At 70.0% G+C, this 57671-nt stretch carries 51 protein-coding genes, 1 tRNA gene and 1 pseudogene (1 of these 53 running past the window's edge); 8 read left to right on the top strand and 45 right to left on the bottom strand.

Annotated features, from left to right (window positions below):
* Positions 1-221: 221 nt before the first annotated feature.
* From nusB to ACIREI_RS16175, 18 genes are all read right to left on the bottom strand, one after another.
* The gene (gene nusB / locus ACIREI_RS16090; RefSeq protein ID WP_403332978.1) at positions 222-656 is read right to left on the bottom strand and encodes a transcription antitermination factor NusB; all 435 of its coding nucleotides are present in this window, start codon (positions 654-656) and stop codon (positions 222-224) included.
* Between the two features lie 2 nt (positions 657-658).
* Positions 659-1225 carry an elongation factor P gene (gene efp, locus ACIREI_RS16095; protein WP_403332981.1) on the bottom strand — a complete coding sequence of 189 codons (567 nt, stop codon included), beginning with the start codon at positions 1223-1225 and terminating at the stop codon, positions 659-661.
* Positions 1226-1276: 51 nt separating this feature from the next.
* Positions 1277-2383 carry an aminopeptidase P family protein gene (locus tag ACIREI_RS16100; protein ID WP_403332984.1) on the bottom strand — a complete coding sequence of 369 codons (1107 nt, stop codon included), beginning with the start codon at positions 2381-2383 and terminating at the stop codon, positions 1277-1279.
* 242 nt (positions 2384-2625) lie between these two features.
* Positions 2626-3501 carry a Pro-rich N-terminal domain-containing protein gene (locus ACIREI_RS16105; protein ID WP_403332987.1) on the bottom strand — a complete coding sequence of 292 codons (876 nt, stop codon included), beginning with the start codon at positions 3499-3501 and terminating at the stop codon, positions 2626-2628.
* A gap of 171 nt (positions 3502-3672) precedes the next feature.
* The gene (gene aroB / locus ACIREI_RS16110) at positions 3673-4764 is read right to left on the bottom strand and encodes a 3-dehydroquinate synthase (protein WP_403332990.1); all 1092 of its coding nucleotides are present in this window, start codon (positions 4762-4764) and stop codon (positions 3673-3675) included.
* A complete protein-coding gene (locus ACIREI_RS16115) occupies positions 4761-5276 on the bottom strand; it encodes a shikimate kinase (RefSeq protein ID WP_403332993.1) in 516 nt (171 codons plus the stop codon). Before ACIREI_RS16115 ends, aroB begins: the two co-directional genes overlap by 4 nt.
* Positions 5273-6457, bottom strand: a complete 1185-nt coding sequence (aroC, locus tag ACIREI_RS16120) for a chorismate synthase (protein WP_403332996.1) — start codon at positions 6455-6457, stop codon at positions 5273-5275. Before aroC ends, ACIREI_RS16115 begins: the two co-directional genes overlap by 4 nt.
* 264 nt (positions 6458-6721) lie before the next feature.
* Positions 6722-7561, bottom strand: a complete 840-nt coding sequence (locus ACIREI_RS16125) for a shikimate dehydrogenase (RefSeq protein ID WP_403332999.1) — start codon at positions 7559-7561, stop codon at positions 6722-6724.
* A 128-nt stretch (positions 7562-7689) separates the two neighbouring features.
* A complete protein-coding gene (gene mltG, locus ACIREI_RS16130) occupies positions 7690-9399 on the bottom strand; it encodes an endolytic transglycosylase MltG (protein ID WP_403333002.1) in 1710 nt (569 codons plus the stop codon).
* Positions 9400-9522: 123 nt separating this feature from the next.
* Entirely contained in the window at positions 9523-9987 is a 465-nt protein-coding gene (ruvX, locus tag ACIREI_RS16135) for a Holliday junction resolvase RuvX (RefSeq protein WP_194049717.1), read from the bottom strand.
* A gap of 35 nt (positions 9988-10022) precedes the next feature.
* Entirely contained in the window at positions 10023-12695 is a 2673-nt protein-coding gene (gene alaS / locus ACIREI_RS16140) for an alanine--tRNA ligase (RefSeq protein WP_403333005.1), read from the bottom strand.
* A complete protein-coding gene (locus ACIREI_RS16145; RefSeq protein ID WP_403333008.1) occupies positions 12695-13042 on the bottom strand; it encodes a hypothetical protein in 348 nt (115 codons plus the stop codon). The genes alaS and ACIREI_RS16145 overlap by 1 nt, the downstream gene beginning before the upstream one ends.
* 16 nt (positions 13043-13058) lie before the next feature.
* On the bottom strand, positions 13059-13490 hold the full coding sequence (locus ACIREI_RS16150; protein ID WP_403333011.1) for a DUF948 domain-containing protein: 432 nt from the start codon (positions 13488-13490) through the stop codon (positions 13059-13061).
* Positions 13491-13688: 198 nt separating this feature from the next.
* On the bottom strand, positions 13689-14303 hold the full coding sequence (rpsD, locus tag ACIREI_RS16155; protein ID WP_062674288.1) for a 30S ribosomal protein S4: 615 nt from the start codon (positions 14301-14303) through the stop codon (positions 13689-13691).
* A 301-nt stretch (positions 14304-14604) separates the two neighbouring features.
* The gene (locus ACIREI_RS16160) at positions 14605-15960 is read right to left on the bottom strand and encodes a replication-associated recombination protein A (protein ID WP_403333015.1); all 1356 of its coding nucleotides are present in this window, start codon (positions 15958-15960) and stop codon (positions 14605-14607) included.
* A gap of 44 nt (positions 15961-16004) precedes the next feature.
* Positions 16005-16661 carry a vitamin K epoxide reductase family protein gene (locus ACIREI_RS16165; RefSeq protein WP_403333017.1) on the bottom strand — a complete coding sequence of 219 codons (657 nt, stop codon included), beginning with the start codon at positions 16659-16661 and terminating at the stop codon, positions 16005-16007.
* Positions 16662-16855: 194 nt separating this feature from the next.
* Complete coding sequence (hisS, locus tag ACIREI_RS16170; RefSeq protein WP_403333020.1) at positions 16856-18118, bottom strand: histidine--tRNA ligase; 1263 nt, start codon at positions 18116-18118, stop codon at positions 16856-16858.
* Positions 18119-18128: 10 nt separating this feature from the next.
* Positions 18129-18839, bottom strand: coding sequence for an MBL fold metallo-hydrolase (locus ACIREI_RS16175; RefSeq protein ID WP_403333023.1), 711 nt, complete (start codon positions 18837-18839; stop codon positions 18129-18131).
* Between the two features lie 181 nt (positions 18840-19020).
* Between ACIREI_RS16175 and ACIREI_RS16180 the strand changes: the two genes are divergently transcribed.
* A complete protein-coding gene (locus ACIREI_RS16180) occupies positions 19021-19833 on the top strand; it encodes a peptidylprolyl isomerase (RefSeq protein ID WP_403333026.1) in 813 nt (270 codons plus the stop codon).
* A gap of 135 nt (positions 19834-19968) precedes the next feature.
* The gene (locus tag ACIREI_RS16185; RefSeq protein ID WP_403333029.1) at positions 19969-21198 is read left to right on the top strand and encodes a DUF349 domain-containing protein; all 1230 of its coding nucleotides are present in this window, start codon (positions 19969-19971) and stop codon (positions 21196-21198) included.
* Positions 21199-21293: 95 nt separating this feature from the next.
* Here the strand turns inward: ACIREI_RS16185 and relA are convergent, their stop codons facing one another.
* From relA to pdxS, 12 genes are all read right to left on the bottom strand, one after another.
* Positions 21294-23825 carry a GTP pyrophosphokinase gene (gene relA / locus ACIREI_RS16190; protein WP_403333032.1) on the bottom strand — a complete coding sequence of 844 codons (2532 nt, stop codon included), beginning with the start codon at positions 23823-23825 and terminating at the stop codon, positions 21294-21296.
* A gap of 240 nt (positions 23826-24065) precedes the next feature.
* Complete coding sequence (locus tag ACIREI_RS16195; protein WP_403333035.1) at positions 24066-24443, bottom strand: hypothetical protein; 378 nt, start codon at positions 24441-24443, stop codon at positions 24066-24068.
* A 271-nt stretch (positions 24444-24714) separates the two neighbouring features.
* The gene (locus ACIREI_RS16200) at positions 24715-25254 is read right to left on the bottom strand and encodes an adenine phosphoribosyltransferase (protein ID WP_403333037.1); all 540 of its coding nucleotides are present in this window, start codon (positions 25252-25254) and stop codon (positions 24715-24717) included.
* A complete protein-coding gene (gene secF, locus ACIREI_RS16205) occupies positions 25251-26369 on the bottom strand; it encodes a protein translocase subunit SecF (protein ID WP_403333040.1) in 1119 nt (372 codons plus the stop codon). Before secF ends, ACIREI_RS16200 begins: the two co-directional genes overlap by 4 nt.
* Before the next feature lies 1 nt (position 26370).
* Positions 26371-28146, bottom strand: coding sequence for a protein translocase subunit SecD (secD, locus tag ACIREI_RS16210; protein WP_403333043.1), 1776 nt, complete (start codon positions 28144-28146; stop codon positions 26371-26373).
* Between the two features lie 131 nt (positions 28147-28277).
* Positions 28278-28772, bottom strand: a complete 495-nt coding sequence (gene yajC / locus ACIREI_RS16215) for a preprotein translocase subunit YajC (protein WP_403333046.1) — start codon at positions 28770-28772, stop codon at positions 28278-28280.
* Between the two features lie 175 nt (positions 28773-28947).
* Positions 28948-30018 (bottom strand): Holliday junction branch migration DNA helicase RuvB, encoded by a 1071-nt coding sequence (ruvB, locus tag ACIREI_RS16220; protein ID WP_403333049.1) that lies wholly within the window; start codon positions 30016-30018, stop codon positions 28948-28950.
* Positions 30019-30111: 93 nt separating this feature from the next.
* Positions 30112-30717, bottom strand: a complete 606-nt coding sequence (ruvA, locus tag ACIREI_RS16225) for a Holliday junction branch migration protein RuvA (protein WP_403333052.1) — start codon at positions 30715-30717, stop codon at positions 30112-30114.
* Entirely contained in the window at positions 30714-31262 is a 549-nt protein-coding gene (gene ruvC, locus ACIREI_RS16230) for a crossover junction endodeoxyribonuclease RuvC (protein ID WP_403333677.1), read from the bottom strand. The genes ruvA and ruvC overlap by 4 nt, the downstream gene beginning before the upstream one ends.
* 142 nt (positions 31263-31404) lie before the next feature.
* A complete protein-coding gene (locus tag ACIREI_RS16235; protein ID WP_128427832.1) occupies positions 31405-32157 on the bottom strand; it encodes a YebC/PmpR family DNA-binding transcriptional regulator in 753 nt (250 codons plus the stop codon).
* Between the two features lie 48 nt (positions 32158-32205).
* Positions 32206-32814: a pyridoxal 5'-phosphate synthase glutaminase subunit PdxT gene (pdxT, locus tag ACIREI_RS16240; RefSeq protein WP_403333055.1), complete on the bottom strand. Its 609-nt coding sequence runs from the start codon at positions 32812-32814 to the stop codon at positions 32206-32208.
* Between the two features lie 36 nt (positions 32815-32850).
* A complete protein-coding gene (pdxS, locus tag ACIREI_RS16245) occupies positions 32851-33756 on the bottom strand; it encodes a pyridoxal 5'-phosphate synthase lyase subunit PdxS (protein WP_403333058.1) in 906 nt (301 codons plus the stop codon).
* Between the two features lie 138 nt (positions 33757-33894).
* On the opposite strand from pdxS, the gene ACIREI_RS16250 reads away from it, so the two are divergent.
* Entirely contained in the window at positions 33895-34329 is a 435-nt protein-coding gene (locus ACIREI_RS16250; RefSeq protein ID WP_403333061.1) for a VOC family protein, read from the top strand.
* A gap of 195 nt (positions 34330-34524) precedes the next feature.
* On the opposite strand, the gene ACIREI_RS16255 is transcribed toward ACIREI_RS16250, so the two are convergent.
* The 4 genes and pseudogenes from ACIREI_RS16255 to pgsA all read right to left on the bottom strand — a co-directional run bounded on the left by ACIREI_RS16255 (position 34525) and on the right by pgsA (position 38050).
* Positions 34525-35067 carry a hypothetical protein gene (locus ACIREI_RS16255; protein ID WP_403333064.1) on the bottom strand — a complete coding sequence of 181 codons (543 nt, stop codon included), beginning with the start codon at positions 35065-35067 and terminating at the stop codon, positions 34525-34527.
* Positions 35068-35197: 130 nt separating this feature from the next.
* The gene (locus tag ACIREI_RS16260) at positions 35198-36376 is read right to left on the bottom strand and encodes a glycosyltransferase family 4 protein (protein WP_403333067.1); all 1179 of its coding nucleotides are present in this window, start codon (positions 36374-36376) and stop codon (positions 35198-35200) included.
* Positions 36373-37305, bottom strand: coding sequence for a phosphatidylinositol mannoside acyltransferase (locus tag ACIREI_RS16265; protein ID WP_403333070.1), 933 nt, complete (start codon positions 37303-37305; stop codon positions 36373-36375). Before ACIREI_RS16265 ends, ACIREI_RS16260 begins: the two co-directional genes overlap by 4 nt.
* Positions 37302-38050 (bottom strand): annotated as a pseudogene (gene pgsA, locus ACIREI_RS16270) (phosphatidylinositol phosphate synthase). The gene ACIREI_RS16265 and the pseudogene pgsA overlap by 4 nt, the downstream one beginning before the upstream one ends.
* Positions 38051-38267: 217 nt before the next feature.
* Here pgsA and ACIREI_RS16275 point away from each other — a divergent pair.
* Positions 38268-40466 carry an elongation factor G-like protein EF-G2 gene (locus ACIREI_RS16275; protein WP_403333073.1) on the top strand — a complete coding sequence of 733 codons (2199 nt, stop codon included), beginning with the start codon at positions 38268-38270 and terminating at the stop codon, positions 40464-40466.
* A gap of 205 nt (positions 40467-40671) precedes the next feature.
* Positions 40672-42333, top strand: coding sequence for a hypothetical protein (locus tag ACIREI_RS16280; RefSeq protein WP_403333076.1), 1662 nt, complete (start codon positions 40672-40674; stop codon positions 42331-42333).
* Positions 42334-42427: 94 nt separating this feature from the next.
* Here ACIREI_RS16280 and ACIREI_RS16285 read toward each other — a convergent pair whose 3' ends face one another.
* Positions 42428-42988, bottom strand: a complete 561-nt coding sequence (locus tag ACIREI_RS16285; RefSeq protein ID WP_403333079.1) for an HIT family protein — start codon at positions 42986-42988, stop codon at positions 42428-42430.
* A gap of 78 nt (positions 42989-43066) precedes the next feature.
* Between ACIREI_RS16285 and ACIREI_RS16290 the strand changes: the two genes are divergently transcribed.
* A complete protein-coding gene (locus tag ACIREI_RS16290) occupies positions 43067-43756 on the top strand; it encodes a potassium channel family protein (protein WP_403333082.1) in 690 nt (229 codons plus the stop codon).
* 30 nt (positions 43757-43786) lie between these two features.
* Here ACIREI_RS16290 and thrS read toward each other — a convergent pair whose 3' ends face one another.
* The 3 genes from thrS to ACIREI_RS16305 all read right to left on the bottom strand — a co-directional run bounded on the left by thrS (position 43787) and on the right by ACIREI_RS16305 (position 47959).
* Positions 43787-45763 (bottom strand): threonine--tRNA ligase, encoded by a 1977-nt coding sequence (gene thrS, locus ACIREI_RS16295; protein ID WP_403333085.1) that lies wholly within the window; start codon positions 45761-45763, stop codon positions 43787-43789.
* A gap of 403 nt (positions 45764-46166) precedes the next feature.
* Positions 46167-47396, bottom strand: a complete 1230-nt coding sequence (locus ACIREI_RS16300) for a hypothetical protein (protein ID WP_403333088.1) — start codon at positions 47394-47396, stop codon at positions 46167-46169.
* Positions 47393-47959, bottom strand: a complete 567-nt coding sequence (locus ACIREI_RS16305; protein WP_403333091.1) for a DUF4365 domain-containing protein — start codon at positions 47957-47959, stop codon at positions 47393-47395. The genes ACIREI_RS16300 and ACIREI_RS16305 overlap by 4 nt, the downstream gene beginning before the upstream one ends.
* A gap of 168 nt (positions 47960-48127) precedes the next feature.
* Between ACIREI_RS16305 and ACIREI_RS16310 the strand changes: the two genes are divergently transcribed.
* Positions 48128-48856, top strand: coding sequence for a 3'-5' exonuclease (locus tag ACIREI_RS16310; protein ID WP_403333094.1), 729 nt, complete (start codon positions 48128-48130; stop codon positions 48854-48856).
* A gap of 59 nt (positions 48857-48915) precedes the next feature.
* On the opposite strand, the gene ACIREI_RS16315 is transcribed toward ACIREI_RS16310, so the two are convergent.
* Positions 48916-48987: transfer RNA gene (locus ACIREI_RS16315), tRNA-Val, on the bottom strand.
* 39 nt (positions 48988-49026) lie between these two features.
* A complete protein-coding gene (locus ACIREI_RS16320) occupies positions 49027-49509 on the bottom strand; it encodes an SRPBCC family protein (protein WP_403333097.1) in 483 nt (160 codons plus the stop codon).
* Between the two features lie 100 nt (positions 49510-49609).
* Between ACIREI_RS16320 and ACIREI_RS16325 the strand changes: the two genes are divergently transcribed.
* Positions 49610-52042: an SCO7613 C-terminal domain-containing membrane protein gene (locus ACIREI_RS16325; RefSeq protein ID WP_403333100.1), complete on the top strand. Its 2433-nt coding sequence runs from the start codon at positions 49610-49612 to the stop codon at positions 52040-52042.
* A gap of 71 nt (positions 52043-52113) precedes the next feature.
* Here the strand turns inward: ACIREI_RS16325 and ACIREI_RS16330 are convergent, their stop codons facing one another.
* The 5 genes from ACIREI_RS16330 to ACIREI_RS16350 form a co-directional block, all read right to left on the bottom strand.
* Positions 52114-54849: a Tat pathway signal sequence domain protein gene (locus ACIREI_RS16330; RefSeq protein WP_403333103.1), complete on the bottom strand. Its 2736-nt coding sequence runs from the start codon at positions 54847-54849 to the stop codon at positions 52114-52116.
* Between the two features lie 121 nt (positions 54850-54970).
* Complete coding sequence (locus ACIREI_RS16335) at positions 54971-55570, bottom strand: hypothetical protein (protein WP_403333106.1); 600 nt, start codon at positions 55568-55570, stop codon at positions 54971-54973.
* Between the two features lie 31 nt (positions 55571-55601).
* Positions 55602-56474 (bottom strand): carbohydrate ABC transporter permease, encoded by an 873-nt coding sequence (locus ACIREI_RS16340; RefSeq protein ID WP_403333109.1) that lies wholly within the window; start codon positions 56472-56474, stop codon positions 55602-55604.
* On the bottom strand, positions 56471-57427 hold the full coding sequence (locus ACIREI_RS16345; protein ID WP_403333112.1) for a carbohydrate ABC transporter permease: 957 nt from the start codon (positions 57425-57427) through the stop codon (positions 56471-56473). Before ACIREI_RS16345 ends, ACIREI_RS16340 begins: the two co-directional genes overlap by 4 nt.
* Positions 57428-57441: 14 nt before the next feature.
* Positions 57442-57671, bottom strand: the 3' end of a protein-coding gene (locus ACIREI_RS16350; protein WP_403333115.1) for an ABC transporter substrate-binding protein. The gene runs 1057 nt beyond the window's last position; only the last 230 of its 1287 coding nucleotides appear in the window; the start codon falls outside the window, past its right edge; it ends in the stop codon at positions 57442-57444.

A 57671-nucleotide genomic window follows, 5' to 3' on the forward strand; every position in this document is an offset into this window, starting at 1 on the left:
GGGGGGGCCGGCCGCCCCGCCCCGGGGGCCCCCCCCCCGCGGGCTGCGCGCCCCCCCCCGGGGCCCCCCCCCTCCCCCCACCCGGGGGGGGGGGGGGGGCCCCAACCCCCGGGGCCCCCCCCCCCCCGGCGGCATTCTGAGGGCCTCGTGGGACGTAGTCGTACGGGAATGCCGGAGGGCCCGCAGCGTCACCGCTGCGGGCCCTCCGGCGTTTTCCCTGCTTACGCCTCGTCCCGGCGCAGTGAGGGCTTCAGGTCCTTGAGCCGGCCGAGCAGTCCGTTGACGAACGAGGGCGACTCGTCCGTGGAGAACTCCTTCGCCAGCTGCACCATCTCGTCGAGTACGACCGCGTCCGGGGTCTCGTCGACCCAGACCAGCTCGTACGCGCCGAGGCGCAGGATGTTGCGGTCCACGACCGGCATGCGGTCGAGCGTCCAGCCGACGGAGTACTGCGCGATCAGCTCGTCGATGCGCTTGGTGTGCTGCGCATAGCCCTCGACCAGCTGCATCGTGTACTCGCTCACCGGCGGCTGCCGGGTGTCGGCCCGGGAGAGCCGGATCCAGTCCGCGAGGACCGTCAGGACGTCGGCCCCGCGCTGGTCGGCCTCGAAGAGGATCTGGAAGGCGCGCTTGCGGGCCGTGTTGCGGGCAGCCACGGTTAGCTGTTCACCCGGCCGAGGTAGTCGCTCGTGCGGGTGTCGACCTTGATCTTCTCACCGGTGGTGATGAAGAGCGGGACCTGGATCTGGTGGCCGGTCTCCAGGATGGCGGGCTTGGTGCCGCCGGTGGAGCGGTCGCCCTGGACGCCAGGCTCGGTCTCCTGGATGACGAGCTCGACGGCGGCCGGCAGCTCCACGAAGAGCACCTCGCCCTCGTGCTGCGCGACGGTGGCGGTGAAGCCCTCGATCAGGAAGTTGGCGGCGTCGCCGACGGCCTTGCGGTCGACCATGAGCTGGTCGTAGGTCTCCATGTCCATGAAGACGAAGTAGTCGCCGTCCATGTAGGAGAACTGCATGTCGCGCTTGTCGACGGTGGCCGTCTCGACCTTCACGCCGGCGTTGAAGGTCTTGTCGACGACCTTCCCGGAGAGCACGTTCTTGAGCTTGGTGCGCACGAAGGCCGGGCCCTTGCCGGGCTTGACGTGCTGGAACTCGACGACGGACCAGAGCTGGCCGCCTTCGAGCTTGAGCACCATGCCGTTCTTGAGGTCGTTCGTGGAAGCCACGGTTGCGGAATCTCCTGGACTGACGTGGACGACCCCGGCGCACGCCACTGCCTACAGGGCGAGCAGCTCCTTGGTCGTGATGGTGAGTAGCTCGGGTCCGCCGTCCGCCTCGGGGCGGACGACGAGCGTGTCATCGATCCGGACGCCGCCCCGGCCCGGGAGGTGGACCCCCGGTTCGACGGTGACCGGCACGCAAGCGTCCAGTTTACCCATGGCCGCGGGAGCCAACTGCGGGTCCTCGTCGATTTCGAGTCCCACGCCGTGCCCCGTCAGGGCCGGAAGGCCCTGCCCGTACCCCGCGGAGTCCAGTACCTGGCGTGCCGCGCGGTCGACATCGCGGTACGCGGCGCCGGGTACCAGCGACTCCCGTCCGGCGCGCTGGGCGGCGAAGACGAGGTCGTACAACTCGATCTGCCAGTCGGCGGGGGACGTACCGATGACGAAGGTACGGCCGATCTCGCACCGGTAGCCGCGGTACGTGGCCCCCAGGCAGACGGAGAGGAAGTCGCCCTCCTCGACGCGTCGGTCCGTGGGCCGATGGGCGCGCCGGCCGGCGTTCGGGCCGGTGGCGACCGAGGTCCGGAAGGCCGGGCCGTCGGCGCCGTGATCGACCAGGCGCCGTTCGAGTTCCAGGGCGAGGTGGCGTTCGGTGCGGCCGACAAGGATGGATTCTAGCAGCTCCCCGAGCGCCTGGTCGGCGATCTCGGCGCCGATCCTGAGGCAGGAGATCTCCTCTTCGTCCTTGACCACCCTCAGCTGCTCCACGGCCCCGCCGAGGTCGGCGAGGCGCAGTCGCGGGACGACCGAGCGGATGGCCCTGTGACGGGCCACGGTCAGGTGGTGTTCCTCCACGGCGAGGGAGACCCCGCCCTGCGCTGCCGCGAGGTCGGCGGCGGCGACGGCGGGGTCGCCACCGGCACCGGGGAGGGTGTGGATCCGCAGCGCCTCGTCGGGGCGGCCCTCGGTGGGGCGGTCGTCGGGCGGTTCGGCGCACACGAGCAGGTCTTCGGTCTTGCCGAGGAGCAGCACGGAGCCCTGGGGGGCGGCGCCCGCGAGGTAGCGGACGTTGGCGGGGCGGGAGATCAGCGCGGTGGCGCTGCCGCTGGCTTGGCAGCGGTCCCTCAGCCGGGATCGGCGGGTGGCGTACACCTCTGACATGACCCGAGCGTAAGAGCTCCGCTCGGTTGGCGCCGGTTGGGGGCGTCTGAGTGGGCGGTGTCTGGATTGTGGGGGTTGGTGGGGGTGCCGTTCGGGGACGGGGTGCGGCTTGAGGTTGTGTGCCGTGTGTGGGTGCGTGGGGGCTTGTCGCGCAGTTCCCCGCGCCCCTTAGGGGCGTCCACTTCCGTCGGCTACCAGTTCGCGGGACCCCGTGCCCCCTTCAGGGCGTCCGCTCCCGTTGGCTACCACTTCGGTGGGCTTGCGATGGAGCGGGCCAGTACGTCGTTCAGGACCTGGGCCGTCTGTGGGACGTCCAGCTGGGAGTTGTCGATGATCGGGAGGCCCGAGCCGTACCAGCCCGCCATGCGGCCGTGGATGCGGGCGACCTCCTCGTCGGTGAGGCGGCGGTTGCCCGAGCGTTCGGCGTTGCGCTCCAGGACGATCTCCAGGCCCGGGAGCAGGACGACGGGGAGGAGGCCGGGGCCCACATGACGCTTCCAGCCGCCGAGGCCGACCACCGGGCGGTCGGGGAAGACCGCGTCGTCGAGGATGCAGGAGATGCCGTTGGCCAGGAAGTTGCGCGCGGCGAAGCCGCAGGTGCGACGGGCGAGGCGGTACTGGGCCTCGGAGTTGTCGTTCCACCCGGACTGGGGGTCGGCGAAGCCCGAGCGGACCCATTCGCGGACGTCATCGAGGCTGATGTGGGCGGTGGGGACCCGGCGGTGGTCCGCCCAGTACTTGGCGACGCTCGTCTTGCCGGCCCCGGCCGGACCGATGAGCAGCACCGCGAGGGTCGTGGCCGCCGGGTCGGGTGCCGTCGTGGCGGGCGGGGCGCTCGGCATGCCTACGGGGCCGCCGGGCGGCAGCGGTACGTGGCCCGTGGTTTCGGGCGTCGGCTGGACGTGGGTCTGCTGGGGTGCGGGCGGGACCGGTCCCGGAGGCGTGAAGCCCGGGGCAGGGGGTGGCGGAGGAACGGGAGCCGACCCCTGGTGCGGGGCATGCGGAGCGGGTCCCTGGGGCGCACCCGGGTGGTGCTGACCCGCGTGCTGTGCGGCCGGCGACCAGCCGTGCCCCGACTGGTGGGGCGGCGGCAGCGGAGAACCCACTGCGTGCTGCATCCGGTGCCACTCCGTCTCGTCTTCCATGGCCATTGGCGCTGCGAGCAGGGCACACGAACCCCGCTCGCTACCGAACGGTACCGCCCCCGGCCGCCGTTTGGTGAACGGCCGGGGGCGGTCCGAAGTGCCCATCGCCACAGGCGAATCGGACGCAAGCGCGCTTCCGGGGACTTACTGGCCGACTTCGCCGTACGCCGCGAGCAGGACGGCCGGGTCGGGGCCCTCCAGGACGGTCGGCTTGGCCAGGCCGTCCAGCACGATGAAGCGCAGCAGATTGCCGCGGGACTTCTTGTCCACCTTCATGGTCTCCAGCAGCTTGGGCCACTGGTCGTGGCGGTAGTGCAGCGGCAGACCGACCGATTCGAGGATCGTGCGGTGACGGTCGGCCGTCGCGTCGTCCAACCGCCCGGCGAGACGGCCGAGTTCGGCGGCGAAGTGCATGCCGACGGAGACCGCGGCGCCGTGCCGCCACTTGTAGCGCTCGTTCTTCTCGATGGCGTGGCCGAGCGTGTGGCCGTAGTTGAGGATCTCCCTGAGACCCGACTCCTTCAGGTCCGACGAGACGACCTCGGCCTTGACCCGGATGGAGCGCTCGATCAGCTCGGCGGTGTGCGGGCCCGCCGGGGTCCGCGCGGCCTGCGGGTCGGCCTCGATCAGCTCCAGGATCACCGGGTCGGCGATGAAACCGGCCTTGATGATCTCCGCGAGCCCGGAGACGTAGTCGTTGACGGGCAGCGACTCCAGCGCGGCCAGGTCGCACAGCACTCCGGCCGGCGGGTGGAAGGCGCCGACGAGGTTCTTGCCCTCGGCGGTGTTGATGCCGGTCTTGCCGCCGACGGCCGCGTCCACCATCGCGAGCACGGTGGTCGGTACGGCGATCCAGCGCACCCCGCGCAGCCAGGTGGCGGCCACGAACCCGGCGAGGTCGGTGGTCGCCCCGCCACCGACACCGACGATGACGTCGGAGCGGGTGAAGCCGGACTGGCCCAGCGCCTTCCAGCAGTAGGCGGCGACCTCGGCGGTCTTGGCCTCCTCGGCGTTCGGCACCTGGATGGCGACCGCCTCATAGCCCTGCCCGGCCAGGTCGGCGCGCAGCGCCTCGCCGGTCTCGGCCAGCGCCTCCGGGTGGACGACGGCCACCCGTTGGGCCTTGCCGCCGATCAACCCGCCCAGCTCGCCCAGGAGCTGACGGCCCACCAGGACCTCGTAGGGGTCGGTCCCCGCGGTGCCGCCGACCTGGATCCGGGTGACTGCCTCGCTCATGCTTCCTTCAACTCCAGTGCGTCCAGGGCGATTTCGGTGACCTCTTCGGGCGTACGGCCATCGGTCGCGACGACGGCCGTGGCGACCTCCTCGTACAGGTGCCGACGGGCCTCCATCAGCTCGCGCCACTGCTTGCGCGGGTTGACCGCGAGGAGCGGGCGGGCCGCGTTCAGCCCGGTCCGCTTGACCGCCTCCTCGACGTCCATCGACAGGTACACGACCCGCTGGTCCGCGAGCAACGCGCGCGTGTCCGCGTCCAGGATCGAACCGCCGCCGAGAGCGAGAACGCCGTCGTGCCCGGCCAGCGCCCGGTGCACGGCCGCCTTCTCGAGGGCACGGAAGGCGGGCTCGCCCTCGTCGACGAAGATCTCGGCGATGGTCCGGCCCTGCTCGGCCACGATGTCGTCGTCGGTGTCCCGGTAGGTCACCCCCAGCCGCTCGGCCAGCAGCTGCCCGACGGTGGACTTGCCCACCCCCATCGGGCCGACCAGGACGACCAGCGGCCCGCTCATCGGATGGCGAGGTTGTCGAGGTACGAGGTCACGTTGCGGCGGGTCTCGGCGACCGAGTCACCGCCGAACTTCTCCGCCACCGCGTCCGCGAGGACCAGCGCGACCATCGCCTCGGCGACGATGCCGGCGGCCGGGACCGCGGACACGTCGGAGCGCTGGTGGTGCGCCTGCGCCGCCTCGCCGGTGGTGACGTCCACCGTCTGCAGGGCGCGCGGCACGGTCGCGATCGGCTTCATCGCGGCGCGGACCCGCAGCAGCTCACCGGTGGTGAGGCCGCCCTCGGTACCGCCGGAACGGCCGGAGACACGGCGGATGCCCTCGGGCGTCTTCACGATCTCGTCGTGCGCCTTGGAACCGGGGACGCGCGCCAGCTCGAAGCCGTCGCCGAGCTCGACGCCCTTGATCGCCTGAATGCCCATGAGCGCCCCGGCGAGGCGGGCGTCCAGCTTGCGGTCCCAGTGCACGTGCGAGCCCAGGCCGACGGGGACGCCGTACGCCAGGATCTCGACCACGCCACCGAGGGTGTCGCCGTCCTTGTGGGCCTGGTCGACCTCGGCCACCATCGCCTTCGAGGTGTCGGCGTCCAGGCAGCGCAGCGGGTCGGCGTCCAGCTTCTCGACGTCGGCAGGCGTCGGGTACACCCCGGCCGGAGCCTTCACCGAGCACAGCTCCACGACATGGCTGACGATCTCGATGCCGGCCGTCTCCTTGATGTACGACCGGGCCACCGCGCCCAGCGCCACGCGGGCCGCCGTCTCACGGGCGGAGGCGCGCTCCAGGATCGGCCGGGCCTCCTCGAAGCCGTACTTCTGCATGCCCGCGAGGTCGGCGTGGCCGGGGCGCGGGCGGGTCAGCGGGGCGTTGCGGGCCAGGCCCGCGAGAATCTCGGGGTCGATCGGGTCGGCCGCCATGACCTGCTCCCACTTCGGCCACTCGGTGTTGCCCACCATGATCGCGACAGGGGAACCGAGGGTGAGGCCGTGCCGGACCCCGCCGAGGAAGGTGACCTCGTCACGCTCGAACTTCATGCGCGCGCCGCGTCCATAACCGAGCCGGCGCCGGGCCAGGTGGTCGGCCACCATCTCCGTGGTGATCGGCACACCGGCGGGAAGGCCCTCCAGCGTCGCCACGAGTGCGGGACCGTGGGACTCCCCCGCGGTCAGCCAGCGCAACCTGCTCAACGTTGCTCCTCAGTCCTCGCGCCCTGGTACTGCCCTGCGTACGCGCGTCCTCGCGTACGTCGACGGCGCGACCAGGTGCGCGGCCCTGGCCCGCCACCTTCGATCCTCCCACGTCCGGGCCCGCTCCCCGGCCGCCGGTCCACCAAGCGGGACGGGGGACGGACAGCGCCGGGCGCCGGAAGGCATCACGCGGTGCCGCCACCCTGGCGCTGTTGCGGCATGCGGGCGCCGAGGAAGTCGGTACCGCTCGGAACTCAGCGGATCCTAGCGGCCCGCGAGAGCGCGCTCCCCTGCTTTTCGCATGGCCTCCAGGGGGGCCGGAACGCAGCCGGTCATCTGCTCCACCTGGAGCACCGCCTGGTGGACCAGCAGGTCGAGCCCGCTGACGACGGCACCGCCGTACATCGACCAGCGAGCCGCGAGAGCGGTCGGCCAAGGGTCGTAGAGCACGTCGAAGAGGGTGGCGGGGCGCTCCGGTACGGCGGAGGCGAGGGCGTCGGTCGTACCGGCCGGGGTGGTCGCGATCACCAACGGCGCGCGCAGCGCCCGGTCCGCGTCGGCCCAGTCCGCCGTACGGAGCTCGACGTCGAGGCGCTCGCCCCACTGCCGCATCTCGGCGGCGCGTGCCTCGCTGCGGACGTAGGCCACGACCTCACCAGTGCAGATGCGCGCGAGCGCGGCCAGCGCGGACGACGCCGTGGCGCCGGCGCCGAGGATCGCCGCCGACTCGACCTGTTCGATGCCGCGCTCCCGCAGCGCGGCGACCATCCCGGGGATGTCGGTGTTGTCGCCGACGCGGCGGCCGTCCTCGGTGAAGACCACCGTGTTGACCGCCTCGACCGAGGCCGCCGTCTCGCTGATCTCGTCGAGCAGCGGAAGGACGGCCCGCTTGAGCGGCATGGTCAGCGACAACCCGGCCCACTCCGGCCCGAGTTCCGCGAGGAACCCGGGCAGGGCCGCCTCGTCGATCTCGAAGCGGTCGTACGTCCAGCCCGTGAGCTTCAGTTCCTCGTACGCGGCGCGGTGCAGCACCGGGGAGAGGGAGTGGGCGATGGGCGAACCGAGAACGGCTGCCCGGCGGGCGTCAGTTGCCCGTGCTGTCATGGAACCTGTCCTTGAGCCTGTGGAAATTTCGCTGTCCGACAGCGGTCGTGAGAATGGTCGTGCGAGCGCTCGCCATCGATGTGGCCGCCCACTGCGGCTGACGCACCGGCCCTGCTCAGTCTGTGCCGTCAGTCCTTGTTCCTCGACGCATTGAACTGCTGGACCAGCTTGTCGTGCTCCGCTAGCGTCTTCGTGAACTTGCTGGTCTTTCCGTCCAGCGAGATGAAGTAGTACCAGCCTTGCTTCGTCGGATTCAATGCGCCCTTGAGCGCCTCTTCACCGGGGTTGTCGATGGGACCGGGCGGCAGCCCCTTGACGTAGTACGTGTTGTACGGGTTGTTGTACTGCCTCAGCTCGGCAATAGACAGATCGATCTTGCTCTGGTTCTTCACGTAGTTGTACGTGGAGTCGAACTCCAGGGAGCCGTAAGTCTCGGAGTTCCCAGGCTTGAGGCGGTTGTAGACGACCTCGGCCATCTTGCGGAAGTCGTCGTGGCTCGTGCCTTCGGCTTGCGCCAAGCTCGCAACGGTGAGCAGCTGCCACGGTCCGTCGAGGCCAAGACCTTCGGCCTTCTTCTCCAAGCCCAGCTCTTCGTATTTCTCCGTGGCGCGGGCGACCATTTCCTTGAGGACGGTCTCGGGCTTCTGCCCTTCGCTGGCCGCGTAGCTGGAGGGGTAAAGGAATCCTTCCAGCGGGTCCTTCAAATCGGGATGGTTCAGCGCCCAGTCGGGAAGGCCGAGATCTCTGTACTTCTTCTTCGCAACGCTCGCCGTGGTTCCGTCCGCCACCCCGAGGCGCTTGTCGATCAGCGCATAAACCGCCGTGTTCCGTGAGCCCTCAGCAATGATCAGGTTGTCACGGCTTTTCGGGCTGAGCATCAGTTCGACAGCACTCGCGGCCGACATCTGCTTCTCCAGCGTGTAGACGCCGTCCTGGATCGATTTGCCGTCAGGGTTCGAGCTCTGCGCGGAGACGAAAGCGTCGACGCTTTGGATGACCCCGGCCGCTTTCAGCTTCTGCCCGATGACATAGCCGCCCGCCCCCTTGGGGATGACAACGGTGACCTGATCGCCGTTGCCGTCACCCGCATAGTCGGGCGCCGGGCCGAAACGATCCTCATAGAATTGATACCCGAAATACCCGACTCCGGCCACGCCTCCGCCGAAGATCAGAACGACGACCAGACAGGCCATCCCGCTGCGGCGTTTCTTGGGCTTTCCGCCCCGGCCCCGGCGCTCACCGCGCCCACGGCCGCCTCCCGACTCGTCGTCGGAGTCGTCTTCGTCCTCGTCGCCGCCACCGGCGAAGAAGGCGTGTTCGCCCTGGTCGGGACCGGGGTCCCAGTCGGTCTGGGGCGGCTCCGGCTCGGCCTGCCGCCGGCCCGGCGGCACCGGCGGCGGGTACGCGTCGGGGGTGCCGTAGTAGTCGTGCTGCTCACCGCCGTACGCCGCGGCCTGCTGCCCGTAAGGGTCGGCCGGGTCGGGGTACTGGCCTTGCGTGTGGGAACCGGTGCCCCAGTCGTGGTTGTCGTACGACTGCTGCCCCTGGCCCGCGTACTGCTGCTGTTCGTATTGGTGCGGGTACTGCTGGCCCTGCTCCGGGTACTGCTGACCCTGCTGCTGGTACTGCTGCGCCTGACCATATGCGGCCTGCTGGCCGTCGCCCCAGTCGCCGTACTGCTGCGGCTGCTGCGGCTGCTCCGGATAGTGCTGTGGCTGGCCGCCGTAGGCAGCCTGCCGGCCCGCATGGGCCTGCTGCCCTTCCCATCCGCCGTCCCCGAACAACGGGTCCTCGGGATGCCACGGTTCGGAGCCTGGGCCCCGGCCATACTCAGTCATCGATCCCCTAGAGCCGCGAGGCGGCGGTCACGCGGCTGGTGTAGATCCGGCTCCCGTCCCGCCTCTCTTTGTGCGTCAGCTGTTCGAACACCGCACATCGCGCGGAACGTTACCGTATCGCGATCAGATAACCACTTCGACGCTCTCGCCCGGAGCTTTACCTGACACCCGTTCGGATTCGAGCGCCTGCTGCAAGATGATCACAGCGGCTGCCTGGTCGATCACCGACCGGCCCTTCTTCGACTTCACGCCCGAGGCGCGCAATCCCTGACTGGCCGTGACGGTCGTCATCCGCTCATCCACGAGCCTGACCGGTACGGGCGCGATCATGCGCGCGAGTTCCTGGGCGAAACCCCTGACCTTGACCGCGGCCGGGCCCTCGCCCCCCTTGAGGGAGCGAGGGAGACCGACGACGACCTCGATCGGCTCGTACTCCTCGACGAGTTGCCTGAGCCGGCGGTGCGCTGCCGGGATGTCCCGGCCCGGGACCGTCTCCACCGGGGTGGCGAGGATCCCGTCGGGGTCGCAGGAGGCGACCCCGATGCGGGCGTCCCCGACGTCGATCGCGAGGCGACGGCCGCGGCGCATGCCCGGGTCGTCGCCGCTCGCCTGCGTCTCGGTGCTCACTTGGCCGTTTCCGCCACGAGGCGCTCGACGGCCTCGACGGCCTCGCCGACGGCGGCCGGGTTCTGACCGCCGCCCTGGGCGACGTCCGGCTTGCCGCCACCGCCGCCGCCGAGGGTCTTGGCGGCCGTACGGACCAGGTCGCCGGCCTTGAGGCCGCGCTCGCGGGCGGCGTCATTGGTGGCGATGACCGTCAGGGGCTTGCCGTTGTTGACCGTGAACAGGGCGACCACGGCGGCGCGTCCGCCCTGGATACGGCCGCGCACGTCGAGGACCAGCTTGCGCAGGTCGTCGGCCGTGGTGCCGTCCGGAACCTGGCCCGTGACGACCGCGATGCCGTGCACGTCCTTGGCGGACTCGGCGAGTCCGGCGGCGGCCTGCAGGACCTTCTCGGCGCGGAACTTCTCGATCTCCTTCTCGGCGTCCTTCAGCTTGCCGAGCATGGCGGAAACCTTCTCCGGAAGCTCTTCCGGGCGGCCCTTGATCAGCTCCTGGAGCTGGGCGACGACCGTGTGCTCACGGGCGAGGAAGTTGTAGGCGTCGACCCCGACGAGGGCCTCGATACGGCGCACACCGGAGCCGATCGACGACTCGCCGAGCAGCTTCACCAGGCCCAGCTGGGAGGTGTTGTGCACGTGCGTACCGCCGCACAGCTCCTTGGAGAAGTCGCCGATGGTCACCACGCGGACCCGCTCGCCGTACTTCTCGCCGAACTCGGCGATGGCGCCCTGCTTCTTGGCCTCGTCGATGCCCATGACCTCGGCCTGGACGTCGAGGTCACGGGCGAGCACCTCGTTGATCTTCTGCTCGACGTCGGTCATCACGGCCGTGGGAACCGCGGACGGCGAACCGAAGTCGAAGCGGAAACGGCCGGGCTGGTTCTCCGAACCGGCCTGGGCGGCCGTCGGGCCGAGGGCGTCACGCAGCGCCTGGTGGGTGAGGTGGGTGGCCGAGTGGGCGCGGGCGATGGCCGTGCGGCGGCGGGCGTCGATCGAGGCATGCGCCTTGGCGCCGACGGTGACCTCGCCGACCTGGACGACCCCCTTGTGGACGTAGACGCCCGGGACCGGCTTCTGGCAGTCGCGGATCTCGATGACGGCGCCGGTGTCGACCTTGATGCGGCCGGTGTCGCCGATCTGGCCGCCGCCCTCGGCGTAGAACGGGGTGCGGTCGAGGACGATCTCGACCTCGTCGCCCTCGGTCGCGGCCGGGGAGGAGGCGCCGTCGACGAGGATGCCGACGATGGTGGACTCGCCCTCGGTGTCGCTGTAGCCGATGAAGTCGGTCTCACCGACCTTGTCGGCGATCTCCCGGTAGGCGCCGGCGCCCGCGTGACCGGTCTTCTTCGCCTGGGCGTCGGCCTTGGCGCGCTCCCGCTGCTCCTTCATCAGGCGGCGGAAGCTGTCCTCGTCCACGGAGAGCCCCTGTTCGGCGGCCATCTCCAGGGTGAGGTCGATCGGGAAGCCCCAGGTGTCGTGGAGCAGGAAGGCCTTGTCGCCGGCCAGGACGGTGGAGCCCGCGGCCTTGGTGTCGGTGACGGCCGTGTCGAGGATGTTGGTGCCGGCCTTCAGCGTCTTGAGGAAGGCGTTCTCCTCGGCGAGGGCGACCTTCTCGATGCGCTCGCGGTCGGTGACGAGCTCGGGGTACTGCTGGCCCATCATGCCGATGACGACGTCGATGAGGTCCTTGACGACCGGACCGGTGGCGCCGAGCAGACGCATGTTGCGGATGGCGCGGCGCATGATGCGGCGCAGCACGTAGCCGCGGCCCTCGTTGCCCGGCGTCACGCCGTCGCCGATGAGCATCGTGGCCGTACGCATGTGGTCGGTGACCACGCGCAGGGAGACGTCCGAGGCGTGGGCGTCGCCGTAGGCGACACCGGTCAGCTCGGTGGCTTTTTTGATGACGGCCATGGAGGTGTCGATCTCGTACATGTTCTGCACGCCCTGCAGAATCATGGCGAGGCGCTCGAGGCCGAGGCCCGTGTCGATGTTCTTGCTGGGCAGTTCGCCGAGGATCTCGAAGTTGTCCTTGCCGGTGCCCGCGCCCCGCTCGTACTGCATGAAGACGAGGTTCCAGATCTCCACGTACCGCTCGTCGTTGACGGCGGGGCCGCCCTCGACGCCGAACTCGGGGCCGCGGTCGTAGTTGATCTCGGAACAGGGGCCGCAGGGGCCGGGGACGCCCATGGACCAGTAGTTGTCCTTCATGCCGAGGCGCTGGATGCGCTCCTGCGGCACGCCGACGACCTCGTGCCAGATGCGCTCGGCCTCGTCGTCGTCCTTGTAGACGGTGATCCACAGGCGCTCGGGGTCGAGGCCGTAACCGCCCTTGTCCTGGGGGCTGGTGAGCAGCTCCCAGGCGAGCTTGATGGCGCCTTCCTTGAAGTAGTCGCCGAAGGAGAAGTTGCCGCACATCTGGAAGAACGTGCCGTGCCGGGTGGTCTTGCCGACCTCTTCGATGTCCGGCGTGCGGACGCACTTCTGGACGCTCGTGGCACGGGCGTAGGGCGGCTTGACCTCACCCAGGAAGTAGGGCTTGAAGGGCACCATGCCGGCCGGGACGAGGAGCAGAGTCGGGTCGTCCGCGATGAGCGACGCCGAAGGGACGACGGTGTGCCCGCGCTCCTCGAAGAAGCTCAGCCAGCGGCGGCGAATCTCGGCCGACTCCATCAGTGGTCCTCATTCCGGTTGTACGAGTACGTCGTGTTCTCGATGTACTTCGGGTTGCTGCGGTTGTTCTCGATGGCGGCGTGCCGCCCGGGTGCGGGGAGTTCTGGGTTCTCCTGGATGCCGAGCGCGTCCTCCAACTCGGCCTCCCGCTGGGCCATGTTGTCGCGGACGTCGAGGGCGAAGCCCACCGCGCGGTCCTTCAGCCGTTGACCGGTCTCCAGGGCCTTGTTCGCCGCGGTGGCGGCGAGGCTCTCCGGGGTCAGCTGCTTGAGCTTGCGGTTGACCTTCGTGGTGGCCCACACACCGGCGGCGACACCCGTGGTGAACCAGAACGTACGGCGGAACATCGCTCGGTCTCAGTCCTTACTTCCGCTTGCGTCGTGCGGCAGGGACCGTCCGGCCCACGATCACGCTACGCCGGGGCGCCGTGGGCGCGTCGTCCTTGCGGCCGCCGAGGGCGCGGCGCACGCCGTAGCCGAAGGCCGCGACCTTGACCAGGGGGCCGCCGAAGGTGGAGGCGACGGTGGTCGACAGCGCGGAGGCGTTCGACGTGACCTCCTGGACATCGGAGGCGATCGCGTCGACCCGGTCGATCTGGGTCTGCGCGGAGCGCACCGCCGAGGAGGCGTCTGCCAGGAGCGGGACTGCCTGGTCGGTCACGTCCGCGACGAGCTTGGTGGTCGCCTTGAGCGTCTGGGCCAGCCTCGCCAGCGCGACGGCGAGGAAGGAGACCAGGATCGCCCAGAAGACGGCCACCAGGATCCCGGCAACCTCTCCACCGGACACTGTGTGCACCCGCTCCCTGAAGTGTGTGAACCTGTCAGTGAACCTGGTTCTGAACCTCGTATTGAACCTGGTTCCGAAGCTGAGCCTATCGCGCCGGACGCAGCGTTCCGTACCGCATTACCGGCATGCGAAAGCCCGCCGTCTCCCCACCCGAAAGAGCGGGGAGACGGCGGGCTCAGGCGCAGAAGTCCTACGGCCGCCGAAGGATCAGCGGGCGTAGTACTCGACGACGAGCTGCTCGTCGCAGATCACCGGGATCTCCTTGCGGTTCGGCTCACGGTCCAGGCGGAACGCCAGGGCCTTGAGGTTCACCTGGAGGTAGCGCGGGGTCTCACCCTCGGGGGCGAAGCCGCCCTCACGGGCGATGGAGAAGAGGGTCTTCTCGCGGCTGCGCTCACGGACCATCACGACGTCGTCGGGCTTGACGCGGAAGGACGGCTTGTCGACCTTCTGGCCGTTGACCTCGATGTGGCCGTGAACGACCATCTGACGGGCCTGGTAGATGGTGCGGGCGATGCCCGAACGCAGGACCAGGGCGTCGAGACGGCGCTCGAGCTCGATGATCAGGGCCTCACCGGTCTTGCCCTGAACCTTGGAGGCACGCTCGTAGGCGCGGACGAGCTGACGCTCGGACACGTCGTACTGCGCGCGCAGACGCTGCTTCTCCAGCAGACGGACCTTGTAGTCCGAGTTCTGCTTGCGGCCACGGCCGTGCTCACCCGGCGGGTAGGGACGGGCCTCGAAGTACTTGACGGCCTTCGGGGTCAGCGCGATGCCGAGGGCACGCGACTTCTTGACCTTGGGGCGGGACTGGTTCGCCACTTCTTTTCCTTTTCCTATTCGGCTGCCTCAGGGTTACGGGAGGTCGCAATCCGCAGCCGGGGAATCCCGACATGTCCGCGAGGGACTTGTCAGGCAGCCGTTCCCCTGGTCTGGGCACATACGTGCAGCACACGAACGGCCCACCGACCGGTCCCGGAATTACGGGTGGTGGTGGGCTGCCCGCGACACCTACGGCGGTGCGCGACGCTCCTGGATCAAAAGATCCGGCTGGTTGTCCCGCCTGAGGCGCCGACCGGAGCCGGACACGGGACGCAGCACTTCGAGCGAGTCTACAGGCTGCTCAGGACCGCTTGCGACCGAGGTGTTTTCTGGTCCACTCCACGGCGTCCGCGTACCGCGCCTCGGCGCCGTGCCGGGTGGGCTCGTAGTACTCGCGGTCCTTGATGGCGTCCGGCGCGTACTGCTGCTCGGCGATGCCCTCGGCCAGGTCGTGCGGATACACGTACCCCTGCGCATGCCCGAGCTTGGCGGCGCCCTTGTAGTGCCCGTCGCGCAGGTGGGGCGGGACGGGGCCGGCCAGTCCCTTGCGTACGTCGTCCAGGGCGGCGCCGATCGCGGTGGTCGCGGCGTTGGACTTGGGGGCCAGCGCGAGGGCGATGGTGGCGTGGCTGAGGGTGAGGGCGGCCTCGGGGAAGCCGATCATGGCGACGGCCTGGGCGGCGGCGACCGCGATCGGCAGGGCGTTCGGGTCGGCGAGGCCGATGTCCTCGCTGGCGGAGATCATCAGGCGGCGGGCGATGAAGCGGGGGTCCTCGCCGGCCTCGATCATGCGGGCCAGGTAGTGCAGGGCGGCGTCGACGTCGGAGCCGCGGATGGACTTGATGAGGGCGCTGGCCACGTCGTAGTGCTGGTCGCCGTCGCGGTCGTACTTCACCGCCGCCCGGTCGACGGTCTCCTCCAGCCTCTGGAGGCTGATCTCGCTCTCGCCCTGGTCCAGGGCGGCCCCGGCCGCGGCCTCCAGGGCCGTCAGGGCGCGGCGGGCGTCACCGCCGGCGATGCGCAGCAGGTGGGCCTCGGTGTCCTCGGGGAGGCTGACGGCGTCCTTCAGGCCGCGCTCGTCGCTCAGGGCCCGCCTCAGCAGGCCCCTGACGTCGTCGTCGGTGAGGGGCTCGAGGGTGAGGAGGAGGGAGCGGGACAGCAGGGGGGAGATGACCGAGAAGTACGGGTTCTCGGTGGTCGCCGCGATCAGGGTCACCCAGCGGTTCTCGACGGCCGGGAGGAGGGAGTCCTGCTGGGCCTTGCTGAAGCGGTGGATCTCGTCGAGGAAGAGCACGGTCTCCTTGCCGAAGCCGCCGGTGGCGCGGCGGGCGCCGTCGATGACCGCGCGGACCTCCTTCACTCCGGCGGTGATGGCGGAGAGCTCGACGAAGCGCTTGTTGGTGGCCTTGGAGACCACGTAGGCCAGGGTGGTCTTGCCGGTGCCGGGCGGGCCCCAGAGGATCACGGAGGAGGGCCCGGCGGGGCCGCCGCCGGATTCGCCGACGAGTCTGCGCAGGGGCGAACCCGGCTTCAGCAGGTGCTGCTGGCCCACCACTTCGTCCAGGGTGCGCGGGCGCATGCGCACCGCCAGGGGACTGCCGGCGGGGTCCTTCTCCTGGCGTTCTTCTGCGGCGGCGGTGAACAGGTCGGGCTCCACGCTCAAAACCCTAGTTCACCGCACTGACATCGACGTCGGGGCGGTCAGGCCCAGAGCTGGCTGCCCCAGCGGGTGAAGATCAGCATGAGGATGACGCCGCAGTGCGTCACCGGAAGCACCCAGGTGAACTCGTCGAGGAAGTTCTTGAGCGGGCGCGGGGCCGGCAGGAAGCCGTTGCGGACGTTGAAGGAGGTCACGTACCAGAACATGGTGAGCGTCGCGGCCCAGGCCAGCGAACACCACAGGCACAGCGCGTTGATGCTGTAGAGCGACTGGAACATCAGCCAGGTGCAGAAGGCGACGCCGAACAGCGTGCCGAAGTTGAAGGTCAGCCAGTACCAGCGCGGGAAGCGGGCGCGGGCGAGCAGGCTCATCCCGACGCAGATGACGATGCCGTAGCAGACGAGGCCGAGCATGGGGTTGGGGAACCCGAAGACGGACGCCTGCTTGCTCTCCATGACGCTGCCGCAGGACACGATCGGGTTGAGGCTGCAGCCGGGCGTGAAGGTCTCCCCCGCGACCTTGGCCTCAAGGATCTTGAACTTGTCGATCGTGATGACCCACGCGGCGAGCAGCCCGGCCGCGCCGGTGATCACCAGCATCAGGGCGAACGCACGACTGCCGCCCGCCGATCTCGGCACCGCCTCGGCACGCTCCGGCTCGGGCTCGGTGGAGACGTCTTGGACTGTCGTCTTGCTCATCACGCCGATTCCGTCACTTGAGACTTGGAGTTTCTCCGGACACGGCACATTGTGCCGTACACGCACGCGTGGCCACCGTTCACTGGGCATAAGGAAATACGCGCGACTGAGTAAAGGCGCTCGGTTCAGGACACCCGCAAAGCGGCTGGGGCGGGGACCTCTCGGTCCCCGCCCCAGCCGGAATTCAGCGGTGATCAGCCCAGCCGGGCTTCCAGCTCGGCCACGATCTCGTTGACGCCGACGGCCGCCTGCTCGCCGGACTCCATGTCCTTGAGCTGGACCACGCCCTCGGCGAGGTCGCGTTCGCCGGCGACGATCGTGTAGCGGGCGCCGCTGCGGTTGGCGTTCTTCATGGCGCCCTTGAGGCCCTTGGCGCCGTAGGAGAAGTCCGCCGCGATGCCGACCTTGCGCAGCTCGGTGACCTTGGCGAACAGCACCCGGCGGGCCTCCTCGCCGAGCGGCACCGCGAACACGCTGGTGGACGAGGGGAGTTGGAGTTCCACTCCCTCCGCCTCCAGAGCGAGCACCGTGCGGTCGACGCCCAGGGCCCAGCCGACGGACGGCAGCGCGGGGCCGCCGATCATCTCGGACAGGCCGTCGTAGCGGCCGCCGCCGCCCACCGCGGACTGGGAGCCCAGACCGTCGTGGACGAACTCGAAGGTCGTACGCGTGTAGTAGTCCAGGCCGCGCACCAGCTTCGGGTCGTCCTCGAAGGCCACGCCCGCCGCGGTGATCAGCTCACGGACCTCCTCGTGGTACGCCTTGCAGGCGTCGCAGAGGTAGTCGCGCAGCAGCGGGGCGTCGCCCAGCTGCTTCTGGACCGACTCGCGCTTGTCGTCGAGGACGCGCAGCGGGTTGATCTCCGCGCGGCGAAGGGTGTCCTCGTCCAGGTCCAGTCCGCGCAGGAAGTCCTGCAGCGCCGCTCGGTAGACCGGGCGGCACTCCTTGTCGCCCAGGCTGTTGAGCAGGATCCGGAAGTTGCTCAGGCCCAGCGAGCGGTAGGCCTGGTCGGCCAGGATGATCAACTCGGCGTCCAGCGCCGGGTCCTCGGCGCCGATCGCCTCGGCGCCGACCTGGGAGAAGTGCCTGTAGCGGCCCTTCTGGGGGCGCTCGTAGCGGTAGTACGAACCGGAGTACCAGAGCTTGACCGGGAGGTTGCCCGCCTTGTGCAGGTTGGCCTCCAGGGCCGCGCGCAGGACCGAGGCCGTGCCCTCGGGGCGCAGGGCGAGCCTGTCGCCGCCCTTAGTCTCGAAGGCGTACATCTCCTTGGTCACGATGTCGGTGGACTCGCCGACACCGCGCGCGAACAGTTCGACGCTCTCGAAGCCGGGCGTCTCGATGTAGCCGTAGCCGGAGTTGCGCAGGGGAGCCGCGATCGCCTCACGGACCGCCAGGAACTTGGCGGAGTCCGGGGGGATCAGGTCGTACGTGCCCTTGGGGGCCTTGAAGGTGCTCACGGAAGTCTCGTCACATTCCTCGTCGGGGAGCGTCGGCTTGCGCTCCCAGGCCGGCGGCCACCTGCCGCAAGTAGGGGTTGGTGGCGCGCTCTTGGCCGATGGTCGTCTGGGGGCCGTGGCCGGACAGCACCACGGTCGAGTCGTCGAGCGGCAGGCACACGCGGGCCAGCGAGTCGAGGATCTCGGCCATGTCGCCGCCGGGCAGGTCGGTGCGTCCGATGGAGCCGGCGAACAGCAGGTCGCCCGAGAAGAGGATCGGCGGGATGTCCGCCGCCTCGGGCAGGCCGAAGGTCACCGACCCCTTGGTATGGCCCGGCGCGTGCGCGACGGTCAGCTCCAGACCGGCCAGCTCCAGCTTCGCGCCGTCGGTCAGCTCCTTGACGTCGTCCGGCTCCCCGATGGTCAGCTCGCCCATCAGCTGCATGCCGATGGAGCGGCCGAGCGCTTTCTCGGGGTCGCTCATCATGTACCGGTCCTCGGGGTGGATCCAGGCCGGTACGTCATGGGCACCGCACACCGGGACGACCGAGGCCACGTGGTCGAGGTGGCCGTGGGTGAGGACGACGGCGACGGGCTTGAGCCGATGCTTCTTCAGTGCTTCCTCGACTCCTGGGGCCGCCTCGTGGCCCGGGTCGATGATCACGCACTCCTCGCCGGCGGCGGGGGCGACGAGATAACAGTTCGTCCCCCAGGCCCCGGCGGGGAACCCGGCAATGAGCACGATCGTCCTTACGTTTGTGTCGACACAGGTGGTTTGTCGGCGGGCTCCGCCTGTCGTCAGAGCCTACCGGCGCTGCCGATTCCTCAGCGAACCCATATACGGTACGGGGCACACGCGGGCGATCGGCTCAAGGGACGCGCGCGTACCGGTCGACACATACGACGCATGAGGAGAGAACCCGGTGGTCAGCCAGGAACAGCGGCGGCGTCAGCTCGCCCGGGAGAAGTTCTTGCGGCAGCAGCAGCGGCGCACGTCCGCCCGGCGCAAGGCACGCGTGCGCAACTCCGTGATCGCGTCCGCGCTCGGCGTGGTCATCATCGGCAGCCTCGCGCTGTACACGACCGGGGTCCTCAAGGGCGACGACAGCAAGAACGCGGGCGCTGAGGTCACGCCGAGCGCGCCCGCGAAGGCCAAGGACCCGTGCGAGAAGCCCGCCGAGGGCAAGGTCAAGACGACGACCTGGAAGAAGGAGCCGGAGCTGACCGTCGACAAGTCGGCGAAGTACACGATGAAGCTCGCCACGACGTGCGGTGACATAGACATCGCGCTCAAGGCGTCGGCCGCGCCGCACACGGTGAACTCGTTCGACTTCCTCGCCGGCAAGGGCTTCTTCGACCACTCCAAGTGCCACCGGCTCACCACCGCCAACATCTATGTGCTGCAGTGCGGTGACCCGACGGGTACCGGCACGGGTGGTCCCGGGTACACGATCCCGGACGAGAACCTGAAGGACAAAAGCCTCAAGAACAACATCTACCCGGCGGGCACCGTCGCGATGGCGAACACCGGGCAGAAGAACTCCGGTGGCAGCCAGTTCTTCCTCGTCTACCAGGACAGTCAGCTCCCGCCCAGCTACACACCGTTCGGTACCGTTTCCGAATCCGGCATGAAGGTACTCAAGAAGATTGCCGACGCCGGCGAGAGCACCGGCCAGGGCGACGGGGCGCCTGTCGCGACGGTCGTCATCAACAAGGCGACGGTCACCAAATCCTGACCGCCAACTGCGTAATTTCGGTCGCGCGGGATGCGGACAGGCAACCCGCCGGTCGCCTATGTTGGCCGTGACGAAACTGTGGACGATGCCCGGGGGAACACAAGCCCCTCGCAGGCATCATGTGGAGGAGGCGCTGTGAGCAGCGACCCGTGGGGCCGCGTCGACGAGACGGGGACCGTGTACGTGCGTACGGCCGACGGCGAGCAGGTTGTCGGATCCTGGCAGGCCGGCTCCCCTGAGGAGGCGCTGGCCTACTTCGAGCGCAAGTACGAGGGCCTGGTTGTCGAGATCGGCCTCCTCGAGAAGCGAGTGAAGACCACCGACCTGTCTGCGAAGGACGCGCAGACCGCGATCGACCATATCCGTGAGCAGGTCGACGCGCACCACGCGGTCGGCGACCTGGACGCCCTGCGGACCCGCCTGGACAAGCTGGTCGAGACCGTCGACAAGCGCCGCGAGGAGCGCAAGCAGCAGCGTGCGAAGCAGTCCGACGAGGCCCGGCACGCCAAGGAAGCGCTGGTCACCGAGGCGGAGGAGCTGGCCCAGTCCGACCAGTGGCGGGCTGCCGGTGAGCGGCTGCGGGCCCTGGTGGACACCTGGAAGGGGCTGCCGCGGCTGGACCGCAAGTCGGACGACGAGCTGTGGCACCGCTTCTCGCACGCCCGGTCGGCGTTCTCCAAGCGCCGCAAGGCGCACTTCGCGCAGCTGGACGCGCAGCGCGAGGAGGCCCGCAAGACCAAGGAGCGGCTGGTCGCGGAGGCCGAGTCGCTGTCGGCTTCGACCGACTGGGGTCCGACGGCGGCGCGCTACCGCGAGCTGATGTCGGAGTGGAAGGCCGCCGGCCGCGCCCAGCGCGAGCACGAGGACGACCTGTGGAACCGCTTCCGCGGCGCCCAGGACATCTTCTTCGCGGCCCGCAGCTCGGTCTTCGCCGAGCGCGACGCCGAGCAGGCGGAGAACCTGAAGCTGAAGGAGGAGCTGGCCGAGGAGGCCGAGAAGCTCCTGCCGATCGGCGACCTGAAGGGCACGCGGGCCGCCTTCCGCTCGATCAACGAGCGCTGGGAGGCCATCGGCCATGTGCCGCGCGACGCCCGCCCCAAGGTCGAGGGCCGGATGCACGCCGTCGAGCGGGCCATCCAGGAGGCCGAGGAGGCCGAGTGGCGCCGGACCAACCCGGAGGCACGCGCGCGTGCCGAGGGGCTGACCGGTCAGCTCCAGGCCGCCGTGGACAAGCTGAAGGGGCAGATCGAGCAGTCGCGCGCCCAGGGCAACAACGCCAAGGCCGACAAGCTCGAGCGTGAACTGGAGGGCCGCCAGGCGCTGCTGGACCAGGCGCTGAAGGGCCTGCAGGAGTTCGGCGGCTGACGGCCGGGACGGCAGCTTTACGACGAGAAGGGCCCCGTACATCGCGTACGGGGCCCTTCTCGTCGTACCCGCTCGTGGTTCGAGCTCGTCGTGTCCTACGACCGGCTGCGCGCCGACGTCACGCGGTACACGTCGTACACGCCCTCGACGCCCCTGACCGCCTTGAGGACGTGCCCGAGGTGCTTGGGGTCGCCCATCTCGAAGGTGAAGCGGGAGGTGGCGACGCGGTCGCGGGAGGTCTGGACGGCCGCGGAGAGGATGTTGACGTGCTGGTCCGACAACACGCGGGTGACGTCGGAGAGCAGGCGGGAGCGGTCCAGGGCCTCGACCTGGATGGCGACCAGGAAGACCGAGGACTGCGTGGGCGCCCACTCGACGTCGAGGATGCGCTCGGGCTCGCGGGACAGTGACTCCACGTTCACACAGTCGCTGCGGTGAACCGATACACCACTACCGCGTGTGACGAAGCCGATGATCGGGTCGCCGGGTACGGGCGTACAACAGCGGGCCAGCTTGACCCACACGTCGTCGACGCCCTTGACCACGACGCCCGGGTCGGCGCTGGAGCGGCGCTTGCGACTGCGACCGCGGGTCGGCGGGACCGACTCGTCGATCTCCTCCGTGGCGGCTTCTTCGCCGCCGAGCGCCTGGACGAGCTTCTGCACGATGTTCTGCGCGGAGACATGCCCCTCGCCGATCGCCGCGTACAGCGCGGAGATGTCTGCGTACCGCATCTCGTGCGCGAGCGTGACCAGCGAGTCGCCGGTCAGGATGCGCTGGATCGGCAGGTTCTGCTTGCGCATCGCCCGGACGATGGCGTCCTTGCCCTGCTCGATCGCCTCGTCGCGGCGTTCCTTGGAGAACCAGGCGCGGATCTTGTTGCGGGCGCGCGGCGACTTCACGAAGCCGAGCCAGTCGCGGGAGGGGCCCGCACCGGGCGCCTTGGAGGTGAAGACCTCTACCAAGTCGCCGTTGTCCAGGGTGGATTCGAGCGGTACGAGGCGGCCGTTGACCCGTGCCCCTATGGTGCGGTGGCCGACCTCGGTGTGCACGGCGTACGAGAAGTCGACCGGGGTCGCGCCGGCCGGGAGCGCTATGACATCGCCCTTGGGGGTGAAGACGAAGACCTCGTTGCGGGACAGGTCGAAGCGCAGGGACTCCAGGAACTCGCCCGGGTCCTCGGTCTCCTTCTGCCAGTCCAGCAGCTGGCGCAGCCACGCCATGTCGTTGAGGTGGTCGTCCTTGCCCTTGCCGGCCTTGGGCACGTCGGTGCGCACCTTGGAGGCGCCGGCGACGGCCTCCTGCTTGTACTTCCAGTGCGCGGCGATGCCGTACTCGGCGCGGCGGTGCATGTCGAAGGTGCGGATCTGCAGCTCGACGGGCTTGCCGTTCGGGCCGATGACCGTCGTGTGCAGCGACTGGTACATGTTGAACTTGGGCATCGCGATGTAGTCCTTGAACCGGCCCGGGACCGGGTTCCATCGCGCGTGCACGGTGCCGAGGGCGGCGTAACAGTCGCGGACCGTGTCGACAAGTACACGAATGCCCACCAGGTCGTAGATCTCCGCGAAGTCACGGCCGCGGACGATCATCTTCTGGTAGACGCTGTAGTAGTGCTTCGGGCGGCCGGTGACGGTCGCCTTGATGCGGGCGGCCCGCAGGTCCTGCTGGACCTCGTCGGTCACTATGGCCAGGTACTCGTCACGCTTCGGTGCCCGCTCGGCCACCAGCCGTACGATTTCGTCGTACATCTTGGGGTAGAGGATCGCGAAGGCGAGGTCCTCCAGCTCCCATTTGATGGTGTTCATGCCGAGGCGGTGGGCGAGGGGCGCGTAGATCTCGAGGGTCTCGCGCGCCTTCTTCTCCTGCTTCTCGCGCTTGAGGTAGCGCATGGTGCGCATGTTGTGCAGGCGGTCGGCGAGCTTGATGACCAGGACGCGGGGGTCCTTGGCCATGGCGACGACCATCTTGCGCACGGTCTCGGCCTGCGCGGCCTCGCCGAACTTGACCTTGTCCAGCTTGGTGACGCCGTCGACGAGCAGGGCGACCGAGTCGCCGAAGTCGCGGCGGAGCTGGTCGAGGCCGTACTCGGTGTCCTCGACGGTGTCGTGCAGCAGGCCCGCCATCAGGGTGGCCGGATCCATGCCCAGCTCGGCGAGGATGGTGGTGACCGCGAGCGGGTGCGTGATGTACGGGTCGCCGCTCTTGCGCTTCTGGCCGCGGTGCCAGCGCTCGGCGACCTGGTAGGCGGTCTCGATCTTGCGGAGTGTGGCCGTCTCGATCTTCGGGTCGTTGCTGCGCACTATCCGCAGCAACGGCTCCAGGACCGGGTTGTACGGGTTGGAGCGCTGGACGCCGAGACGGGCGAGGCGGGCGCGGACGCGGTTGGAGGAGCCGGAGCGGGCGGGCTGGCCGGTGTTCGGCCGGACGGCCGGTGCGGGGCGCTCGGGCGGGGTGGGCTTGGGTCGCGACTGGTCGGCCGACTTGTCGACGGGCGCGGACTGGGCATGCTCGACCGGCCCGCGGGTGTCGTTCTTCGCGTGCGGCGCGTTCGGCGCGGGCTTCGCCGCGGGTGCCGAGGCGGACTCGGGCTTGGCGGCGGTCAGGTGCTGGGCCTCGTCTGGCAAGAGGGCTCCTCGTGCGCGATCCGGGTCCCCCGGTCAGGCTCCGGAGACCCCATGGTAGCGATCCTGCGCCCCAGGATCGCCTTCAGCCCGATGTGAGGGCCGTCTACCCGAGAAACGCACGAGGCGGGCGCCGGATTCCTCCGGGCCCGCCTCGGTCACTCTACGCGGTCGGCGCGCAACTGCGGGGGCGGTCGAAGCTCAGACCGGTCCGTGCAGTGTTCGCGGACAACTGCGGAGCGGTCAGCGCCACTTGAAGAGGGCGGTGCCCTTGACCTTCATCTCCTTGATGTCGGCGACGTTCCCCCACGGCACCTTGACGGAGCCCTTCTTGGAGCAGCCGGCGTCGTACCACCTCAGCTTGTGCTGAGCATTGAAGCCCTTCACCTTGACGCAGATGCTGCCACCCCGCTCGACGGCCCACTGGTAGCCGATCTTGAAACCATCGTGGCCGATGATGCTGCAGTCGGAGTTCTTGACCTTGCTCCAGCGGCCGGGGACGGCGCCCGCGTTCTTCCAGGAGCTCGAACAGCGCGTAGCGCGCTCGGACGAGGCGTCCGCCTGCGTCGCGTTCGCGGGAGCCGCTGCGGCGGAGATCGCTGCCGCGGATACAAGGGTCACGGCCCCCGTGACGATCTTGCGCGAGATTGACACTTGATTCCTCCGTTTTCGGGTTCCCGCCGGCACCCACAGGTGGGTTGGTCGAGCCGACGGGCTGGTCGTAATAGATCTTGCTCATCACCCCCCGCTCGCCTCAAGGAAGTTGAGCAACTTCTGAGGAATCCGTCTAATGCATGGCAAAGTCACTTCATCTGCACATTTCGCACACAAGGCAGCAGAAAGGGTGCTCCGGGAAACCCGGAGCACCCTTTTTCACCTGCCGGCGCCGACCTCAGACGGTGATCAACGTCTCCAAAGGCGCACCTGACAGAGCAGGCGCAAGCCGCTGCCGACCACCGAGGAACCCGAGCTCCATGAGGATCGCGACACCGGCGACCTCGGCTCCGGCACGGCGGATGAGCTGGAGTGAGGCTTCGACCGTGCCACCGGTGGCGAGCACGTCGTCGACCACCAGGACGCGGTCGCCCGCGCTCAGGTCCTCGGCGTGCACCTCGATCTCGGCGGAGCCGTACTCCAGGTCGTACGCCTGGCTGAGCGTCGCTCCGGGGAGCTTGCCCGCCTTGCGGACCGGGATGAAGCCGATGCCCGCGCGGACGGCGACGGGGGCGCCGAGGATGAAGCCCCGGGCCTCGAGGCCGACGATCTTCGTGGCGTCGGTGTTCGCGGCGATCTCGGCGAGCGCGTCGGTGAGCGCCGTGAACGCCGCCGGGTCCGCCAGGAGCGGGGTGATGTCCTTGAACATCACGCCCGGCTCCGGGTAGTCCGCGACGTCACGGATACGGCTGAGCAGCAGCTCCTCGATGCCGGTCATCGGCGCTTCCCCGAGGGTCGGCCGCGGCCCCGGTTGCGGGACGCGGGCTGGTTGCGGGGTCCGACGACCGCGGGGGCGGCGTCCTCCGGCTCGTCGTCGAACTGCTCGTCGTCGGCCACGGCCTCCGCGGTCTCGCCCTGCGCTCCGGCCTGCGCCCGCTTGGCGAGCACGCGCTTCTTCAGGGCCTTCATCCGCGGCTCGAGCTCCTTGAGGTCGGCGACGAGCGGCGTGGCGATGAAGATCGAGGAGTACGCACCGGCCGCGAGGCCGACGAACAGCGACAGCGAGATGTCGTTGAGCATGCCGGCGCCGAGGAAGCCGCCACCGATGAACAGCAGGCCCGCCACCGGCAGCAGCGCGACCACCGTGGTGTTGACGGAGCGGACCAGGGTGCTGTTGATCGAGCGGTTGGCGACGTCGCTGTAAGTCCAGCGGGTCTGCTTGGTGATGTCCTTGGTCTGCTCCTTGAGGCTGTCGAAGACGACGACCGTGTCGTAGAGCGAGTAACCGAGGATCGTCAACAGACCGATCACGGTGCCCGGTGTGACCTCGAAGCCGACGAGGGCGTAGATACCGACCGTGATGGTGATGTCGTGGATCAGTGCGACGAACGCGGCGAGCGCCATGCGCCACTCGAACGCGATCGCCAGATAGATCACCACGAGTACCAGGAAGATGCCGAGGCCCTGCCAGGCCTTGGCGGCGATCTGCTCACCCCAGCTGGGGCCGACCAGCTCACCCGTGACGTCGTTCTCGTTGACGCCCATGTCCTTGGCCAGCTGCGTCGAGACCTTGTCGGCCTCGTTGGTGTCGATGCCCGCGACCTGGATGCGCAGGCTGCCGTTACCGAGTTTCTGGACGATGGCGTCGTGGCCGGACGCCTCCTCCGCGTACTTCTCGGCCTGGGCCACCGAGACGGCCGTCTTCTCCGGAGTGGTGAAGACCGCTCCGCCCTCGAACTCGATGCCCATGTTGAGGCCGCGGACCGCCAGGCCGACGATGGCCGTGATGGTGATCAGGATCGAGATGCCGTACCAGATCTTGCGGTTGCCGACGAAGTCATAGCCGACCTCGCCACGGTGCAGTCGGGCGCCGAGGTTGCCGAGCTTCGACATCTCACGCCTCCTTCGGGTCGACAGGGCCGGCGGCAGGACCGGCGGGACGGCGGGTGCGGCGCAGCGGAGGCTTGGCACCCAGTCGCTTCGGGTCGAGGCCGGACCACTTGTGGCCGCCCGCGAAGAACTCCCTGCGCGCCAGGAGCGTCAGCAGCGGCTTGGTGAACAGGAACACGACGACCACGTCGAGGAGGGTGGTCAAGCCGAGCGTGAACGCGAAGCCCTGGACCTTGCCGACGGTGACGACGAACAGCACCGCGGCGGCGAGGAACGACACGAAGTCGGAGACCAGGATGGTGCGCCGGGCGCGCGGCCAGGCCCGCTCGACGGCGGGGCGCAGCGTGCGGCCCTCGCGGATCTCGTCACGGACGCGTTCGAAGTACACGATGAACGAGTCCGCCGTGATGCCGATCGCGACGATGGCACCGCAGACGGCCGGCAGGTTCAGCGCGAAGCCGATGGTCGGGCCGAGCAGCGACATGATCGTGTAGGTGAGAGCCGCGGAGACCAGCAACGAGAGGATGGCGATGAACGACAGGCCGCGGTAGTAGACCAGCAGGTAGAGCACGACCAGGGCGAGACCGATCGCGCCCGCGATCAGACCGGCTTGCAGCTGCTCGCCACCGAGGGCCGCGGTCACCGTGGTGACGCTGGACTCCTTGAAGGTCAGCGGCAGGGCACCGTACGACAGCATGTTGGCGAGGCTCTCGGCCTCTTCCTGGGTGAAGCTGCCGGAGATCTGCGCGTTACCACCCGTGATGGCGCTCTGGACGTACGGGTGGGAGACGACCTTGTCGTCCAGAACGATGGCGAACTCGTTCAGCGGGCTGGTCTGCTGCGCCAGCTTGGCGGTGATGTCGCCGAACTTGTCGGAACCGCTGGAGTTGAAGGTCATGTCGACCTGCCAGCCCGCGGCGCTCTGGGTGTTGAAGGTCGCCGCGGCCTTCTTGATCTCGGTGCCGTCGACGGCGACCGGGCCCAGCAGGAACTTGCTCCACACCTCGCCGTCCTGGCCACAGGCGACGGTGGACTGGCCCGGCTTCGCTCCCTTGCCGGCGGCTGCCCGCTGCTTCGGGTTGGCGCAGTCGAGCGCGGCGTACTCCTTCTGCAGCTTGTCGGTCGCGGCGTCGGAGCCGCTCGACGCGGACGGCGAAGGGCTGCCGGACGCGTTGGGGCTGCTGCTCGTGGACGGCGTGGCGTCGGCCTTCAGCGCGTCGGTGACGGCACGGCCCTGCGAGGTGGCGGTGGCCGACGGGCTGGCGGAGCCGGAGCTCACGGAGTCCCCGGCGCCGGCCTTGCCGGTGCTGGAGGCACTCGGGGAGCCGCTCCCGCTGGGGCTCGCGCTCGGGGTGGGCGTCGCCGAGCCGGCGACGGCCTCCCGCTGCAGGACGGGCCGGAAGTAGAGCTTGGCGGTGGTGCCGACCTGGTCCCGCGCCTCCCTGGAGTTCGTGCCCTTGGGGATATTGACGATGATGTTCTTGTCGCCCTGGGTCTGAACCTCGGCCTCGGAGACACCAAGACCATTGACACGGCGGTTCATGATGTCGACCGCGGTGTTCATGTTGGTCTTGTTGATCGCGGATTCCTGGCCCTTTTCCGGGACCGCGGTGAGCGTGATGCTCGTGCCGCCGGCCAGGTCGATGCCGAGACGCGGAGTGGTGTGCCCTGAGGCGAACATCCCCCCGGTGAGCGCCACGATGGCGATCAGGATGAGGGCCAGCGAGCGCCCTGGCTTGCTCTGGGCGCTCGCGTTCCGGCCCTTCTTAGGTGCTGCCACCTTCTCGTACTCCCTCTCGGGCCGCCTCGCGCCAGGTCAGCGGGCGAGCGGCCATGACTGGTATCGGGATCCCGTGCGAGATCGGCATGTTCCGGGGCGCGCAGGCATGGCCCGCGCGCCCCGGAACACGGCTACTTCGCGTCGGACTCGCCGTCGGACTTCTTCGGCTCCGCGTCCGTCTTGGCCTCGGCCGCGGCGTCGTCGGACGTCTCCTCGGCCTCGTCCTTCTTGCCGAGGTCGACGGACTTGTCGTCGGAGGCGGCGGCAGCGTCGGCGGCGGGCTCGTCGGTCTCGGTGAGGGAGGAGGCGTCGTCCGGGACGACGTCGGACTTCAGGTCGTGCTCGATGCCGTGCACGATGCGGTTGTACTCGTCGTCGGAGAGGACGGCACCGATCGCGTTCTTGGCGAAGAGGAGCTCGACGCCCGGGCCGGCGTCAAGGAGGACCGTGTCGTCACTGACCTCCTTGACCGTTGCGTACATGCCCCCGATGGTGCGGACGCCGCTGCCGGGCTGCATTTGGTTCCGCATGTCGGCCGCCTGCTGCTGCTTCTTCTTGGCCGACCGGGTCATCAGGAACATGGCCCCGATGAGCACGATGAACGGGAGGAGGGTCACGAGACTCACGGGTCGGTACTTCCTTCACACGACCGCGATGGTGAGCGGCCTGATGGTTGGGGGTATGTATGCCGTCGACAAAGGCGGCATCGGCGGAGTCTAAGCGAGTCCGCATGCATGGAACAACGCTCAGCATGGCACCGGGGTTCCTGCTCCGGCCAATGCCCTCGCCGTCACCGCGTCATCACGCCCCGAAGAGATCCTGTTGTCCGTTTCCCGCAGCTTGTGAGCGAGGCGGCGTGAGGCCGAGGTGCGCCCATGCCGCGGGTGTGCCGACCCGGCCGCGCGGGGTGCGGGCGAGCAGGCCCTCCCGTACGAGGAAGGGCTCGGCGACCTCCTCGACGGTCTCGCGCTCCTCCCCCACCGCCACCGCGAGCGTGGACAGGCCGACCGGGCCGCCGCCGAACAGCTTGAGCAGGGCTTCCAGGACGGCGCGGTCGAGCCGGTCGAGGCCGCGGGCGTCGACCTCGTAGACGGCCAGGGCGGCCGCCGCGATGTCCCTGGTGATGATCCCGTCGGCCTTGACCTGGGCGTAGTCGCGGACGCGGCGCAGCAGGCGGTTGGCGATGCGGGGCGTGCCGCGGGAGCGGCCGGCGATCTCGGCGGCGCCGTCGGCCTCGATCTCGACGTCGAGCAGGCCGGCCGAGCGGTGGATGACGCGCTCCAGCTCTCTGGGCTCGTAGAACTCCATGTGCGCGGTGAAGCCGAAGCGGTCGCGCAGCGGGGGCGGCAGCAGACCCGCGCGCGTGGTGGCGCCGACCAGGGTGAACGGCGGGAGTTCGAGTGGGATGGCGGTGGCGCCGGGCCCCTTGCCGACGATGACGTCGACACGGAAGTCCTCCATCGCCATGTAGAGCATCTCCTCGGCGGGCCGGGACATGCGGTGGATCTCGTCGAGGAAGAGGACCTCACCCTCCTGGAGGGAGGAGAGGATCGCGGCGAGGTCGCCGGCGTGCTGGATGGCGGGACCGGACGTGATGCGGATGGGGGCGCCCATCTCGGCCGCGATGATCATGGAGAGCGTGGTCTTGCCGAGGCCGGGGGCGCCGGAGAGCAGTACGTGGTCGGCGGTGGCGCCACGCGCGCGTGCGGCGCGCAGGACGAGGTCGAGCTGCTCGCGGACCTTTTCCTGACCGATGAACTCGTCCAGGTCCTTGGGGCGCAGGGCGGCCTCGACGGCCTGGTCCTCACGGTCGGCGGACGCGCCGACGAGCCGCTCGGCGGCGGGGGTGCCGGTCGTGTCGTCCCAGTTCATGGAGTGTGCCTCGGGGGTCGCGGTCGGGTGGGTCGTACGAGGATCGGGGCATGCCCCGGCACAGCGCCTTGCGGCCTTTCGGCAAGCCGGTCGTCAGCGGGCTCTGTTGAGGCTCTGCAGAGCGGCCTTGAGCAACTGGCCGACTTGTGGCGTGCCCCCAGCGGCTTCGGCCTGCGGTGCTACGGCGGACACGGCCTCGTCGGCCTCGCGGGTCGCGTATCCCAAGCCGATCAAAGCCGCGTGCAGTTGGTCGCGCCAGCCCTGGGTGACCGGTGCGCCGACCACCGGGGCTCCGATCGGCTCGCCCAGCCGGTCCTTCAGTTCGAGCAGCAGCTTCTGGGCGCCCTTCTTGCCGATGCCGGGGACGGCGGTCAGGGCCTTCTCGTCGCCGGTCGACACCGCGCGGCGCAGGGCGTCCGGGGAGTGGACGGCCAGCATGGCCTGGGCCAGGCGGGGGCCGACGCCGCTCGCGGTCTGGAGCAGCTCGAAGATCTGGCGTTCGTCGTCGTCCGCGAAGCCGTACAGGGTGAGCGAGTCCTCGCGGACGACCAGGGACGTGGCCAGCTTGGTCTGCTGGCCCATCCGCAGTCCCGAGAGGGTGTTCGGCGTGCATTGGACGGCGATGCCGATCCCGCCCACCTCGACCACGGCGGAGTCCGGGGCAAGGGCGGCGACCGGGCCGCTGACGAAGGCGATCATGCCGTTCGGCCTTTCGACGTGGTCGGTGCTTTGGCTGCGTGCAGGGCCACGGCCTGCTGGAGTCGGTTCTGCGCGGGGGCGCGCCAGATGTGGCAGATGGCGAGCGCGAGGGCGTCGGCGGCGTCGGCGGGCTTGGGCGGGGCGCTGAGCCGCAGCAGGCGGGTGACCATGGCACCGACCTGTGCCTTGTCGGCGCGGCCGCTGCCGGTGACGGCGGCCTTGACCTCGCTGGGGGTGTGCAGGGCGACCGGGATGCCGCGGCGGGCGGCGCAGAGCATGGCGACGGCGCTGGCCTGGGCGGTGCCCATCACCGTACGGACGTTGTGCTGGCTGAACACCCGCTCCACGGCGACGAATTCGGGCCGATGCTCGTCCAGCCACTCCTCGATGCCCTGCTCGATGGCGACGAGGCGGAGTCCCAACTCGGCGTCCGCGGGCGTGCGGACGACGCCGACGCCGAGCATGGTGAGCGGGCGTCCGGCGACGCCTTCGACCACTCCCACACCGCATCGGGTCAGCCCCGGGTCCACCCCCAGCACGCGCACGCCGCGCCCCTCCCTGTCCATCGCCTGTTTGTGCAGGCTATCGGGTGCCACTGACAACGTCGGACACCAACGCCCGGCAAAGCGACGGGCCGACGGGGGGTGTTCCCGTCGGCCCGTTGAGCTCGTTCGGCTCGCGGCAGCGCTATGCGTCGACCTTCTCCATGATCTCGTCGCTGACATCGAAGTTGGCGAAGACGTTCTGGACGTCGTCGCTGTCCTCGAGCGCGTCGATCAGCTTGAAGATCTTCTTGGCGCCCTCCTCGTCCAGTTCGACCTGGACGGACGGCACGAAGCTGGAGTCGGCGGAGTCGTAGTCGATACCGGCCTCCTGGAGGGCGGTGCGGACCGCGACCAGGTCGGTGGCCTCGCTGATGACCTCGAAGGACTCACCGAGGTCGTTGACCTCCTCGGCGCCCGCGTCCAGTACGGCGGTGAGGACGTCGTCCTCGGTCAGCTCACCCTTGGGGACGATGACGACGCCCTTGCGGCTGAACATGTACGACACCGAGCCCGGGTCTGCCATGTTGCCGCCGTTGCGGGTCATGGCGACACGGACGTCGGAGGCGGCGCGGTTGCGGTTGTCGGTGAGGCACTCGATGAGCACCGCGACGCCGTTCGGTCCGTAGCCCTCGTACATGATCGTCTCGTAGTCGGCGCCGCCGGCCTCGAGACCGCCACCGCGCTTGATCGCGGAGTCGATGTTCTTGTTCGGCACCGACTGCTTCTTGGCCTTCTGGACGGCGTCATAGAGCGTCGGGTTGCCGTCGAGGTCGACGCCGCCCATACGCGCCGCGACCTCGATGTTCTTGATCAGCTTCGCGAAGAGCTTGCCGCGCTTGGCGTCGATCACGGCCTTCTTGTGCTTCGTCGTGGCCCATTTAGAGTGGCCGGACATCTGCCTGTCTCCTTCGCGTAACCCATCTATGAACGAACGCCAGAGATCCTACAAGGACTCCGCTGTCCGGTTCGCGCGCACCATGTCGACGAACAGGCCGTGCACGCGGTGGTCGCCGGTCAGTTCCGGGTGGAACGACGTGGCCAGCGCGTTGCCCTGGCGGACCGCGACGATGTGACCGTCGTGCTCGGCGAGGACCTCGGCCTCGGCGCCGACGGACTCGACCCAGGGAGCGCGGATGAAGACGCCCTCCACGGGATCGCCCTCGACACCCTTCACGTCGAGCGCCGCCTCGAAGGACTCGTTCTGCCGTCCGAAGGCGTTGCGGCGCACGATCATGTCGATGCCGCCGATCGTCTCCTGGCCCGAGCGCGGGTCGAGGATCTTGTCGGCGAGCATGATCATGCCGGCGCAGGTGCCGTAGACGGGCATGCCGTCCTGCACGCGCGCGCGTAGGGGCTCCATCACGCCGAAGAGGACGGCCAGCTTGGAGATGGTCGTGGACTCGCCGCCGGGGATGACGAGGCCGTCGACCTCGGCGAGCTCTTCGGGGCGCCGCACCGGCCTGGCCACGGCGTCGGCCGCGGCCAGGGCGATGAGGTGCTCCCGTACGTCGCCCTGGAGGGCCAGGACGCCTATGACGGGTGCGTCAGTCATGTACGTGCAGTCCTTGCAGGGATGCCGGAGGGGTGCTTACCAGCCGCGGTTGGCGTAGCGCTCGGTCTCGGGGAGGGTGTCGCAGTTGATGCCGACCATGGCCTCGCCGAGGTTGCGGGACGCGTCCGCGATGATCTTCGGGTCGTCGTAGAAGGTGGTCGCCTTCACGATGGCGGCGGCGCGCTTGGCCGGGTCGCCGGACTTGAAGATGCCGGAGCCGACGAAGACGCCCTCGGCGCCGAGCTGGCGCATGAGCGCGGCGTCGGCGGGGGTGGCCACACCGCCGGCGGAGAACAGCACCACCGGGAGCTTGCCGAGCTCGGCGACCTCCTTGACCAGCTCGTACGGGGCGCGCAGCTCCTTGGCGGCGGCGTACAGCTCGTGGTTGTCGAAGCCGCGCAGCTTGGCGATCTCGTTCTTGATCTGGCGCAGGTGGCGGACGGCCTCGACGACGTTGCCCGTGCCGGCCTCGCCCTTGGAGCGGATCATGGCCGCGCCCTCGGCGATGCGGCGCAGGGCCTCGCCCAGGTTGGTGGCGCCACAGACGAACGGGGTCGTGAAGGACCACTTGTCGGAGTGGTTGACCTCGTCGGCCGGGGTGAGGACCTCGGACTCGTCGATGTAGTCGACGCCGAGGGACTGCAGGACCTGCGCCTCGACGAAGTGGCCGATGCGGGACTTGGCCATGACCGGGATCGAGACGGCGTCGATGATGCCCTCGATCATGTCCGGGTCGGACATGCGTGCCACGCCGCCGTCCTTGCGGATGTCCGCCGGGACCCGCTCCAGGGCCATGACGGCGACGGCGCCCGCGTCCTCGGCGATCTTCGCCTGCTCCGGCGTGACGACGTCCATGATCACGCCGCCCTTGAGCTGCTCGGCCATGCCGCGCTTCACGCGCGCGGTGCCGGTCTCGGGGGCCTGGTTTTCGGAAGTGGACACGGGTGACCTCGCTCGGTGAAAAAGGGCTACTGCAAGCAACGAGGAAACGTGAGGGGCGGGGGCCACTTCAAGGGCCAATGGTGAGGCGGTGGATCGTTTTCCCAGGATCTGGGCGCCTGGCGGCGTTAGTGTCCTCGCATGGAACAGCGCATCAGTCTGGTCACGCTGGGGGTTTCCGATGTGGCGCGCTCCCGGGCCTTCTACGAGGCCCTGGGCTGGCGGGGACAGGAGGTCGAGGAGACCGTCTTCTTCCAGGCGGGCGGGCTGGCCCTGGTCCTGTGGGGCCGCGACAAGCTCGCGCGGGACTGCGGCCTGACGGACGGCACGGCCGCCGGCTTCGGCGGGATCGCCCTGGCCCACAACGTCCGCTCCGACGCCGAGGTCGACGCCCTGCTCACGGCCGCGCAACGGGCCGGAGCGACGGTCACCAAGCCGGCCGCCACGAACGCCGTCGGCTTCTACTCCGGCTGCTTCGTCGACCCGGACGGCCACGCCTGGGAGATCGCGCACAACCCCGGCTTCCCGCTCGCCGAGGACGGTTCCCTCACGCTGCCCGACTTCGGCACGTCCTAAGGCCTGTCCGCCCGGATCATGCCGGCGTCGCGGCCTCTGGCACGCGCTCCCTCACCCCTGAATCGGCTTCGCCCGGCTCGCGCGGGGGCACACCCGCCACGCCCGGCTCGCGCGGGGGCACACCCGCCACGCCCGGCTCGGCTTGGCCGGCCTGCACCGTTTCTTTCAGCCGTCCCGATCCGCCGCCGGTCCGCGCTAGCCCGCCCGGTCCGCCAGGGCCGCCGGGGGCTCGTCGTCCATCTCGAAGGCCAGGGGGAACGGGGCGTGGCCCGCCAGGCGGAACCAGCGGACCTTACGGTGTCGCCGCAGGGCCCGGGCGGCTCGTACGGCGTCGTTGTGGAAGCGGCGGGCCATCGGTACCCGGCGGATCGCCTCGGTCAGCTCACGGGCCGCCTCCTCGCCTCCGGGCGCCTCCCGTACGGCTTCCACCTGCTGGGTCTCGGCGAACACGGCCCGCAGCGCCTGGCTCAGCTCGCTCTCGGCGACCTCCCGCTGCTCCTCCTCGGCCTGCCGGGCGGCATGGGCGGCCTCGTACAGGACGATCGACGCGGCCGGATCCAGCACGCCGGAGGTGGCCAGTTCCTGGGCCACCGACGCGCGGCGCAGCAGCTGTGCGTCGAGGGCGGCGCGCGCCGCGTCGATCCTGGCGTGCAGCCGGTCGAGGCGACCCGCGGTCCAGCTCAGGTAGAGGCCGATCGCGACGAGGGCTACGAGGATCCAGATGAGAGTTGCGGTCACGGCCCGCAGACTAGCTCCGTCACCGGGTGCCGCCGCCCCCAGACCCCCGCTTCGGCCCTGGACGGGCCTCGTCCCCGAACGCCGGACGGGCTGAAATCCCCCGTCCGGCGCCGAGAGCCGTCACGTGCCTTCAGTCCCGCGCCAACCCCAGTCGTGCCCGCAGGCCGCTCCCGCCGCCGCCTCCGGCCCGCTCATCCGCGGCCACCGCCGCCGCCCCCGCCGTCACCGTCTCGTACACCGAAAGGATGTCGGCACCAACCGTGGACCAGTCGAAGCGGCGTACATGCTCGCTCCCCCGCTCCCGCAGCTCCGCTCTTCGGGCCGGGTCCTCCAGGAGACGGACCGCCGACTCGGCCAGGGCGTCCGCGTCCTCGTTGGTGAAGAGTTCGCCCGCCGCCCCCTGGTCGAGGACCTGGGCGAAGGCGTCCAGATCCGAGGCGAGAACCGGGGCGCCGGCCGACATCGCCTCGACCAGGATGATCCCGAAGCTCTCGCCGCCGGTGTTGGGGGCGACGTACAGGTCGACGCTGCGCAGGAAGCGGGCCTTGTCCTCGTCGCTGATCATGCCGAGGAACTCGACGCGGGAGCGGAGCTCCTTGGGCAGCGACTCGACCGCCTCCTCCTCGTCGCCCCGGCCCGCCACCAGCAGCCTGGTCTGCGGGCGGGCGGCGAGGATCTTGGGCAGGGCCCTCATCAGCACCGGCAGGCCCTTGCGGGGCTCGTCGATGCGGCCGATGAAGCCGATCGTGTCGCCCTGCCACTCGGGGTTGGGCTCGGCCTTGGCGAAGAACTCGACGTCGACGCCGTTGGGGATGACCACCGCGTCGCCGCCCAGGTGTTCGACCAGCGTGCGGCGGGCGTACTCGCTCACCGCGATCCGGGCGCTGATCTTCTCCAGGGCCGCCTGGAGGATCGAGTACGCGGCGATCATCGCCTTGGACCGGGGGTTGGAGGTGTGGAACGTGGCGACCATCGGGCCCTGTGCCGCCCAGCAGGTCAGCAGGCCGAGCGAGGGTGAGGCCGGCTCGTGGATGTGCACCACGTCGAACTCGCCGTCGTGCAGCCAGCGGCGCACGCGGGCCGCAGAGAGGAAGCCGAAGTTCAGGCGGGCGACCGAGCCGTTGTACGGCACCGGGACGGCACGGCCCGCCGAGACCACGTACGGCGGGAGCGGGGTGTCGTCGTCGGCCGGGGCCAGGACGGACACCTCGTGGCCGAGCCGGATGAAGTACTCGGCGAGGTCACGGATGTGGAACTGGACGCCACCCGGCACGTCCCAGGAGTACGGGCAGACGATGCCGATCCTCACGGACGCTCCCCGTCCCGGCCGTCGGCGGCGGATGGTCGTGGTTCCAGGTCGGCGAGCCACAAGCGCTGGAGCATGTGCCAGTCCTCCGGATGTTCGGCGATCCCCGTGGCGAAGGCGTCGGCCAGCGCCTGTGTCATGACAGACGTCTTCTCGGCCCGGCTACCTGTCTCGGGCACCTCGATCGGCGGATGGATCTGTCCCCGCATGACCGGGGAGCCGTCGTACCAGAGCGTGACGGGGAGCAGCAGCGCCCCGGTCTGCTGGGCGAGCAGCGCCGGGCCGGCGGGCATGCGGGCCGTGTCGCCGAAGAACTCGACCTCGACGCCGGACGCCGACAGGTCACGGTCCGCGACCAGGCAGACCAGGCCGCCGTCGCGCAGCCTGCGGGCCAGCGTGCCGAAGGCGGTGCCGCCGCTGTGCGGCAGGACCTCCATGCCGAGGCCCTCGCGGTAGGCGACGAAGCGGTCGTAGAGCGTCTCGGGCTTGAGGCGCTCGGCGACCGTGGTGAAGGGGGTTTCCAGCTTGGTGGTGACCCAGGCGCCCGCGAGGTCCCAGTTGGCCAGGTGCGGCAGGGCGAGTACCACGCCGTTTCCGGCGGCCAGGCCGTCGGTCAGGTAGTGCAGGTCCTTGGGCTCGAAGCCGCCCTTGACGCGCTCGGCGCTCCACGCTGGGAGCCGGAAGGACTCCATCCAGTAGCGCAGGTACGACCGCATGCCCGCGCGCGAGAGCTCGGCGAGGCGCTGCGGGCTCGCGTCGGGCACCACGCGCGCGTAGTTGCTCTCCAGCCGCCGCACGCCCTTGCCCCGCTGCTTCCAGGCGAGGTCGGCGATGGTGCGGCCGAGCCGCACGGCGACCGGCTCGGGGAGCTTCTTGACGGTGCCCCAGCCGAGGCCGTACAGCGCGTCCGTGAGGCGCTCCTGGGCACTCACTTGGCTGCCTCGCTCCCTTGAGAGGCGCTCTGCGACTCGTCGTCCTGTGCGGTCGCCGCCTCCGCCTCCGCCGACTCGCGGCGAACCGTGACGACCCGCTGGATCAGCGTGACGAGGCTGCCGACGGCGACGATCCACAGGGCGACGGGCAGCAGGTACTGGATACCGGGTACCCCGAACTTGTGCAGGCCCGCGAGACCGGCCGCGACCAGCGAGATCACCAGGCGCTCGGCCCGCTCGACGAGGCCGTTGACCGCGACCGGCAGGCCGATCGACTCGCCGCGGGCCTTCGTGTACGACACCACCTGGCCGCTGGCCAGACAGAAGATCGAGACGGCGCACAGGACGAGGTCGTCGCCCCCACCGGCGTACCAGAGGATGAAGCCGCCGAAGATCGCGCCGTCGGCGACCCGGTCGAGCGTGGAGTCCAGGAAGGCGCCCCAGCGGCTGGAGCGGCCGAGCTGGCGGGCCATGTTTCCGTCGACGAGGTCGGAGAACACGAACAGCGTGATCACGACCGTGCCCCAGAAGAACTCGCCCCTGGGGTAGAAGACCAGCGCGCCCGCGACCACACCGGCCGTGCCGATGAGCGTGACCGTGTCGGGGCTCACGCCCCGCCGGATCAGAAACGCGGCGAACGGTGTGAGGACACGCGTGAAGAATGCACGCGCGTACTTGTTCAGCATGGCCTTCCCGAGGGTCGGTGTGGCGCCGTGGGGCCCCTGCTGGCCACCGGCTGGCCCATCGTAGCCACGCGCGCGTGCGGGCGACCGCCGGGCACTCGTACCCGGCTCGGACGGGCCGGTCCACCGGTGCCGGACGGCGCGATCGCGTCCGCCGTATGGACGCACCGTGACGGGAGTGGAAAGCTCGAAGGACCGCGGGCGTCACCGGAGCCGCCTCGCACGCGGATCCGCATGTCCGCGCCCACAGTGACCTCACCGTGCACGGGAGGCAGGATCATGGGCGACAAGGCGAACGCACACCCCGGAGCCGCCGGCAGGGCTACAGCGGCCGACCACCCCGCGTCCGTACGGAATGTGGTGCTGGTCGGCCACAGCGGATCCGGCAAGACGACTCTGGTGGAGGCTCTCGCGCTCACCGCGGGGGCGGTGAACCGGGCGGGCCGCGTGGAGGACGGCGGCACCGTCTCCGACTACGACGAGATCGAGCACCGGCAGCAGCGCTCGGTGCAGCTCTCCCTGGTGCCGGTCGAATGGGACGGCATCAAGGTCAACCTTCTGGACACCCCCGGATACGCCGACTTCGTCGGGGAACTCAGGGCCGGTCTGCGCGCGGCGGACGCGGCCCTCTTCGTCGTCTCCGCCTCGGACGGCGTGGACGGCTCGACCCGCATGGTGTGGGAGGAGTGCGCGGCCGTCGGCATGCCGCGCGCGATCGTCGTCACGCACCTGGAGGCCGCCAGGGCCGACTACGAGGAGATGACGCGGATCTGCGCGGAGGCCTTCGGCGGGGACGACCCCGACGCCGTGCTCCCGCTGTATCTGCCGTTGCACGGCCCGCAGGCCCCGGACGGGCACGCGCCCGTGACGGGTCTGATCGGGCTGCTGTCGCAGCAGCTGTTCGACTACTCCTCCGGGGAACGCAAGGGGTCCGAGCCTGGCGAGGACCAGCTGCCTCAGATCGAGGAGGCCCGCAACAGGCTGATCGAGGGGATCATCGCGGAGAGCGAGGACGAGACCCTCATGGACCGGTATCTGGGCGGCGAGCAGATCGACGTCAAGACGCTGATCGAGGACTTGGAGCGAGCCGTCGCGCGCGGCACGTTCTTCCCCGTCCTGGCCGCCGCCCCGGCCGCCGACGGTGCCCGGCAGGGGCTGGGCACGGTCGAGGTGCTGGAGCTGATCACGCGGGGCTTCCCGACACCGCTGGAGCGCGAGGCGCCGCGGGTCACCACGGTCGACGGCAAACCGCGCGAGCTGAAGTCGTGCGATCCGGACGGGCCGCTGGTCGCGGAGGTCGTGAAGACGGCGTCCGACCCGTACGTCGGCCGCGTGTCGATGGTGCGCGTCTTCTCCGGCACCCTGCACCCCGACGAGACGGTCCATGTCTCCGGGCACGGGCTGGCCGACCGCGGGCACGAGGACCACGACGTCGACGAGCGGATCGGCGCCCTGTCCGCGCCCTTCGGCAAACAGCAGCGGACGCTCACCCACGCCATCGCGGGCGACCTGGCCTGTGTGGCGAAACTCAGCCGCGCCGAGACCGGTGACACGCTGTCCGCCAAGGACGACCCGCTCCTGATGGAGCCCTGGCAGATGCCCGACCCGCTGCTGCCGCTCGCCATCCAGGCGCACAGCAAGGCGGACGAGGACAAGCTGTCACAAGGGCTGTCCCGGCTGGTCGCCGAGGACCCGACCATGCGGCTCGAACAGAACCAGAACACCCACCAGGTGGTGCTGTGGTGCCTGGGCGAGGCGCACGCGGACGTCGCCCTCGAACGGCTGCGCAGCCGCTACGGCGTCCAGGTCGACGTCGTGCCGCACAAGGTCTCCCTGCGCGAGACGTTCGCGAACAAGGCGGCGGGCCGCGGCCGGCATGTGAAGCAGTCCGGTGGGCACGGGCAGTACGCGATCTGCGAGATCGAGGTGGAGCCGCTGCCGGGCGGCTCGGGCATCGAGTTCGTGGACAAGGTCGTCGGCGGCGCGGTGCCGCGGCAGTTCATCCCGTCCGTGGAGAAGGGCGTAAGGGCCCAGGCGGCCAAGGGAGTTGCGGCCGGGCATCCGCTCGTCGACATCCGGGTCACCCTGCTCGACGGCAAGGCGCACTCGGTGGACTCCTCCGACGCCGCGTTCCAGACGGCCGGCGCGCTCGCGCTGCGCGAGGCGGCGGCCGACACGAAGATCCATCTGCTGGAGCCGGTGGCCGAGGTGTCCGTCCTCGTCGGCGACGAGTACGTCGGCGCCGTGATGAGCGACCTGTCCGGGCGACGCGGCCGCGTCCTCGGCACCGAGCAGACCAGCGGTGGCCGCACGCTCATCAAGGCCGAGGTGCCCGAGATCGAGATCGGCCGGTACGCCGTCGATCTGAGGTCGCTGTCGCACGGCACCGCACGCTTCAACCGCTCGTACGCGCGGCACGAGCCGATGCCGCCCCAGGTCGCGGAAAGGATTCGGGAAGAGGCGCGCGACGCCTCGTAGTCGGCGCCCGGTACTGGCCGTAGTCGGCGCCCGGCGCTGACGAACGGCTCTTGCGGAACGCTCCCCTCCGCGTCGGCGGGCGGCATTGGGCCGTCCGCCGACGGTTGTCGGTGGCGGGGGATACGCTGATCATTGATCAACAGGTGTGCGGAGTACGGAAGTCGGGAAGGCCGCAGAAGCGACAGTGCGGCGATCGGGGGCGGGAATGACCGTTGAGAGCGGTTACGCGGACATCTTCGGTCCGCAGGTGCCGCGCACGGCCGGCGAGGGACAGACGGCGACGTTCGCGCTGGCCTCGGCGGCCTATCGGGACAATCCGTTTCAGGACATCAAGAAGGCCGACAACGAATGGCACCAGACCGACGTCAAGGAAGGCCGCGCATGGGCCAGGATCTTCCGGCCCAACCTGGGTGAGGCCTTCTCACGTGCCGTCGTCGACCGCATGCTCGGCAGCGGCCGCAAGCCGCTGATCCAGTCCTTCGGCACCGAGCCGCAGGTCGTCGTCGAGCACTGTCTGGCCGCCAACAACATCCGCAAGGCCCGCGACCGGCTGCTCAGCGCCATCACGGTCCTGTGCGGTGTGCTCTTCCTGCCCGGCCTGCTGGTGTGGCTGCTGATCTTCCAACTGCGCACCACCATCGGCAAGGCGAACGAGAAGCGGGGCGGTGCGCTGGCCTCCGTGCTGCTCGTCGCGGCGGGCGCGCTGGCCGTGATCTTCCTGATCCGGATGCCGTTCGGCGGGTTCTGGGCGTGGTACGCGCGTGCCTGTGTGGTCATGCCGGTGGTCGGCTGGTTCTGGGCCAAGCAGGTCTGCGAGCGCACCGCGAGGGATCTGCGGGAGCGGTGGGACAGCCTGCTGGCCGGCAGCAGCGTCGGCGCGAAGGTGCCGGAGGCGGTGCCGACCAGCCCCACCGAGACCCAGGCCGAGCAGCTGCGGCAGTCGCTCGCCAAGCTCAGCGCCGAGCAGCAGTCCAACTCCGTGTTCTACGCCGGGCCCAAGGGGATACTCGGCATGGGAACCCGGTGGGGCAGCTGGCAGTTGGCCGAGAACCTTTCTCCGGCCGACCCCACTCGGGAGATCCACCCCTTCCGCAGCTGGGACGTCATCCGCTCGATCCACGACCAGTTGCGCATGCTGGAGCGCGGTCCGCTGAACACCGGTGGTTTTCCCAAGCCTTCGATACGGCACTGGGTCGTCACGCCGATCGCCGAGGGCGCGAAGGCGGTGTCCCGGCCGGAGGGCACGGACGTCGAGGCGTACCAGGTCAAGCAGCACGCGATACAGGACATCTGCAACAAGCAGCAGTTCGGCAGCGGTGACCGGCACTACCTGGGCGTCCAGTGGACGCTGTGGGACGGGCAGTTGATCATCACCATGCTGATCACGGTGACCGTGCTGCACGAGACGTTGCGCATCGAGGTCACCGGGCATGCCCTCGGCCCGGTGAACGGGCTCTTCCAGGAGAAGCCCGAGGCGCCGACCAAGGAGGTCGCCAAGTCGCTGAAGCCGTGGGAGACGCGCAAGATCAAGCTTCCGCTGGTGAACAGCGACGAGGTGGTCCGGCTGGCGGTCCGGGCCCCGATCTCCTGGTATCCGCCGCTGCTGAACTGGCTGGGCGGCACGATAGGCCTGCCCGAGCCGTTCGGGCTCCGGCACGCGTGGGCGGATCAGCCCTGGCGGCACCGCTTCATGGCCGACGACGCGCTGCGCGCCGCCACGCCGGTGCTGCGGGTGGTGCATGCAGCGGCGATCAAGGTGCTGGACGAGAACGGCGTGGACACGGAGAAGTTCGGTACGCGCTCGGCGTTCCTGAGTACGGCTGTGCAGGATGCGGCGCCGCGGAAGGCCGACGTCTACGACGCGTAGGCCTCCGGCGGTTGAGCGGGTGAGTGGGTCTGGGTGAGCGTGCCTGGGGGCTGCGCCCCCAGACCCCCGCTTCGGCCCTGAACGGGCCTCGTCCTCAAACGCCGGACCGGCTGGTTGGCCACGCCTCCGCCAGCATCTTGCGGGTGTCCGCCAGCAGCTGCGGCAGCACCCGTGTGTGGCCCACGACCGGCATGAAATTCGTGTCGCCGCCCCAGCGCGGGACGATGTGCTGGTGGAGGTGGGCCGCGATGCCCGCGCCGGCGACCGAGCCCTGGTTCATGCCGATGTTGAAGCCGTGGGAACCGGAGGCGGTGCGCAGGGCCGTCATCGCCTGCTTGGTCAGGGCGGCGAGCTCGATGGTCTCGGGCTCGGTGAGGTCGGTGTAGTCGGCGACGTGGCGGTAGGGCACGACCATGAGGTGGCCGCCGTTGTACGGGTACAGGTTGAGGACCGCGTACACCTGCTCACCGCGCCTGACGATCAGCCCGTCCTCGTCGGACTTGGCCGGGATGGAGCAGAAGGGGCAACCGTCGTCGGCTCCGGGGCCGGTCGGCTTGTTCTCACCCTGGATGTAGGCCATCCGATGGGGCGTCCACAGGCGCTGGAACGCGTCCTGGATCCCCACTCCCCACTGCTGCTCCGGCTCACTCGTCATGCGTGCAGCATATGGCTTCGTCCGTTCGCGGCGTGTCGCCGGGGCGCGCACCCGATTGCCCCGGGCCAAGCTGGGCCGGTGGACGATGACAGCCGTACGGCCCGCTGGCGGCGGCACACCGAGGTCGCGCTCTTCGTGGCGTCGCTGATCTTTCTCGCCTCGTACGCGGTCCGGGTGCTGGGCCATGGTCACCTGCCGCCGGCCGTGCTCGACCTCTGCCTCGCGCTGACCTTCGCCGCCTGGACGCTGTTCGCCGTCGACTACGCCGTCTGCTGGCGGCTCAGCGGGCAGCGCCTGGGCTTCGTACGGACTCACCTGTTGGACACCGTGGTGCTGGTGCTGCCGCTGTTGCGGCCGCTGCGGGTCGTGAAGTTGTACGAGGCTGTCCAGCGCCGGCACGGACGGCCCCGGCTCTCCCTGCACGCGCGCGTGATCGTGTACGCCGGGCTGTCCACCCTGCTGCTGGGCTTCACGGGCGCCCTGGCCGTCTACCAGCACGAACGCGGGGCGCCGGGCACGACGATGCGGAGCTTCGGGGACGCCGTGTGGTGGACGTGCTCGACCCTCGCCACGGTCGGCTACGGCGACATCACTCCCGTCACGTCACGCGGGCGGGTGATCGCCGTCGGAATCATGGCGGTCGGGCTGGGCCTGCTCGGCGCCGTGACCGGCACGTTCGCCTCGTGGCTCCTGCAGGCCTTCTCCCGCGGGGAAGACGACCGCAGGAAAGACGGCCATGGGAACGACGAAAGGCCCTCGGGAAGCTGAACTCCCGAGGGCCTTCGTCATGTACGAGCGTCAGACCTGCGTCCGCTCCTCGACCACCTTCGCGATCTTCGCGATGGCCTCGTCGAACGGGATGCCGTTCTCCTGCGAGCCGTCGCGGTAGCGGAAGGAGACGGCGTTGTTGGCCATGTCCTCGTCGCCCGCGATGACCATGAAGGGCACCTTCTGCTTCTGGGCGTTGCGGATCTTCTTCTGCATGCGGTCGGAGGAGGAGTCGACCTCGACGCGCAGGCCCTTCTTCTTGGCGGCCGCGGCGAACTTCTCCAGGTAGTCCACGTGCCCGTCGCCGATCGGGATGCCGATCGCCTGGACCGGGGCCAGCCACGCGGGGAAGGCGCCCGCGTAGTGCTCAAGGAGCACCGCGAAGAACCGCTCGATCGATCCGAACAGCGCGCGGTGGATCATGACCGGGCGCTGCTTGGAGCCGTCCGCCGAGGTGTACTCCAGGTCGAAGCGCTCCGGCAGGTTGAAGTCGAGCTGGATGGTCGACATCTGCCAGGTGCGGCCGATGGCGTCCTTGGTCTGGACGGAGATCTTCGGGCCGTAGAAGGCGGCGCCGCCCGGGTCCGGGACCAGGGGCAGGCCCTGCTTCTCGGCGACCTGGCGCAGTGTCTCGGTCGCCTCCTCCCAGACCTCGTCGGAGCCGACGAACTTCTCCGGGTCCTTGGTGGAGAGCTCCAGGTAGAAGTCGGTCAGGCCGTAGTCGCGCAGCAGGCCGAGGACGAAGGTGAGCGTCTTGTCGAGCTCCTCCGACATCTGCTCGCGGGTGCAGTAGATGTGCGCGTCGTCCTGCGTGAAGCCACGCGCGCGGGTGAGGCCGTGCACGACGCCCGACTTCTCGTACCGGTACACGGTTCCGAACTCGAAGAGGCGCAGCGGCAGTTCACGGTACGAGCGGCCGCGCGCGTCGAAGATCAGGTTGTGCATCGGGCAGTTCATGGGCTTGAGGTAGTAGTCCACGCCCTCGTCGAGCTGCATGGGCGGGTACATGCCCTCGGCATACCAGTCCAGGTGCCCGGACGTCTCGAAGAGCTTCCCCTTCGTCGCGTGCGGGGTGTAGACGAACTCGTAGCCCTCTTCCTCGTGGCGGCGCCGCGAGTAGTCCTCCATGACCCGGCGGACGATGCCGCCCTTGGGGTGGAAGACGGCGAGGCCGGAGCCGATCTGCTCCGGGATGGAGAAGAGGTCGAGCTCGTTGCCCAGCTTGCGGTGGTCGCGCTTCTCGGCCTCGGCGAGGAAGTCGAGGTAGCCCTTGAGCTCGTCCTTGGACGGCCAGGCGGTGCCGTAGATGCGCTGGAGCATGGGGTTCTTCTCGCTGCCGCGCCAGTAGGCGGCCGCGTTGCGCATCAGCTTGAACGCCGGGATCGCGCGGGTCGACGGCAAGTGGGGACCGCGGCAGAGGTCCTTCCAGCACAGGTCGCCGGTCTTGGCGTCCAGGTTGTCGTAGATCGTCAGCTCGCCGGCGCCGACCTCGACGTCCGCGCCGTCGTCGGAGGAGGCGGCGCCCTTGAGGCCGATCAGCTCCAGCTTGTAGGGCTCGGCGGCGAGCTCCTCGCGGGCGGCGTCGTCGCTCACGACACGGCGGGCGAACTTCTGCCCCCGCTTCTGGATCTCCTGCATCTTCTTCTCGATGGCCTTGAGATCCTCGGGCGTGAACGGCTTCTCGACGTCGAAGTCGTAGTAGAAGCCGTCCTTGACGGGCGGGCCGATGCCCAGCTTGGCCTCGGGGAAGAGCTCCTGCACGGCCTGCGCCATCACGTGCGCGGTGGAGTGACGCAGGATGTTGAGACCGTCCTCGGAGGAGATCTCGACGCCCTCGACCTCCTCGCCGTCGGAGAGCACGTACGACAGGTCCCTGAGCTCGCCGCCCACGCGCGCGGCGATGATCGAGCGCTCGCCGGCGAAGAGGTCGGCGGCCGTAGTGCCCGTCGTCACCACGCGTTCTTCCCGCTCGGAATCGCGTTGGATGATCACACGGACGTCTGACACCGGTCTCTCCTGACTGAAGGTGGGGTGCGGCGCCATACCAGGAGCGCGCGCATTACGCGATCGTACCGACCCCGGACGGCCGACCGCGAAACGGTCACGTGAGCGCTCGGCGCTCCGCTGGGAGTGCCGTCATGAGGCCGCCGGTCGTCTGCAGCGTCGTCGTGGCTGATCGCGCAGTTCCCCGCGCCCCTTCAGGGCGCTGCCGAACCGCAGCCGGCACAGGGCCCCGAGCCAACCAGCCCACACCAACGCCGAGCCACGGCCCACCAACGGTCACTGTCCCCACGACACCGGCCGCGAGGGAACCGAAGGCATATGGCGCCCCGTAGGCGACCGAGCCAAACATTCGTCACCCCAGCTGCAAGGCCTCGCCCTGCAACCGTCCTCGCCGAGCCCGCTCCCGTCAGTCCCCGCCGTCCTCCCCGCCACAAGCCTCCTCGAAAAAGTCCAGGTCCTCCTGCAGCGACTTCATCAGCCGGTCCCGCTCCGCCTCGTCCACCTGCACCGGTACGACCCCGGAGGCCCCCGTGACCTTGCGGAAGCCGCCCCGGCTCTCCAGCCGTCCGTGCACCCGTACCGGCAGTCCGACGAGGTGCGCGTGCCCGGCGATGCGGTACGCCTCCTCGTCCAGCGTCAGCCGGATGTGCGGAATCTCGGCGCCGGCGAGGACACGCAGCCGTACGGTGCCCTCCCCGCGCGGCCCCGACCTGCGCATGCGTACGACGGCACCGGTGATCCGCACCGGCACGGACGGCTCCTCGCGCAGATAGCGGGCCCCGGCCTCGCGCAGCGCGGGCAGGTCGCCCGGCGAGAACTCGACGGGCTCGACGCCGGCCGCGCAGTCCGCCGGCACCCCGGCCGCGGGCGCCCACTCGACAGCGATGCGCGCGCCCTCCGTACCGCGCACCAGGGCGATCAGCGCCTCGGTGAGCTCGCGGCTGACGCCTGCCTCGACGGCGCTGTCGAAGGCGTCCATGCCACCGGTGGCCCGCTGGTAGTCGATGGCCTCGCGGGCGGCGTACAGGGCCTGGTGGAGGCGTACGGCGAGCGGGCGGCCCGTGCCGACGGGCACGAAGGCGGTGAGGCCGCGGCCGCCGGGCGCGGAGCCGACGAGGACGCTCTCCAGCATCGCGGCGGCGGAGCGGCGGTGCCGGGCGCCGTAGTAGCCGGCACGCGCGCGTGTGGCGAGCGCCGCGGCGAGGAGCATCTGGCGGGCGGCGGTGCGCAGTTCCTCCTCGACGGTCCAGGGCGCGGCCCCGGCCGGCCCGCTCGGCGCGTCCCGCCACCAGCGGACCTCGTCGCTGGGCACCGCGAGCCCGATCAGCACCTCGCGCGCGGAGGGCATGCCGCTGCGGGAGAGGGCGACGAGCGCCTCCCCGAGCAGGTCGTCGCTGTCGGGAAAGGCACGGGACTCGGGGACGAGCAGACTCGTGCCGTTGCCGCCGGGCCCGGGCGGGGTCCAGCGGCCGTAGCGCCCCGCCGCTCCCCCGCGCCGCTGCCAGCCGTGCCGGTGCAGCAGGGCGCCGAGCACGGCGGGGTCGACCTCGCCGGGCTCGGGGGGACGGTCCCAGGACGCGTCGACCGGGTGCGGCCGCACTGGCCGTACCGGTTCCTCCAGGGGGCGGTGCGTCATGGTCTGCCTCCCGTCCCGACCCGCGTCATGATCTCGCAGAGGGCCCGGTCGTCGAAGATGCGTGAGGTCGGTATCCGCACGCTGGTCCGGCGTCTGCCGGTGATCGCGTGGCCGGCCAGGTTGACCCAGTAGCAGCAGTGCCGCAGATCGAGCCGGTCGTGGCTGGCGCGCAGCCAGTCGTCCTGGGTCCGCGGGACGAGCATCACGACCAGGATCTTGTGTACCGAGACCGGTGTGCGGGCGAGCTTCGCCAGGTGGTCGTTGTCGAGCGTGAAGGAGAAGAACCGGCCGGGCGGGTTCGGCGCGATCTGGTAGGTGGCCTTGAGCTGCACCTTGATGGTGACCTCGTCGTCGACCGTGTGGCCGGGCGCGCTGTGGCTGACGTGCCAGTCGATGCCGTTGTCCGGGAACGGCTGCGACAGCGAGCACCCGGCGGCCGCCGCGACGGCGTGCAGATATCCCACCTGCAGTGTCTCCATGCAGGCGGTGGTGGCGAGTGAACCGCGATGGGTGCCCGTTCGCTCGGGCAGCAGCCCGCCCCGCTCGGGCTGCGCTATCGCCATGACGAACAGCCTTCCACGCCAGGTGAATCCCCGTGCCGGGCCGCTGAACTGCACGGACCCGCACTCCTGTTGTGTCCTTCCGGCGTACGGCGCAAACGGCCCGGGTATCACCAAACGGGCAGAAGACGGTGCGTCAGCTGCCGTGGGTGAACGAGGGGTTGTGTGGATATGGCGTGCTGGTATGAGGGCCCGCTGGCGGCATTCGACACGGAGACGACAGGCGTGGACGTCGAGACCGACCGGATCGTTTCGGCGGCCGTCGTCGTCCAGGACGCCCCGGGCACCCGGCCGCGGGTGACCCGGTGGCTGGTGAACCCGGGCGTGCCGGTGCCGGAGGCGGCGACGGCGGTGCACGGACTGACGGAGGAGCATCTCCAGCGCAACGGCCGCTGGCCGGCGCCGGTGATGCATGAGATAGCCGAGGAACTGGCCGGACAGGCCACGGCGGCCCGGCCGATCGTGGTGATGAACGCGCCGTTCGATCTGACGCTGCTGGACCGCGAGTTGCGCCGCCATCGCGCCTCGTCGCTGGACCAGTGGTTCGAGACGACGCCCCTGCTGGTGCTCGATCCGCGCGTCCTGGACAAGCATCTGGACCGCTATCGCAAGGGCCGCCGCACCCTGACCGACCTGTGCGCGCATTACGGCGTCACCCTGGACGGTGCGCACGACGCGGCGGCCGACGCGTTGGCCTCGCTGGAGGTGGTCCGGGCGGTGGGGCGCCGTTTCGCTGCCCGGCTCGAGCGGCTGTCCCCCGCCGAGTTGCACACGCTGCAGGCGGTGTGGCACGCGGCACAGGCACGCGGGTTGCAGGCGTGGTTCGCCCGCAGCGGCAGCGAGGAGGCGGTGGACCCGGCGTGGCCACTGCGGCCGGACCTGCCGGCGGCAGCCGCCTAGGTACGCGAGGCAAGGCGTACAAAAAAGCCGGTCCGCTGTTGCGGACCGGCCCTTCCCGGTGGGCGATACTGGGTTCGAACCAGTGACCTCTTCGGTGTGAACGAAGCGCTCTCCCACTGAGCTAATCGCCCGGGAACGCACTGAACAATACAGGTCCCCGCGCGTTTCCTTCAAACCGCTTGATGACCACCTTCACGACCGCCGGGACGGCCACCGGCCAAGTGCGCCACCAGCCCTCGCCGTCCGGCCCGCATCATCATCCAGTGGTTGGCGCGGAAGACCGGCCGCCCCGGCACCGCGAAGCGCCGCAGCAGCGGCTTGTTCACATCGACCACCTGGTCGTAGCGGGCGACGCTCCCGCCGCCGTCCGAGGTGACGGTCCAGCGCGCCCAGCCGTCGATGTCACCGGACATGGCGATCTCCAGCACTCCGGCCTCCGGGTCCCGCCGCACCTCACGCGCGGTGAAGACCATGTCGTACGGCAGGACGGAGCGGATCGTGACCACACCGGTGGTGTCACTGAGTTTGATCACCTCGCGCACCTGTGGCCACCAGCGGGGGTAGTCCTCGGCCTGTTCCAGCAGGCCGTAGACGGTGGCGGGCGGTGCGGGCAAGGCCCACAGGCTGCGGAAGCGGTAGTGGCTCCAGTCCATGGGCCGAGTCTGCCCCTGTGCAGCAGTTTTTCCCGTACCTGAGTACGTTCTGAGTACGTGCACTCATGCCGTACGGCGTGACGCGGACCACACTCCAGGCATGACTCACCTTCCGCCACCGGCCGAGGAGCTGCGGCTCCTCGACTTCGAGCTGCACCAACTGGACGCCCGCCGGGCCCAGTTGCTGCACCGCCGTGCCTGGCTGGTCGCGGCCCTCCGAGCGGCGGCCGAGCCGGCCTCGGCCCCGGGCGCACCCCGGCAGCTCGAGGCCTCGGCACCCCGGGTCCAGAACGTGCTGCTGGTGCTCGGCGGTGTCCTGCTCACCATCGCCGCGATGGCGTTCACGCTGGTCAGCTGGGGACATATGGGGATCACCGGGCGGGCCCTGGTGCTCGGCGGGATCACCGTGGCGGTGCTCGCCGCGCCGGTGCCGCTACTGAAGCACGGGCTGCGGTCGACGGCCGAGTCGGTGGCGGGCCTCGGGCTCGCGCTGACCGCGCTCGACGCGTACGCGCTGCACGAGGTCGCGCTGGCCGACGCGGACGCCACGGGCTACGTCGCGGCCGCCTCGGCGGTACTGGCGGCCCTGTGGGCGGCGTACGGCCTGCTGCCGCGCACCTCCGCGCTGCGTCTGCCCCTGCCCGCCGCCCTGGCCACGGCCCAACTGCCCCTGGTTCTCTGGGCGGTGGCGGCCGACGCGGGCCTGTACGGGATCACGGCCGCCGTGCTCGTGACGGCCGGGTTCGACACGGGTGTGGCGCTCCGGGTGCCCGCGAAGTCCGTACGGATCACCGCGGTGACCGGTGCGTACGGCATGGGCGCGTGGGGCGTGTGGGCCGCCGGCTGGCTGTCCTGGACGGCCACCGGCCCGAGCGCCGCCGCCCGTGCGGCGGTGCTCCTCCTCCTCGCGGCGGGCATCGCGCTGGCGGCGGCGTGGCAGCAGGCCGCCGAGAAGCAGGCCGCGGGGCTCGCCGTCACCGCTGGCCTCCTCACGGTCGCCGCGACCGGCGGCACGGCCCGCTCGGTGCTGCCGGACGCGTGGACGGTTCCGGCGTATCTGGTGTGCGGGATCGCTCTGTTGGCGGCGGTACGGGTGGACCGCCTGCCGATGTCGGTACGGCACGGGCTGACTCGGGCCTCCGTCGCCGTACAGGGACTCGCCCTGCTCTGGACACTGCCCCTGCTGGGGATCACGCTGCTGGGCCCCGTCGCGTGGGCGGAGCAGGTGTGGTCCGGGGCGCCGGGTGACGTACGTGAGGCCGTGACGGTGTCCATGCCGTGGCCGCCCCACGCGGAAACGGTGCCCGTCGTCCTGGCGGTCGTCGCCGTCGTCCTGGTCCTCGCGGCGCGGGACACGGTCTGGCGGCCTCGAGCCCTGACCGGTGTGCTGGTGCTGGCGTGGGCGACGGCGCTGGTGCTTCCGGCGGCGCTCGAAGTCCCGTACGCGGCAGGCCTGGTGATCTTCGCAATCACGACGGCCGTTGCCCTCGCGGCAGCCGCGTGGATGCGCCCGTCCGAGCGCCCGCGGAAGGAACCGTCCCCTCAGCCGGCCACACCCTCCGCCTTCGGCTTCCCCACCCCGCGCCCGACCGTCACGGTCCTCGCCCTCCTCACCTCACTCACCCTTGCCTTCCTCTCCCTGACCGCCGAGCCCGCCACCCTCACCGTGCTCTGCGCTCTCACGGCACTGTTCGCGACCGCCTCCCGCAAGCCGCACCTCGCCCCGGTCACGGCCCCGACCGCCTGCGCGTACGCCGCCCTGCTCGCCGGCGCGACAGGAGCCGCGGCCGAGTGGCAGCCGCAGTACACCGCGCTGCTGGTCCTGACGGTCCCGGTGACGGCGGCCTTGCTCGCGGCACGGCTCGGGTCCTCCCCGACAACGGTCCCGGTCGAGATCGCCGGCGCGCTCGCCGGACTGCTCGCCATCGCACTGGCAGCGGCCTCGGCCGACCTGCCGATGCTCGCCCTGGTCCTGGCGCTGTGCGGGGTGATCACCGCCGGTACCGCGGTCCGCACCGACCGGCGCCCCGTCGGCCACGCCTGCGCCGCGCTCTTCGTCCTGGCCACCTGGGTGCGCCTGGCGGCCTGGGACATCGGAACGCCCGAGGCGTACACGCTGCCGGTCACCGTGCCGGCCCTGCTCGTCGGCGCACTCCGCAGGCGCCGCGATCCGCAGACCTCGTCCTGGACCGCGTACGGCCCCGGACTCGCCGCCACCCTGGTCCCGAGCCTCCTCGCGGCCTGGAGCGACCCGCACTGGACGCGCCCCCTGCTGCTGGGCCTCGGGGCCCTGGCACTCACCCTGCTGGGCGCCGGACACCACCTCAAGGCGCCCCTGCTGCTCGGCGGCACGGTCCTCGCCCTGGACGCCCTGCACGAACTCGCCCCGTACATCGCCCAGGTGACCGGTGCCCTCCCCCGCTGGGCACCGCCCGCCCTGGCCGGCCTGATGCTGCTCGCCCTCGGGGCGACGTACGAGCAACGTCTCAGGGACGCCCGCAGGATGCGGGACTTCTTGGGCACCATGCGCTGAAACGCCGTCAAGGGGCGCGGGGAACTGCGCGACCAACCACAACGGACCCGCAGTTCCCCACACACCGCCTCCTACGGCATGCGATCCCCCAACAGCGCAAGGTTCTCGATGGCGGCAAGCCCATACAGCGCGGTGTCGTTGGTGGACACCCATGCCGCCTCACTGCCCGGCACCAACGCGTCCGGCCCGCTCAGCTTCTCCGTCCGCCAGGGCGCAGACTCCTTGTACCCGTCGGAGTTGTAGAACTTCTCCCACGCCCGCTTGGCGAGCTTCTCGTCCCCCGTCTTCACGGCGGCGTACGCGTCGAGGCGCGAGTGGCCCTGGAAGAGCAGCAGCGTGCCGAAGTTGGAGCCGTAGCGTGCCGCCTGCTCCGCCTTCGTCGCGTTGAAGTAGCGGCAGTAGTCGAAGTACGCCTCGTTGAACTTCGGCATGTCGACGAGGTCGATGAGTTCGGCGCACAGTTCGTTGAGGCCGAACACGGCGGACAGGTGCGAGACACCGACCACCGGCTTGTCGGCGATGGCGAACTTGCCCGTGTCGAGGTCGTAGAGCCCGGTCCCCTGCACGAAGCCGTTGGGCTGGGCGGCGATCGTCTCCATGGTCGACAGGACGCGCGCCTTGGCCTTCTCCCACTTGGGTCCCTTGCGCTCCCACTCCGTCAGCCACGCCGACACCAGCCCGCTCCAGTCCGTGCCGAAGCCGATGGACAGCGCGTGCCGGTCGGGCGTGTACGGCTCGGTGCGGATCTTGCGGATCGGGTCGAGGACGAGGAACGTCTCGTCGGAGTCGACGTTGGCGTGCATGAGGTCGCCGACCCGCTCGTCGGCGGTGAGGAAGTAGTAGTAGCGGCGATACGTCGTGTTGGCGATGCGCTGCTGCTTGGCGCTGTCGGCGTAGTGCTGGACGCCGTGCCGGGTGCCGAGCCCGGCCCATTGCCCGAGGTGGTAGACGTCGACCTCGCCGGTGTGCCGGGTCATCGCCTCCGCGAACCGGAAGATGTCCGCACGGCCGGAGCGCAGATACGCGAACCACAGCCACAGGTCCGGCGAGAGCTCGGAGTTGTCCCAGGCGTAGCCGCCGATGTCGTACCGCCACTGGTGCCTGACGGTGTCGTAGGTGTGCATGATGTCGCCGTAGTCCCAGAAGCCGTACCAACGGCGCATCTCCACCTGGTCCTTGTAGTAGGTGAAGAGGAAGTCGAGGTGGTCCTCGATCTTGGCCTTGGCGGGCGTGGAGCGGTCCGGCTCGGAGTACAGGCCCGGGCCGAAGACCTTGGCCTTGATGAGCTGCTTGGGCGGGGCGGCGAGCTGCGGCAGCACCCGTACGGCCTCGACCTGCTGGGCGAGTTTCTCCGCGCTCGGGGTCGACTCGTTGGCCCAGAAGAGGAGTTCGGAGGTGCGGGCGATGCCGTACGGCGTGCCGAACTCCGGCTCGTAGTCCTCGTAGGTGATGTTGAGGCCTTCGAGCTGCTCGGGGTAGGTGTCCTGGCCCATGCCGTCGTGGTAGAAGCGCAGGTCCATGGGCTGTGCCTCGGGCGACCAGAGCCACATGGTGACCTCGGCCGCGTCGGTGTGGGCGTCGCGGATGTCCAGCTGGGCGGGGAACTTCTCCCAGAAGTCCCGCAGCCCGAAGGAGAATCCGCCGCTGACGCCACCGACGTACCCGAAGCCGGACGCCCGCTTGCCGCCTCCGGCGCCGATCCAGCCGTGGCCCTTCTTGGTCCTCTTGCGCAGGGTGAAACCGTCGGCGGACAGCTGGGAGAGGGTGTAGTCGCCCCACTCGGGGATGTACTGGAGCCGGGTCGTGACCCGCTGGTCCCAGGTGGCCGGGTCGGGCAGCTTCTGCCCCGCGAACTGCGCCGCCTGCACGGCCGCCCCCGGGTCGCGGCGCAGTCCGGTGATGCCCTTGACGGCCTCGCGGAGCATGCCGGTGCCCTCGCCGCCGATGCGGATGTGGCGGTCGTACGACTGGTCCCGCATCGGCACGGTGAAGCGCACGCCGATGCCGCGGATGAAGTCGCCGCCGGCCTTGCCCGGCTCCTGGGTGCCGTCGTAGGTGATGGTGTGCACCATGCGGAAGGAGTCGGCGCCCGCGTAGAAGTAGAGCCGGATGGAGAAGGGGAGCCAGCTGCGGCTGCCCTTGCGGTGCTTGCCGTCGATCTTGACGACCGCGCGGACCGGGCCCTCCTGCTCGACGGTGACGTCTGAGATGGCGCCGTCGAAGCGCTCGGTCTTGACCGCGCCCTGGTCCTCGTCCTCGATCTCGGGCTGGCGGATGAGCACGAGCCGGCCGTTCCTGGCGATCTCGGTGGAGCCGCGGGTGACCGACTTGATGATCGTGGCGCCGGACTTGCCGATCTTCGCCGTGATGACGCCGGTCGAGACGTCGATGGTGCCGCCGCTCTTGTCGACGGTGACCTTCTTGTCCGGTACGGCGGCCTCGCCTGCGGCGAGGGTGAGCTTGCCGGTGCCCGAACTGACGGCGTGGGCCGTCCACTTGAGGGAGCCGTCGGGCCAGTAGGCGATCGGCCAGGACTGCACGGGCACGGACTTGCCGTCCGCGTCCGTCAGCGCGAAGGTCTGGTCCTCCTGGTACGCGCCCTTCGGCCACGGCACACCCACGGTGGAGCCGGGCGCGGCACCGAGGCCGCCGTCCTCCAGCCAGTCGAGGGTCACGGGGTCGGCATCGGCGTCGGCGGCTCTCGGCGCGGCCTGCGCGTCCTTGGCTCCCAGTGCCCAGCTGAACTGCGCGGCGGCGCCGGCGACGGCGGCCGCCTTGAGGATGGACCTGCGGGGGATCGGGGACATGGCCTTTCCTTCCGTGCGGGATGCAAGGGGGTGGACAGGGGCATGACAGAGAGAGGTGCGGCGCCCAGAGGCACCGACCTTGTGCGCGGGCACCGCCGCCCGCGTGCCTGGGCACCGCCTCTCAGCGGTGCCGGTACCGCTCCTCCACGGCGACGGCGGCCGCCGCGACGGCCCCCAGGACGGGGACCGCCAGCGGTGCGATGAACGCGGCCGACAGGGCTACGACGCCCAGCCCGCCGACGAGCAGGAAGGACCCGGCGGGGTCGAGCACGGTCCGGCGCCCGGCGTCCGCGAGCAGCGCCCGCCAGGAGGCGCCCGGCGTCCAGACGGCCGCCGCCCGCAGCAGGGCCACGACCAGCCCGATCAGGGCGAAGATTCCCACCGCCCCGACGAACGGCCCACCGGGAATCCCGGCCCGCGCGGCCTGGACGTCCACCCAGACCGCCGCGGCGGCCGCCCAGCCGGCGAGCCCGACGGCCCACCCGCCGCGCAGGGCCGCCCGGAAGTCCGCGACGAACTCCCGCCAGCCACCGCCCTCATGACGGGTACGCCGCCGCAGATGCCGCGCGCCGGCGGCGAAGGCCGCGGGGTAGGTGACGACCCCGAGACAGGCCACGGCGATCCACACGCCGGTGAGCAGCGCCTCGGCGAAGACCGCGAAGCGCTCACCGAACACGGACTCCCGGCGCGGGGAGCGGGCCTTCACGCGTGCTTGCGCCATGGTGACCGCCTCAGCCCTTTCACTTCGGTTCTCACTTCAGTCCGGACGTCGCCATGCCGTCGATGAGGTAGCGCTGGAAGGCCATGAAGAAGGCGATGACCGGGATCAGCGCCACCAGCGACATCGCGATCATGCTGCCGTAGTTGGAGATGCCCTCCTGGTCGCGGAACATCATCAGGCCGAGCGAAACGGTGTACTTCTCGGGGGTGTTGAGGTAGATCAACGGGCCCATGAAGTCGTTCCAGGCGTTGATGAAGGTGAAGATGGCGCTGGTGATGAGGGCGGGGCGGGTCAGCGGCAGCACGATGGACCAGTACGTCCTCAGGTGCCCGCAGCCGTCGAGCTTGGCGGCCTCGTCCAGCTCGCGCGGCAGACCGCGCATGAACTGCACCATCAGGAAGACGAAGAACGCCTCCGTGGCCAGGAACTTGCCCGCCACGAGCGGCACCAGGGTGTCGGTGAGCTCGAGGTTGCGGAAGAGCACGTACTGCGGGATGAGCAGCACGTGGTACGGCAGCAGCAGCGTGCCGATCATCAGCGTGAACAGCAGGTTCCGCCCGGCGAACCGGATCTTGGCGAAGGCGTAGGCGGTCAGCGAGCTGGACACCACGACACCGGCCACCGCGAGCACCGCGTACATCAGCGAGTTCATGAAGAAGCTGCTGATGGAGATGCCGGAGATACCGTCGGCGAGCCCGGAGAAGTTCGCCCAGACCGGTTCGGTGGGCAGCAGGTCGAGGCTGGCGATGATGTCCTTGCTCGGCTTGAACGAGGCGCCGACGACCCAGATCACGGGGTACAGGACGACCGCGAGGACGGCGAGCGCGCCCAGGTGCCAGGCGATGGATCCGGTGCGCCGCCGCTCGCTCGCGGTGCGTACGACAGGGGTGGTGGCACTGGTCACTTGGCGGCCTCCTCGTAGTGCACCCACTTCTTCTGCGACCAGAACAGGACCGCCGTGACGAGCGCCACCGCGACCACCAGCGTCCAGGCCATCGCGGAGGCGAAGCCCATCTGGGCCTCCTTGAAGCCCTTCTGGTAGAGGTAACAGGTGTAGACGAGCGTGGCGTCGGCGGGCCCGCACCGGGTGTCGGAGACGACGTAGGCGGAGCCGAACACCTGGAACGCGTGGATGGACTCCAGCAGCACGTTGAAGAACAGCACCGGGGAGATCATCGGCAGGGTGATGTTCCAGAACCGCCTGAGCGGGCCGGCCCCGTCCACCTCGGCGGCCTCGTACAGCTCCCGCGGGACCTGCTTGAGGCCGGCCAGGAAGATGACCATGGGCGCACCGAACTGCCAGATGCTCAGGGCCACCAGCGCGTAGATGACGTAGTCGGGGTTGCCGATCCAGCCGCCCACGTCGAGCCCGAAGATCTTCTGTCCACGGTCCACGACCGCGTCGTCCGAGAACAGCGCCCGCCACACGAAGCCCACGGAGACGCTGGCACCGATGAGCGAGGGCATGTAGAACGCGGCCCGGTACACACCCTGTCCGCGCCGGCTCTGAGCGAGCAGCAGCGCGACGCCGAGCGCGAGCAGCAGTTTCAGTGGAGTGGCCACGACGACGTACTTGAGCGTGACCTCCACCGACTTCTGCCAGCGCGGGTCCTGGAACATCGTCGTGAAGTTGTCGAACCCCACCCACTCGGGCGGCGTGAACAGGTTGTACCGGGTGAACGCGTAGTACAGCGACGCGATCATCGGCCCCGCCGTGAGCAGCAGGAACCCCGCGATCCACGGCGACATGAAGAGGTAGCCGGCGAGGTTCTCGCGGCGCCGCCCGCGCCGCCCGGCGACAGGAGCGGCGGACCGCTTCTTCGCCGGGCGCACGGGCGCTTCCTTGACGAGCGTCATGGTGGTACGTCCCCTCAGCCCGCGAACGCGGCCTTGGCCTCGCTGAACAGCGCCTTGGCGGCGGCGGCCGGCTTGGTCTTGCCCTGGGCGACCTCGCCGCCGATGCGCAGGAACGCCGCCTCAATGACGTCGGCGCCGGACGGGTGCGGGGTGATCTTCCCGAGCACGCCGGCCTTGGCGACCTCTTCCTCGTACGCCTTGACGCCCTTGTTGTTGGCGTCGGTGGGCGTGAACGCGTCGTACT

The sequence above is a fragment of the Streptomyces sp. NPDC093591 genome (assembly GCF_044764885.1).
In the GTDB taxonomy this organism is placed as follows: Bacteria; Actinomycetota; Actinomycetes; order Streptomycetales; family Streptomycetaceae; genus Streptomyces.

Excerpts from the sequence above, each read along its gene's own strand:
- ACIREI_RS16100 (WP_403332984.1), bottom strand. The coding sequence starts at position 2,383 with ATGTCAGAGGTGTACGCCACCCGCCGATCCCGGCTGAGGGACCGCTGC.
- ACIREI_RS16105 (WP_403332987.1), bottom strand. The coding sequence starts at position 3,501 with ATGCAGCACGCAGTGGGTTCTCCGCTGCCGCCGCCCCACCAGTCGGGG.
- aroB (WP_403332990.1), bottom strand. The coding sequence starts at position 4,764 with ATGAGCGAGGCAGTCACCCGGATCCAGGTCGGCGGCACCGCGGGGACC.
- ACIREI_RS16115 (WP_403332993.1), bottom strand. The coding sequence starts at position 5,276 with ATGAGCGGGCCGCTGGTCGTCCTGGTCGGCCCGATGGGGGTGGGCAAG.
- ACIREI_RS16125 (WP_403332999.1), bottom strand. The coding sequence starts at position 7,561 with ATGACAGCACGGGCAACTGACGCCCGCCGGGCAGCCGTTCTCGGTTCG.
- mltG (WP_403333002.1), bottom strand. The coding sequence starts at position 9,399 with ATGACTGAGTATGGCCGGGGCCCAGGCTCCGAACCGTGGCATCCCGAG.
- ruvX (WP_194049717.1), bottom strand. The coding sequence starts at position 9,987 with ATGCGCCGCGGCCGTCGCCTCGCGATCGACGTCGGGGACGCCCGCATC.
- alaS (WP_403333005.1), bottom strand. The coding sequence starts at position 12,695 with ATGGAGTCGGCCGAGATTCGCCGCCGCTGGCTGAGCTTCTTCGAGGAG.
- ACIREI_RS16145 (WP_403333008.1), bottom strand. The coding sequence starts at position 13,042 with ATGTTCCGCCGTACGTTCTGGTTCACCACGGGTGTCGCCGCCGGTGTG.
- ACIREI_RS16165 (WP_403333017.1), bottom strand. The coding sequence starts at position 16,661 with ATGAGCAAGACGACAGTCCAAGACGTCTCCACCGAGCCCGAGCCGGAG.
- ACIREI_RS16200 (WP_403333037.1), bottom strand. The coding sequence starts at position 25,254 with ATGACCGGCATCGAGGAGCTGCTGCTCAGCCGTATCCGTGACGTCGCG.
- secF (WP_403333040.1), bottom strand. The coding sequence starts at position 26,369 with ATGTCGAAGCTCGGCAACCTCGGCGCCCGACTGCACCGTGGCGAGGTC.
- ruvB (WP_403333049.1), bottom strand. The coding sequence starts at position 30,018 with ATGAACTGGGACGACACGACCGGCACCCCCGCCGCCGAGCGGCTCGTC.
- ruvA (WP_403333052.1), bottom strand. The coding sequence starts at position 30,717 with ATGATCGCCTTCGTCAGCGGCCCGGTCGCCGCCCTTGCCCCGGACTCC.
- ACIREI_RS16235 (WP_128427832.1), bottom strand. The coding sequence starts at position 32,157 with ATGTCCGGCCACTCTAAATGGGCCACGACGAAGCACAAGAAGGCCGTG.
- pdxT (WP_403333055.1), bottom strand. The coding sequence starts at position 32,814 with ATGACTGACGCACCCGTCATAGGCGTCCTGGCCCTCCAGGGCGACGTA.
- ACIREI_RS16250 (WP_403333061.1), top strand. The coding sequence starts at position 33,895 with ATGGAACAGCGCATCAGTCTGGTCACGCTGGGGGTTTCCGATGTGGCG.
- ACIREI_RS16275 (WP_403333073.1), top strand. The coding sequence starts at position 38,268 with ATGGGCGACAAGGCGAACGCACACCCCGGAGCCGCCGGCAGGGCTACA.
- ACIREI_RS16280 (WP_403333076.1), top strand. The coding sequence starts at position 40,672 with ATGACCGTTGAGAGCGGTTACGCGGACATCTTCGGTCCGCAGGTGCCG.
- ACIREI_RS16285 (WP_403333079.1), bottom strand. The coding sequence starts at position 42,988 with ATGACGAGTGAGCCGGAGCAGCAGTGGGGAGTGGGGATCCAGGACGCG.
- ACIREI_RS16300 (WP_403333088.1), bottom strand. The coding sequence starts at position 47,396 with ATGACGCACCGCCCCCTGGAGGAACCGGTACGGCCAGTGCGGCCGCAC.
- ACIREI_RS16305 (WP_403333091.1), bottom strand. The coding sequence starts at position 47,959 with ATGGCGATAGCGCAGCCCGAGCGGGGCGGGCTGCTGCCCGAGCGAACG.
- ACIREI_RS16310 (WP_403333094.1), top strand. The coding sequence starts at position 48,128 with ATGGCGTGCTGGTATGAGGGCCCGCTGGCGGCATTCGACACGGAGACG.
- ACIREI_RS16320 (WP_403333097.1), bottom strand. The coding sequence starts at position 49,509 with ATGGACTGGAGCCACTACCGCTTCCGCAGCCTGTGGGCCTTGCCCGCA.
- ACIREI_RS16325 (WP_403333100.1), top strand. The coding sequence starts at position 49,610 with ATGACTCACCTTCCGCCACCGGCCGAGGAGCTGCGGCTCCTCGACTTC.
- ACIREI_RS16330 (WP_403333103.1), bottom strand. The coding sequence starts at position 54,849 with ATGTCCCCGATCCCCCGCAGGTCCATCCTCAAGGCGGCCGCCGTCGCC.
- ACIREI_RS16335 (WP_403333106.1), bottom strand. The coding sequence starts at position 55,570 with ATGGCGCAAGCACGCGTGAAGGCCCGCTCCCCGCGCCGGGAGTCCGTG.
- ACIREI_RS16345 (WP_403333112.1), bottom strand. The coding sequence starts at position 57,427 with ATGACGCTCGTCAAGGAAGCGCCCGTGCGCCCGGCGAAGAAGCGGTCC.